This window comes from Clostridium sp. CM038, assembly GCF_055081105.1.
Genome location: NZ_CM143651.1, coordinates 3,348,030 through 3,405,700 on the forward strand (window position 1 = coordinate 3,348,030; position 57,671 = coordinate 3,405,700).

General features: G+C 31.4%; 48 protein-coding genes, 1 other RNA gene, 1 pseudogene, 1 riboswitch and 1 other annotated feature (2 of these 52 cut by a window edge). Of the genes and pseudogenes, 9 read left to right on the plus strand and 41 right to left on the minus strand.

Annotated elements, in window-relative coordinates; translation table 11 throughout:
• The 4 genes from ACWJKS_RS15390 to ACWJKS_RS15405 form a co-directional block, all read right to left on the minus strand.
• Positions 1 to 240 carry the 5' portion of an aspartate kinase gene (locus ACWJKS_RS15390; protein ID WP_462959908.1) on the minus strand. The gene continues 960 nt to the left of window position 1, outside the view, so 240 of the gene's 1,200 nt are visible here — the first part of the coding sequence; its start codon is at positions 238 to 240; the stop codon falls past the left edge of the window.
• Between the two features lie 166 nt (positions 241 to 406).
• Positions 407 to 578, minus strand: a riboswitch (Lysine riboswitch).
• A 198-nt stretch (positions 579 to 776) separates the two neighbouring features.
• Positions 777 to 905 (minus strand): hypothetical protein, encoded by a 129-nt coding sequence (locus ACWJKS_RS15395; protein ID WP_258280624.1) that lies wholly within the window; start codon positions 903 to 905, stop codon positions 777 to 779.
• Complete coding sequence (locus tag ACWJKS_RS15400; RefSeq protein ID WP_462953584.1) at positions 889 to 1,341, minus strand: S-ribosylhomocysteine lyase; 453 nt, start codon at positions 1,339 to 1,341, stop codon at positions 889 to 891. Before ACWJKS_RS15400 ends, ACWJKS_RS15395 begins: the two co-directional genes overlap by 17 nt.
• Complete coding sequence (locus ACWJKS_RS15405; RefSeq protein ID WP_165412454.1) at positions 1,334 to 1,975, minus strand: class I SAM-dependent methyltransferase; 642 nt, start codon at positions 1,973 to 1,975, stop codon at positions 1,334 to 1,336. Before ACWJKS_RS15405 ends, ACWJKS_RS15400 begins: the two co-directional genes overlap by 8 nt.
• A 124-nt stretch (positions 1,976 to 2,099) precedes the next feature.
• Positions 2,100 to 2,331, minus strand: a binding site (T-box leader).
• 194 nt (positions 2,332 to 2,525) lie between these two features.
• On the opposite strand from ACWJKS_RS15405, the gene ACWJKS_RS15410 reads away from it, so the two are divergent.
• Positions 2,526 to 3,638, plus strand: a complete 1,113-nt coding sequence (locus ACWJKS_RS15410; protein ID WP_462959909.1) for a PRK06851 family protein — start codon at positions 2,526 to 2,528, stop codon at positions 3,636 to 3,638.
• A gap of 131 nt (positions 3,639 to 3,769) precedes the next feature.
• Here ACWJKS_RS15410 and ACWJKS_RS15415 read toward each other — a convergent pair whose 3' ends face one another.
• A complete protein-coding gene (locus ACWJKS_RS15415; protein ID WP_462959910.1) occupies positions 3,770 to 5,083 on the minus strand; it encodes a hemolysin family protein in 1,314 nt (437 codons plus the stop codon).
• Between the two features lie 240 nt (positions 5,084 to 5,323).
• Here ACWJKS_RS15415 and ACWJKS_RS15420 point away from each other — a divergent pair, with 240 nt between their 5' ends.
• Positions 5,324 to 6,436: a DUF362 domain-containing protein gene (locus ACWJKS_RS15420; protein WP_462955161.1), complete on the plus strand. Its 1,113-nt coding sequence runs from the start codon at positions 5,324 to 5,326 to the stop codon at positions 6,434 to 6,436.
• Between the two features lie 157 nt (positions 6,437 to 6,593).
• Here the strand turns inward: ACWJKS_RS15420 and ACWJKS_RS15425 are convergent, their stop codons facing one another.
• Both ACWJKS_RS15425 and ACWJKS_RS15430 read right to left on the minus strand, forming a co-directional pair.
• Complete coding sequence (locus ACWJKS_RS15425) at positions 6,594 to 8,867, minus strand: ABC transporter permease (RefSeq protein ID WP_462959911.1); 2,274 nt, start codon at positions 8,865 to 8,867, stop codon at positions 6,594 to 6,596.
• Positions 8,867 to 9,571, minus strand: coding sequence for an ABC transporter ATP-binding protein (locus ACWJKS_RS15430; RefSeq protein ID WP_216303940.1), 705 nt, complete (start codon positions 9,569 to 9,571; stop codon positions 8,867 to 8,869). The genes ACWJKS_RS15425 and ACWJKS_RS15430 overlap by 1 nt, the downstream gene beginning before the upstream one ends.
• Positions 9,572 to 9,726: 155 nt before the next feature.
• On the opposite strand from ACWJKS_RS15430, the gene ACWJKS_RS15435 reads away from it, so the two are divergent.
• On the plus strand, positions 9,727 to 10,332 hold the full coding sequence (locus ACWJKS_RS15435) for a TetR/AcrR family transcriptional regulator (RefSeq protein ID WP_216303939.1): 606 nt from the start codon (positions 9,727 to 9,729) through the stop codon (positions 10,330 to 10,332).
• Between the two features lie 188 nt (positions 10,333 to 10,520).
• On the opposite strand, the gene ACWJKS_RS15440 is transcribed toward ACWJKS_RS15435, so the two are convergent.
• The 6 genes and pseudogenes from ACWJKS_RS15440 to ACWJKS_RS15465 form a co-directional block, all read right to left on the minus strand.
• Positions 10,521 to 10,775, minus strand: coding sequence for a hypothetical protein (locus ACWJKS_RS15440; RefSeq protein ID WP_216303938.1), 255 nt, complete (start codon positions 10,773 to 10,775; stop codon positions 10,521 to 10,523).
• A 159-nt stretch (positions 10,776 to 10,934) separates the two neighbouring features.
• A complete protein-coding gene (locus ACWJKS_RS15445) occupies positions 10,935 to 11,357 on the minus strand; it encodes a VOC family protein (RefSeq protein ID WP_462959912.1) in 423 nt (140 codons plus the stop codon).
• Positions 11,358 to 11,759: 402 nt separating this feature from the next.
• Positions 11,760 to 12,032 carry a hypothetical protein gene (locus tag ACWJKS_RS15450; RefSeq protein WP_216303936.1) on the minus strand — a complete coding sequence of 91 codons (273 nt, stop codon included), beginning with the start codon at positions 12,030 to 12,032 and terminating at the stop codon, positions 11,760 to 11,762.
• A gap of 494 nt (positions 12,033 to 12,526) precedes the next feature.
• Positions 12,527 to 13,201 (minus strand): MATE family efflux transporter, encoded by a 675-nt coding sequence (locus ACWJKS_RS15455; RefSeq protein ID WP_462959913.1) that lies wholly within the window; start codon positions 13,199 to 13,201, stop codon positions 12,527 to 12,529.
• Between the two features lie 107 nt (positions 13,202 to 13,308).
• Entirely contained in the window at positions 13,309 to 13,866 is a 558-nt protein-coding gene (locus ACWJKS_RS15460; RefSeq protein WP_462959914.1) for an MATE family efflux transporter, read from the minus strand.
• A gap of 256 nt (positions 13,867 to 14,122) precedes the next feature.
• A pseudogene (locus ACWJKS_RS15465) lies at positions 14,123 to 14,245 on the minus strand (MarR family transcriptional regulator); the annotation flags it as partial.
• A gap of 239 nt (positions 14,246 to 14,484) precedes the next feature.
• Here ACWJKS_RS15465 and ACWJKS_RS15470 point away from each other — a divergent pair.
• On the plus strand, positions 14,485 to 15,276 hold the full coding sequence (locus tag ACWJKS_RS15470; protein ID WP_462959915.1) for an alpha/beta hydrolase: 792 nt from the start codon (positions 14,485 to 14,487) through the stop codon (positions 15,274 to 15,276).
• Positions 15,277 to 15,564: 288 nt separating this feature from the next.
• Here ACWJKS_RS15470 and ACWJKS_RS15475 read toward each other — a convergent pair whose 3' ends face one another.
• The 9 genes from ACWJKS_RS15475 to ACWJKS_RS15515 form a co-directional block, all read right to left on the minus strand.
• The gene (locus ACWJKS_RS15475) at positions 15,565 to 16,092 is read right to left on the minus strand and encodes a hypothetical protein (RefSeq protein ID WP_216303933.1); all 528 of its coding nucleotides are present in this window, start codon (positions 16,090 to 16,092) and stop codon (positions 15,565 to 15,567) included.
• 2 nt (positions 16,093 to 16,094) lie between these two features.
• A complete protein-coding gene (locus tag ACWJKS_RS15480) occupies positions 16,095 to 16,301 on the minus strand; it encodes a helix-turn-helix transcriptional regulator (protein WP_216303932.1) in 207 nt (68 codons plus the stop codon).
• A gap of 441 nt (positions 16,302 to 16,742) precedes the next feature.
• Positions 16,743 to 17,480: a tRNA pseudouridine(38-40) synthase TruA gene (gene truA, locus ACWJKS_RS15485; RefSeq protein WP_220320091.1), complete on the minus strand. Its 738-nt coding sequence runs from the start codon at positions 17,478 to 17,480 to the stop codon at positions 16,743 to 16,745.
• A gap of 102 nt (positions 17,481 to 17,582) precedes the next feature.
• The gene (locus ACWJKS_RS15490; protein ID WP_462959916.1) at positions 17,583 to 19,265 is read right to left on the minus strand and encodes a glycoside hydrolase family 13 protein; all 1,683 of its coding nucleotides are present in this window, start codon (positions 19,263 to 19,265) and stop codon (positions 17,583 to 17,585) included.
• A gap of 35 nt (positions 19,266 to 19,300) precedes the next feature.
• Positions 19,301 to 19,972, minus strand: coding sequence for a helix-turn-helix domain-containing protein (locus ACWJKS_RS15495; RefSeq protein WP_165412449.1), 672 nt, complete (start codon positions 19,970 to 19,972; stop codon positions 19,301 to 19,303).
• A gap of 78 nt (positions 19,973 to 20,050) precedes the next feature.
• Entirely contained in the window at positions 20,051 to 21,049 is a 999-nt protein-coding gene (locus ACWJKS_RS15500) for a LacI family DNA-binding transcriptional regulator (RefSeq protein ID WP_165412448.1), read from the minus strand.
• 146 nt (positions 21,050 to 21,195) lie between these two features.
• Positions 21,196 to 22,056 (minus strand): sugar ABC transporter permease, encoded by an 861-nt coding sequence (locus ACWJKS_RS15505; protein WP_165412447.1) that lies wholly within the window; start codon positions 22,054 to 22,056, stop codon positions 21,196 to 21,198.
• The gene (locus ACWJKS_RS15510; RefSeq protein ID WP_462959917.1) at positions 22,056 to 23,342 is read right to left on the minus strand and encodes a carbohydrate ABC transporter permease; all 1,287 of its coding nucleotides are present in this window, start codon (positions 23,340 to 23,342) and stop codon (positions 22,056 to 22,058) included. Before ACWJKS_RS15510 ends, ACWJKS_RS15505 begins: the two co-directional genes overlap by 1 nt.
• Positions 23,343 to 23,426: 84 nt before the next feature.
• Complete coding sequence (locus ACWJKS_RS15515; protein ID WP_462959918.1) at positions 23,427 to 24,695, minus strand: sugar ABC transporter substrate-binding protein; 1,269 nt, start codon at positions 24,693 to 24,695, stop codon at positions 23,427 to 23,429.
• Positions 24,696 to 25,174: 479 nt separating this feature from the next.
• Here ACWJKS_RS15515 and ACWJKS_RS15520 point away from each other — a divergent pair, with 479 nt between their 5' ends.
• Positions 25,175 to 26,899: an alpha-glycosidase gene (locus tag ACWJKS_RS15520; protein WP_462959919.1), complete on the plus strand. Its 1,725-nt coding sequence runs from the start codon at positions 25,175 to 25,177 to the stop codon at positions 26,897 to 26,899.
• A 90-nt stretch (positions 26,900 to 26,989) separates the two neighbouring features.
• Here ACWJKS_RS15520 and ACWJKS_RS15525 read toward each other — a convergent pair whose 3' ends face one another.
• From ACWJKS_RS15525 to ACWJKS_RS15555, 7 genes are all read right to left on the minus strand, one after another.
• Positions 26,990 to 28,354: a vWA domain-containing protein gene (locus ACWJKS_RS15525; protein WP_462953579.1), complete on the minus strand. Its 1,365-nt coding sequence runs from the start codon at positions 28,352 to 28,354 to the stop codon at positions 26,990 to 26,992.
• Between the two features lie 8 nt (positions 28,355 to 28,362).
• Positions 28,363 to 29,481, minus strand: a complete 1,119-nt coding sequence (locus ACWJKS_RS15530; protein WP_462959920.1) for an ATP-binding protein — start codon at positions 29,479 to 29,481, stop codon at positions 28,363 to 28,365.
• Between the two features lie 12 nt (positions 29,482 to 29,493).
• Positions 29,494 to 30,297: a hypothetical protein gene (locus ACWJKS_RS15535; protein ID WP_462959921.1), complete on the minus strand. Its 804-nt coding sequence runs from the start codon at positions 30,295 to 30,297 to the stop codon at positions 29,494 to 29,496.
• Between the two features lie 118 nt (positions 30,298 to 30,415).
• A non-coding RNA gene (gene ssrS, locus ACWJKS_RS15540) (6S RNA) lies at positions 30,416 to 30,605 on the minus strand.
• Between the two features lie 103 nt (positions 30,606 to 30,708).
• The gene (locus ACWJKS_RS15545) at positions 30,709 to 32,064 is read right to left on the minus strand and encodes an L-cysteine desulfidase family protein (protein WP_462959922.1); all 1,356 of its coding nucleotides are present in this window, start codon (positions 32,062 to 32,064) and stop codon (positions 30,709 to 30,711) included.
• Positions 32,065 to 32,295: 231 nt separating this feature from the next.
• Positions 32,296 to 34,083 carry a sigma-54-dependent Fis family transcriptional regulator gene (locus ACWJKS_RS15550; protein WP_462959923.1) on the minus strand — a complete coding sequence of 596 codons (1,788 nt, stop codon included), beginning with the start codon at positions 34,081 to 34,083 and terminating at the stop codon, positions 32,296 to 32,298.
• Between the two features lie 83 nt (positions 34,084 to 34,166).
• The gene (locus tag ACWJKS_RS15555) at positions 34,167 to 36,017 is read right to left on the minus strand and encodes a sensor histidine kinase (RefSeq protein WP_462959924.1); all 1,851 of its coding nucleotides are present in this window, start codon (positions 36,015 to 36,017) and stop codon (positions 34,167 to 34,169) included.
• A 340-nt stretch (positions 36,018 to 36,357) separates the two neighbouring features.
• Here ACWJKS_RS15555 and ACWJKS_RS15560 point away from each other — a divergent pair, with 340 nt between their 5' ends.
• Together ACWJKS_RS15560 and ACWJKS_RS15565 are read left to right on the plus strand one after the other, a co-directional pair.
• Entirely contained in the window at positions 36,358 to 37,062 is a 705-nt protein-coding gene (locus ACWJKS_RS15560; RefSeq protein ID WP_165412437.1) for a DUF421 domain-containing protein, read from the plus strand.
• A gap of 98 nt (positions 37,063 to 37,160) precedes the next feature.
• Positions 37,161 to 37,448, plus strand: coding sequence for a DUF4363 family protein (locus ACWJKS_RS15565; protein WP_462959925.1), 288 nt, complete (start codon positions 37,161 to 37,163; stop codon positions 37,446 to 37,448).
• A gap of 55 nt (positions 37,449 to 37,503) precedes the next feature.
• On the opposite strand, the gene ACWJKS_RS15570 is transcribed toward ACWJKS_RS15565, so the two are convergent.
• Positions 37,504 to 39,666, minus strand: a complete 2,163-nt coding sequence (locus tag ACWJKS_RS15570) for a HelD family protein (RefSeq protein WP_462961085.1) — start codon at positions 39,664 to 39,666, stop codon at positions 37,504 to 37,506.
• Positions 39,667 to 39,742: 76 nt separating this feature from the next.
• The gene (locus ACWJKS_RS15575; protein WP_165412435.1) at positions 39,743 to 40,831 is read right to left on the minus strand and encodes a dipeptide epimerase; all 1,089 of its coding nucleotides are present in this window, start codon (positions 40,829 to 40,831) and stop codon (positions 39,743 to 39,745) included.
• A gap of 219 nt (positions 40,832 to 41,050) precedes the next feature.
• Here ACWJKS_RS15575 and ACWJKS_RS15580 point away from each other — a divergent pair, with 219 nt between their 5' ends.
• Complete coding sequence (locus ACWJKS_RS15580; protein WP_462959926.1) at positions 41,051 to 42,460, plus strand: peptidoglycan-binding protein; 1,410 nt, start codon at positions 41,051 to 41,053, stop codon at positions 42,458 to 42,460.
• Positions 42,461 to 42,907: 447 nt separating this feature from the next.
• Here ACWJKS_RS15580 and ACWJKS_RS15585 read toward each other — a convergent pair whose 3' ends face one another.
• The 3 genes from ACWJKS_RS15585 to pepV form a co-directional block, all read right to left on the minus strand.
• The gene (locus ACWJKS_RS15585) at positions 42,908 to 43,486 is read right to left on the minus strand and encodes a hypothetical protein (RefSeq protein WP_462959927.1); all 579 of its coding nucleotides are present in this window, start codon (positions 43,484 to 43,486) and stop codon (positions 42,908 to 42,910) included.
• A gap of 400 nt (positions 43,487 to 43,886) precedes the next feature.
• Positions 43,887 to 44,798: a hypothetical protein gene (locus ACWJKS_RS15590; RefSeq protein ID WP_462959928.1), complete on the minus strand. Its 912-nt coding sequence runs from the start codon at positions 44,796 to 44,798 to the stop codon at positions 43,887 to 43,889.
• Positions 44,799 to 45,473: 675 nt separating this feature from the next.
• On the minus strand, positions 45,474 to 46,865 hold the full coding sequence (gene pepV, locus ACWJKS_RS15595) for a dipeptidase PepV (RefSeq protein WP_462959929.1): 1,392 nt from the start codon (positions 46,863 to 46,865) through the stop codon (positions 45,474 to 45,476).
• 182 nt (positions 46,866 to 47,047) lie between these two features.
• On the opposite strand from pepV, the gene ACWJKS_RS15600 reads away from it, so the two are divergent.
• A complete protein-coding gene (locus tag ACWJKS_RS15600) occupies positions 47,048 to 48,541 on the plus strand; it encodes a hypothetical protein (protein WP_462959674.1) in 1,494 nt (497 codons plus the stop codon).
• Positions 48,542 to 48,781: 240 nt separating this feature from the next.
• On the opposite strand, the gene ACWJKS_RS15605 is transcribed toward ACWJKS_RS15600, so the two are convergent.
• The 7 genes from ACWJKS_RS15605 to pyk form a co-directional block, all read right to left on the minus strand.
• Positions 48,782 to 49,135 (minus strand): PqqD family protein, encoded by a 354-nt coding sequence (locus tag ACWJKS_RS15605; protein WP_462958993.1) that lies wholly within the window; start codon positions 49,133 to 49,135, stop codon positions 48,782 to 48,784.
• 103 nt (positions 49,136 to 49,238) lie between these two features.
• Complete coding sequence (locus tag ACWJKS_RS15610) at positions 49,239 to 51,191, minus strand: OPT family oligopeptide transporter (RefSeq protein WP_462958992.1); 1,953 nt, start codon at positions 51,189 to 51,191, stop codon at positions 49,239 to 49,241.
• 469 nt (positions 51,192 to 51,660) lie between these two features.
• Positions 51,661 to 52,176, minus strand: a complete 516-nt coding sequence (gene lepB / locus ACWJKS_RS15615; RefSeq protein ID WP_216302655.1) for a signal peptidase I — start codon at positions 52,174 to 52,176, stop codon at positions 51,661 to 51,663.
• Between the two features lie 199 nt (positions 52,177 to 52,375).
• Positions 52,376 to 53,626, minus strand: coding sequence for a hypothetical protein (locus ACWJKS_RS15620; protein WP_216302654.1), 1,251 nt, complete (start codon positions 53,624 to 53,626; stop codon positions 52,376 to 52,378).
• A 242-nt stretch (positions 53,627 to 53,868) separates the two neighbouring features.
• Positions 53,869 to 55,260, minus strand: coding sequence for a 23S rRNA (uracil(1939)-C(5))-methyltransferase RlmD (gene rlmD / locus ACWJKS_RS15625; protein ID WP_462959930.1), 1,392 nt, complete (start codon positions 55,258 to 55,260; stop codon positions 53,869 to 53,871).
• Between the two features lie 155 nt (positions 55,261 to 55,415).
• Complete coding sequence (locus ACWJKS_RS15630) at positions 55,416 to 55,775, minus strand: DUF1540 domain-containing protein (RefSeq protein ID WP_462959931.1); 360 nt, start codon at positions 55,773 to 55,775, stop codon at positions 55,416 to 55,418.
• Between the two features lie 285 nt (positions 55,776 to 56,060).
• On the minus strand, positions 56,061 to 57,671 hold the 3' portion of the coding sequence (gene pyk / locus ACWJKS_RS15635) for a pyruvate kinase (protein ID WP_216302647.1). 150 nt of this gene lie beyond the right edge of the window; only the last 1,611 of its 1,761 coding nucleotides appear in the window; the start codon falls outside the window, past its right edge; its stop codon occupies positions 56,061 to 56,063.

Genomic DNA, 57,671 nt, shown 5'->3' on the forward strand with positions numbered 1-57,671 from the left:
TAGTGCGCTTGAAATTATTTCACCTGTTGATAATAGAACATCTAATTCTCTCTTATCTGGTTTTTCTCCTATACCTTTTGATAGAGATAATAAATCATCTGTAGTGTCGCCCATAGCAGATACTACTATAACTAAATCTGTATCTTCATTTTTCCTCTTTACTATACTTTGTGCAATTCCTTTAATTTTCTCTGTAGTTCCTACAGATGAACCGCCATATTTTTGAACAACTACTGCCATACTTAAATCACTCCTATTATTTATCACCTTCGGTGCTATTATCACCTTCGGTGCTATTTATCACCTTCGGTGAAATTTAGAACTTTATATATTGCTTCCAAAAAAAATAAATACAGCAAAGGAACACCTTTGCTGCATAAAATACATGTTTTTATACAAACTTCGTGTACCTTGTAGCTCACCACTGAAAAATCAGTGACAATTTTACATATATTATATGTAATCTCAGAAAATAATTTCACCAAATACATTTTCTTCGGCCATAGCTCCTTTTCTTATTCATCTTAGCCTGTCAGCTCCGAACAAGTACTCTTAGATACAGCACCTCTACCCTAGGTAGTTTACTTATTAAATTAGTTATTATATTATCACAGTATGTTTATAAGTACAAGCATTAATTACAGATGTTCTTACTAAAATATCTATCTCCCCTCTCAGGCAGTATTGCAACAATGTTCCCACCTTCAATGGATTCTCCAAGTTTTATTGCAGATACTATGGCAGTCCCTAAAGAACTGCCTACAAATAGCCCCTCTTTACATTGTATCCTTAATTGATGGCTGCAGTTTTGCGAAGATATTTACACCTTCTTTTACACCCAAATTATTTAGCTTAATAAGTGGTGTATTTCCTATAATATTTAATATACTATTTATATATCTCACTGCTAAGACCTCTACTTAGAACTAATTTTGCATATTCTTTTGCACCATCTAAGGAATGATCTCTATAATTTCCACATTGAACTTCATTGGCTGCCGGGATTTCCTCTGTTTCTATCACCTTTTTCAATCCATAATTTAGGGCTTCTATAACCCTATCTACACTGACATCATTCCATACGATCATGTAAAAACCTGTTCTACATCCCATAGGTGAAATGTCTATAATTCCGTCCATTACTTCTCTCATATATCCAGCAAGCAAATGCTCTAAAGTATGGATAGCTGATATATTCATAAACTCCTTGTTTGGTTGCATAAATCTTAAGTCAAACTTTGTTACTTTATCACCCTTTTCGCCTATCTTTACCTCACATTTTCGTACAAAAGGTGCCACAACCTTTGTGTGATCTAATGAAAAACTTTCAACCTTAATCATTTACCCTTACCTCCTTATTTGCTACTGCAATGAAAATGCCAGTTTCAGTATATTCGCCTTTGCTAGAATAACCTTTGCATCTTAAATCTGTATTCTCAATGTTTACTATATTAAACCCTGCGCCAGTTAACCACTCTTCCATCTGATTATTTGAAAAACCAAGCCATTCGTCAAACATTTCAGTCCTTGCCCACTGCCCATTATGCTCTTCTACATCCGATATTATTAAAGTCCCACCTTTTTTAATTATTCTGTGCATCTCTTCAATAGCCTTTTTAGCATCGCTCACATGGTGAAGAGCCATATTAATGAAGACCACATCTACAGATTCATCAAACAAAACCAAGTTGTCTATGGAGGATTTTATTGGATATACATTATCGAATTTTTTAGTTTCCATTAATTTTTTGGATTCTTTAAGCATATTTACTGATTGATCTATAGAAAACACAATGCTTGCATCTAAGGCCAGCGCTAAGGATAAAAATCCAGCGCCGCATCCAAGATCAGCCACTACCTTATCTTTTATACTTACTTTGGATAATACCTTGTACTTTAACCTTTCATCAAAATACTCACTTCTTATTACGTTCCAACTTTTAGCTATTTCGTTAAAATAATCTAATGAACTCATAATATTACCTCCATTTATTTTTATTAAGTCTAAATTTTACATTTTATACTTAAAAAATAGTGTTAAGGCCAAGTTTTTTTTAAAATCCAAATATTTTTGGTGTCAAAAAAAAACCGTCTCATTTTATAGAGGCGGTGTTATTACACTCCGCGGTCCACTCTAATTAGATATAGAATCTCACTTAAATCCAAGCACAAAATGCTTTATCGCTTTAACGGGCGAACCCGTAGTACCCTACTATAATTTCAGGTCCATGCTCCAAAGGGCACTTCATATATATTTAGGTAAAAGCTTCTCAGCATCGCTTCCTCTCTGTACCCATGCAATATACTACTTTCCTTTTTCATTGCATTTCCTAGTATTCATATTGGAATGGTTATATTTTTATTATATGCCATATTTTATTTTTGTCAACCTCAATTTAAAAATAATAATTTACTATTATTCAGAATATATACAAAATATTTTCAACAAAAATATAAAATAATTATAATCAATTTCAACATCTATGAATAGTATGTATTGATATGATGAAATGGAGTGTGATATTATGCAAGGTACTATTAAAAATTTTTTCCCCGGTGGCAATACTTCAAGAGGATTCTATTCCTACTATAGGTATATACTAGGTCAAGATGAAGCAAGAAGAATAATATGCATAAAAGGAGGCCCTGGAACAGGTAAATCATCCTTAATGAAGAAAGTTTCTAAATACTTCAATGAAAAAGGCTACGATATAGAACAACATCACTGTTCTTCCGATAATAATTCACTAGACGGAGTAGTTATTAAAAAACTTAACGTTGCAATACTTGATGCAACAGCACCTCATATAGTGGATCCTATAAATCCAGGAGCCGTAGATGAAGTTCTAAACATGGGAGATTGTTGGAATGAAGAAGGCTTTAAGAAATATAGGCATAAAATAATTGGCATAAATAAAAAAGTTGGCAAAACTTTTAAAAGGGCCTATCGATTCTTTGGAGCAGCTAAATTAGTTTATGATGATTGGCAAAACTATAATGATGAAGCCTTGAATATTAATAAATTAAACATACTGAAAGAAAATCTAAAAGAATCTTTATTCACCACGCCACCATCTACTATAGGCTATGATAGACATTTATTTGCTACAGCCTTTACACCTAACGGTATTGTCACTTATATTGAAAACTTAAGCGCAGGTTATAAAAATATTTATGTATTAAAAGGCGGACCTGGTACTGGAAAATCAGATGTACTAGAATTTCTATCCACCGAAGCCTTAAGGCGTGGATACAATGTAGAAATTTTTCATACGCCACTTATCCCTGAAAAAATTGAGCATATATTGATTCCTGACTTAAATGTTGCCATTTTGACCTCTAATGAAATAAATAATTCAGATCTTCCAGGTATTGTAATTGATATGGAGGATTGTTTAAATCTAAGTACACTTGAAAATAACAAAGATGAAATAGAATATGATGCAAGTGAGTTTTACACGCTATTAGATAAGGGTTTAGCTACAATAAAAGAAGCTAAATGTCTACATGACGAGCTTGAAACTTACTTTATACCAAATATGGATTTTTCTAAAGTGGATGCAGTATTCACAAAGATCATTAAAAAGATAAACGAGTATGAAGAAGATTATTTAAATGATCCGTATACAGATTTTTAGTTAAATCGTATATTATAAATTCATAATCCTCATAAATACAAGTAAAAAGAATATCTATGAAAATAATCACCTTTATATAACTTCCCTATATGAAAAAAGATGCTCTACTTTTTTTGAAAGTAGAGCATCTTTTATATATATATTTTAATTTTTTCTATTCTTCTTTGTTTAACTTGCTCTATTTTAAATATTACATTCCCATATTCAATAGTTTGGGTTTCATTTTTCTTTGGAATACATCCTATAAGGCTAATTAAAAAACCTCCTATAGTATTGTAATTCTTCGACATTAAATTTAAATCAAGATGATCATTCAATTCGTCTAAAGAAAGTAATCCATTCACTATATAAGTATTATTATCAACTTTTCTTATATCAGGTTCGTCATCATCATATTCATCTTCAATATTTCCCATAACTTCTTCTATAAGGTCTTTAATAGTAACTACCCCTGAAAATCCTCCATATTCGTCTATAAGTACTGCCATATGATTTTTAGATATTTTTAATTCTCTAAATAATTCATCTATATTTTTACTTTGATAAACAAGGTAAGGAGAATGTAATATATTCTTAATGTTTACATTTTCAAAGCCCTTAATGCGAGCCTCCATTATAAAATCTTTCATGTGAAGTATTCCTATGATATTATCAACATCACCGTCATATACTGGCACTCTTGAATACTTTTTCTCTAATAACTCATCTAAGAACTGTGTAACATGATCATTTATATCAATCAAAAACACTTCAGTTCTTGGAGTCATAACTTCTCTAGCTGATTTATCATCGAATTCGATAATGTTATTTATCATCTTTTTGGCAGTTTCGTTTATAGCGCCGCGTTGTCGTCCAACTTCTATAAGTGATTTCATTTCCTCTTTTGATAACTTCTCCTCTAATTTTTCACTATTAAGACCAGTAATCTTAACTAAAACATCAGTGGATGCTGAAAGTAGCATTGCAAAAGGAACCAGCAGCTTAGATACATAGAAAACAGGCACTACGCAAAACATTGCAACAGCTTCTGATTTTTGTAGTGCTACTCGCTTTGGAAACAATTCACCAAACACAAGTGTTATATAACATAGACCAATTGTTATGCTAGCTAAAGCAATTTGCTTACTATAAGGTACATTCAAATTGTTTAAATATCCTGAAAAATGATTAGATATTCCAGTAGCCGCAGTTGCAATAGAAAAAAAACCAGCGAGCATAATTCCAATTTGAACAGCCGATAAAAACTTTGTTGGCTCCTCAATAAGTTTTACTAATAGCTGTGCTTTTTTGTTATCCTCTTGCGCAAGATGCTTAATTTTATTTTTGCTAAGTGACGCTATTGCCATTTCCGCCGATGCAAAGAATGCATTTATCAGTGTTAAAATACCAATTGTTATAAATTGCGCCATTATATTATTGGGCGCAGGGTCAGGGTCTGAATCCATTAAAATTCCTCCTCTTAAATAAAAACTTTTCATACTACAATAATATCACAAATATTGTATTCTTTATTGATAATATGAAAATTAATATTTAATTATATCTAATTTATTGCAATTATTTTAAATAAAGTATGTTTCGATCTATACATAAAAAAAACAAACGCATACTGCAATATGATATAATATTATAATCAAATGAACCAACCCAATAACATTATGATAGAAATCATAGGAGGTAAATAAATGGATAAATCAAAAGTATACTTTACAAACTTAAGAACAAAACCAGGATGCAATCTATTAGATAAACTTCAAAAACTTGTGGTAGAAACAGGTATAAAAAATATTGATTTCAAAGATAAATTTGTAGCTATAAAAATTCATTTTGGAGAGCCAGGAAATCTTTCTTACATTAGGCCAAATTATGCTGCAAGTATTGTTAAGCTTGTGAAAGGACTAGGCGGTAAACCTTTCCTTACTGATTGCAATACACTATACACAGGAAGAAGATCTAATGCTGTAGACCATATTGAAGCCGCTATGGAAAATGGTTTTAATCCGATTTCAGTTGGATGTAACTTAATTATAGCTGATGGATTAAAGGGTGGGGATTATAGAGAAATCCCAATTAACCAAAAACATTGCAAAACTGCTAAAATAGGTTCAGCCATTGCTGATTCAGATATAGTTATTTCTATGACTCATTTTAAAGGCCATGAAATGACTGGGTTTGGTGGGGCATTGAAAAATTTAGGTATGGGCTCAGGCTCTGTTGGCGGCAAGCTTGAAATGCATTCTGCATCAAAGCCATTTATGAAACATCGTAAATGTGTAAGCTGTGGTCAGTGCGTTAAAAATTGCCTACATGAAGCAATTACCTTTAATGAAGATAAAAAGGCAACTATAGATTATGATAAATGCGTAGGCTGTGGTCAATGTGTTGCCGTATGTCGCTATGGCTGCGCAACAGTAAAGTGGAATGAATCCGCTGATAGCGCTAATGAAAAAATTGCAGAATACACCTATGCAGTTATTAAAGATAAGCCACATTTTCATATTAGTTTCATTATGAATGTTTCCCCTAATTGTGACTGTTCACCGGAAAATGACGTTGCAATTGTTCCAGATATAGGAATAGCTGCATCCTTTGATCCAGTAGCCTTAGATCAAGCCTGTGTTGATATGGTTAATAGTGCAATTGCATTAAATGCAACTGAACTTTCAGATAACCACTATCATGATGGAGACGATAAATTTTCTACTATACATCCTGATACAAATTGGAAAGTTGGACTCGACCATGCAAAAGCTATCGGAATTGGAACTGACGAATATGAACTAGTAACAGTTAAATAAAAAATAAAAAGGTATATATTACTATTTAATCAATGCATTATACGTAATATATACTTTTTTTGTGCATAAAAATATTTGTTAGCAAACCTCGTAAGTTGAGACTCGCTTGTTTTGTGTTGTATTAATTTTTATATCTCCAAAATCGTTACAAAGAGGCTTATTCTACACTTTTAAGAGAACTAACCATATCAATATCTTTAACTTTCTTTGAAAACATAAGGTTAACAAGAATAGATATCAAAATTGTTCCGAAAATACTGTAAAACAATGATTGAACAGATATTATGGTCATCATATCAAAGGTATCACCCATGAATGAAATCATATAGCTAATAAGCCATTTTCCGCAAGGTATCCCAATTATAATTCCAAGGGTTGTAATCCAAATGGTTTGTGTAAGAAGTAGCCACCTAATTCTCTTTGTTTTAAAGCCTAATACCTTTAGCGTGGCAAGTTCTCTTTGTCGCTCTGTAAAGGATAATATGCCGAGATTGTAAAGCACTACTATGCCCAAAATAGCAGCTCCTAAAATAAGTATATATACCATAATGTTCATGGCTTCTGTCATGGTTTCATAACTTTTAGTTAAATCTACCCTTGACCAGATGCGCGTTACACCAGTAACATTAGAATTTATTTTTTTAGAAGTTATGATAGAGGTAGCTTTAAAGTTGTATCCCAGCCTTTCAAAATTATTTTTTGTCAATGTGATGCCTTGGGATATGGGTGTACGGTAAATGGCCCCGATTGTTGATGTAACGTAACGTTCATCACCATAAATGTGAAAGGAAATTTCATCGCCTACTTTAACTCCTAAAAGATTAGCCATTTTATAGCTTATTGATAATTTGTCTTGTGGTAATTGAATAGCCTCACGCTTGGCATTTTGAGGGTTAATAAGTGTTACATTTTCAGTTACAAGTAGCTGCGCAGTTTTCTTTTTATCCTTTGCTTTAATTTCGATAGTACCTTCCATTATTGATTCTCCAGCATAGCTATTTTTAATTGATGAAATTTCTTTTTTGGATACTTTTTCAGAAAGTGTCAACTTTGTTTCATAGTGGTTAATATCCGAATACTGCCAACTAATAACATCCTTTACGCTATCTTTCATACCAAAAGCACATACAAGCAGTGATGTACATCCCATTACACCGATTATAGCCATAATGGAACGAACTTTACTTCGAAACATATCCCGTAAATTCCACTGTGTATTGAACCCAATCTTTGCCCATAACTTTGTTTTTTCAAAAAAGCCTTGTTTCATAATCCTTGGAGCCTTAGGCAAAAGCAATTGAGATGGTATATCTTTTAGAACTTTACGGCAAGTAAGGTAAGTTGCCAAAGTACATGCAATTACAGAAACTAGAGCCATTATAAATGAAGAGACTGAAACTTCCGGTTTCCAAACAGGTAAGGTGTATGCTGTTTTTAATGAATCGTAGAAAAGATGTGGCAGAATAAGTGGGCCTGCTACTAATCCAATAACAGCACCAGCAATGGAAATCCATAAGCCATAAGAAACATAGTGGAATAATATGTGTTTCTTCTTGAAACCTATCGCTTTTAATGTGCCGATTTGCGTACGTTGATTATTGACTAAACGCGTCATAGTTGTAATTATTGTAAGTAAGGCAATTGCAAGAAATACAATTGGGAAGACCTGCCCTATCGCTTTATGCTGCTCGATTTCTTCCTGAAACATTGCATAACTTCCAAAATTATTTCTTGTTAAAAATACACTGTACTTACCGTCTAAAGCGGTATCAATTTTTTTTTCTAACTTTGAGTAATCTGTCCCATCGGTAGTAACCAAAAGGTCTGTGTAGAATATTGGTATTGATTTTGGTAAAGACTTGTCGGAGAGATAAGCAAATCCAAAGTTTTCATGGTTTGGAACAATGTCATTATCGCCTGTTGCATACACATATTCAGGATTTAAAACTGTTCCTAGTATTTCTTTTTTCATAGTAATACCATTGAATGTTGTGGATATAGTATCTCCAAGGGTGAGTCCCTTTGCTTTAGCAAATGCGTCGTCCAGCCATACACCATCTTTATCAACAGAAAATTCCTGCCCATCAATAAGCTGGCACTTTGAAATCTTGTTTTCATTTGTAAAATGTAGTGTTATCTTTGGTTTGTTTTCAAATCTCGCAACACTGTCTATTGTGAGCCTTCTTTGTACGGAGGTAACACCATTAACTGATAAAACCTTATCAGCATCCGATTTCGTAAACCCACTGCCATAAATCCAGACATTAGCAAAATTAGTATCCCGGTAATACTCATTTGATGCAGTTTGCAATCCATACCATTCACTGTTTATACCTACGTATATAAAAACGCCTAAAATAGACATTATAAAAATTGAAATGAATTGAGTTTTGTTTAGCTTCATATCTCGAATCATTTTGAGAAAAAGCATTACCAGTTCACCTCCTTTACATCAACGGGTGCAGCATTAATACTTATATCCCTCACTTTGCCGTTTTTAATTCGGATAACCTTATCTGCAGCCTGAGCCAGTGCTGAATTGTGTGTAACAATAATAACTGACTTATTTTTCTCTCTGCTCATTTTCTGTAGTAAGGAAAGAATAACAATACCTGTTTCACTATCTAGTGCACCTGTTGGCTCATCGCAAAGAAGCATGGTTGGATTTTTGCATATGGCCCTTGCTATAGACACTCGCTGTTGTTCCCCACCTGATAGCTGTGATGGAAATTTATTTAAGTGATCACCTAGTCCAACTGAGGTCAGTATTTCGGCAGCATCCAATGCCCCTTTCACCACATCCTTTGTAAGTGCCACATTTTCAAGGGCAGTTAATGTTGGAATGAGGTTGTAGAACTGAAATACAAAGCCCACATTTTCTGCTCGATATTCCGTCAATGCATCATCTTTGTAATTCGCTATATTTTTACCATTAATAATGATTTCTCCATTTGTAGCAAAGTCCATACCACCAAGCAAATTAAGAACTGTAGATTTGCCCGCGCCACTCGGACCTAATATAACAACAAATTCACTATCATTAATAGTAAAACTGATATTATCTGCAGCAAGTAGCGTCTTTTCGCCTAAATTATAAGCTTTTGTAACATTTTTAAATTCAATTGTATTTTTCATAGTCCCCCCCTATAATCTGAAACATGTTTCAGATTATATTATACCAACCCGTCCCTTTGTTGTCAATATTAACCTGAAATATATTTCAGTTTTGTTGACTGCTTCACTTAAACTAGTTATAATTAAATTAAAATCTTAGTCTAAGGGAGGACACCATGAGTAATAACTCAATTAGAGAACCTAAACAAAAACGTTCTATTGAAAAGAAAAAAAAGATAATTGAAGTTGGATTTAAACTAATGTGCGAAAAGGGCTACCACAATACAAACTCAGTGGAGATTGGTAAAGCTGCTGGAGTATCAACTGGTATTATATATAACTACTTTACAGACAAAAAGGATATTTTTATTAGCGCTATTCAAGATTATGCTAACAGTCTAACAGCACCAATGTTTGAAAAAATAAGTACACTTAAAGAACCTATTGATTTGACAGACCTATTAAAGCAATTTATTGATATTTTTATACAGTCACACTATATTTCAAAGTCTGCTCACGAAGAAATGATGGCTATGGCTCATTCTGATAAAGATGTAGCTAAGTTGTTTTACCAGTTTGAAATTGATACTACAAACACCCTTATTGAGTTAATGAAACAAAAAGGTATTACACCAACAAACCCTAGAGAGAAAGTTCATATTTCTATTGGGCTAATTGAAAACCTTTGCCATGAAAGGGTGTACCATAAACACGAGTCTATGGATTATATGATTATGACAGACGAAGTTATAAATCTTGTTATTAGTATGTTAACAAATTAAATATTTGTTAAAGTAGTGTAACATCTTTATTTTGCTTTTAGATCCAATATCCACTTAAAGCAAGTAACCCCATATCATTAGATATGGAGTTACCTGCGACGAAATATAAAGAAGATTGTAAAGCAATGATTCACTTTATTTTAATGCATTTTTTAAGCTTTTTTAGAAAAAATAATCATTTGAAAAAATCATTTCTTAAACCCATATATACTTGAGGTAAGACCAATTACAACAATAGTGAAGCCTATTAGATTAGAGTAAAAGATCTCATTAGACGAAAATCCACCCCCACCGATTGCTATGATTGCTACTCCAACAATAGTAACTTCTATACCTATTAACATTATTTGTATTGGAGTCTTATTCTTTGTATGTTTATCTAAAATAACTATAGTTAAAAGTATTGGAATAAGTAAAATAACGATCAAAATCAAAGCTGCCATAAAAACACCCCTCAGTCTATATTTGTTTATACAAATGCTTTAATAATAGTATTTTCTTTTTAAACTCATCTTCTAAAATAATATTTTTTTGAAATGAGTAATAGACTCAATGTGAATGTAACTCGATTGGCATTGTATTACATTTACTATAGAGTATGCTTATTTTACTCTTTGAGCAATTGGATGGTTCTCTTTAAATTGAACTAAATCCCATAAGTTTCCGTATAAATCTTTGAATACTGCAACTGTACCATATGATTGTTCTTTAGGTTCTCTAACAAATTCTATACCTTTTGCTATCATTTCGTTATAATCTCTCCAAAAATCATCTGTTCCAAGGAATAGGAAAACTCGTCCTCCTGCCTGATTTCCAATAAACGATAGTTGTTCAGGTTTAGAAGCTCTTGCAAGTAATATTGTAGTCCCTGACGAACTTGGTGGAGACACTACCACCCAACGTTTATCTTGGTCTTCTTGGTATGTGTCTTCTATTAATGTGAAATGAAGTTTCTTTGTGTAAAATTCAATGGCTTCATCATAGTCTTTGACTACTAATGCAATGTGTACAACAGATTGTATCATTTTATTTACCTCACTTTCTTTACAAAATATAAGTAATATTATTGTGTCGTCTATTTTTACAAGTTCCTCATAAATATTTATTCAATTATACTACTATTGCCTTATCCAAGAGTAAGCATAATTCCCAATATGTTTAGGAACATTATTCATATCTATAGAGCAATCTTCAATTATTAATAGTTTCTTTTTTATTGAAATATTCCACATTAATGTTATCCTCCCCCCTCCTATGTAATCCTTACCTAATAATATCATAACATTATAAATAGCTAAACTTTAATTCCCCTAGGGAATACAATATAATATGGATGGAAAAAGAACAAATAACGTGAAACCAAAATTTCACGTTATTTTATAAGTATTTATAATGTTTACAAAAGGCTAAAGTAATAATAGACATACTTATTTACACAAGAAAGTAATCCCTAATACTGTTGTACAAACTCCAATTAACAATAATAATATAAAACCGATTATATTTTGTTTTTTAAGTTGCAAAATACTATAAAGTAAAGTATCGATACCAACACAAACCATTACTAAATTCAATAGAGACTTATCGTCTATACCATTGTAGGAATTAAATATATGAATAAAAAACAATATAAATATGGCCACAGAAACTATTTTACGTGAACTTTTATAAAATAAAGAATTTTCATTATATAGATTCATAAACATTCTCCTTTATTAAAAAATAAGATAGTATCTTATATTTATATTTATATTTATATTTATATTTTAATGCTTTTTGTAATTATTTTCAAGAAAATCAGTTTGATGCTACCCCCATCATTCAATATAATAAGATGTTATGTTATCTATTTGGATCTGAGTTAATACATTGTTGTCTTTATTTCTTTATTTGAGATGTTCTTAATAATATTATCTAAATTAACTTCTAAAGGCGAAAATATATCCTGTAAGTACAATGTATCACCTTCAATTCTGGAATTACAATCGCATCCTGCTCTATATAATATATATTGTCTTCTTTATTCTTAATTGTAAGTAAGGTGACTTACTTGCATGCTATACTTTGCTGCTTTTATTGTCAAGATATTTATTAAGGTACATTAATTTTAAATATACCGATCAATCAAACTAACTTATAAATACGCATATGCACATATAATAATTGTTATATTTTTAGTTGAATATATCTATTTTTACTCCTTCATAGAAATATCTCGTTGAAGTTGAATCCATAAATATAATCCTATTATGCAAGTTAATATTTCTGTTATAGTCATCGACCATATAACCCCATGTAAACCAAACGTATATTTTCCTAAAATCATAATAGGAATTAATAATGTTCCCTGCACTACAGACATTATGGTTGCATCTTTACCTCTTCCAGCTCCTTGGAATATTGCTATAAAAAGACCAGTAATGCCAGCAAACAAAGCTGAAATAAGCATAGCTAGCAAAATGTATATCCCAGTGTTTATTACGTAAGTATTATGGCTAAATAAATGTAATATTGGTTTTCTGAAGATAAATATTATCAATGAAAAGGCCATAGTTAGGATTGCAATATAGGCTGCAGTAATATTTATAATACTCTTCATTCGTTTTATATTGTTAGCTGCATACGCATAAGCAATTAAGGGAATAACTCCAATATATAACCCTTTAGCAGCAAATTGAGCAAGTTGGGCAATTCGCAGAGATATTCCAAATGCAGCAACAGCATAGTCGCCATAGTATGCTGAAAAATTATTTAACAATAAAACGGAAACAATCAAAAATGCATCTAATAGGAAAGAGGATATTCCTATCTTAAAAATATCTTTCAACATGCTAAGCGTTGGTTTGAATGTACTTATGGAAACTGTCAAAGTAGAACTTTTGTTTTTAAGGTAATAAACATAGTACAATACTGCACATGTATTCGCAACAACTGTTCCAATTGCTGCTCCTACAATATTTAAATGACATGTAAAAATTAATATGGGGTCAAAACAATATTTATGATAACACTTATAAACATACCATTCATCGAGACTTTTGATGATCCCTCCGCTCGTACTACTTGTCCTAATGCAAAGTTAGAAATTACAAATGGACTTCCTAAGATAAGAACCATAATAAAATCTTTGGTGAACAAAACCGTATCACCTTTTGCCCCTAATACTTTTAGAATAGGATGAATTAAAGGTATCGCGAATAACATAAAAATAAATCCAGCTAATATACTTAAGAAAAAAGTAACTGATGAAACTTTTTTTGCATCTTCTAATTTTGTTTCCCCAAGTAACCTAGATATATAGGTTCCACCACCTACACCAAAAATATTTCCAATTCCCGATAATATGATTGTAAAAGGTAACGCTAAGGTGACAGCTGTCATCATCGATGTGTTATTTAGCATTCCAATAAAAAAAGCGTTAATAACATTATAAATCATAATAACGGACATCCCCAACATCATAGGCACTGCCATGTGTGCAATCGCTTTTGGTATAGTTGCTTGTTCAAAATAATAATTTTCTGTATTTTCCATATAATGATCCTCCTTAAATTCTCGGTAGTGTAAATTTTTTATTTCTTATCAACGGTTTGTTCTGTATATTGTGTATTGATTTTAAATTTACACATTTAAAATTCACCTCTCGCAAAAGAATATTTATGTTTCCTCGGCAACATAAATATTCTATCACTTTATTGTTTCCTTGTCAATAATAAAGGGGGCTGTATCATACGCTGATGTTTCAGCGCTTTGATACAGCCCGCCTTAGGCTACTTTTTATACAACTCCATTATTCAGAACCATTTCGATTTGTTATATCTACACCTTGCTTCTTTATTTCTGCATCCAAATGCCTACTATACTTTTCCACGAAGCTAAGCATGATATCAAATTGTTCCTCGGTTACCTGTTCAGTTCTGAATGTGACTCGATTGGCATTGTATTACATTCAGAATATCAATACACTTAATAAAGTAAACCCATATCTAGTGATATGGAATGCCGTGATTAGTGACACCGGCTCTTTTAGTAATTGGGTTAATAACAAAATAATGCTAACAGCAATTAAGGTTATTCATGACAAATATGGTTAATAATGATATCATAAACATAACAATTTAAGTTTAAAATTCCAAATGAGGTGGTAAAAAAATGAATAAATCAAAAGTAGAAAAAGTAAATTTTTATAGTGATGTCCTTGGTAAAGAAATGCCAATATTAGTGTATTTACCTGAATGCTATAATAGTTTAACTCCTCTACCGGTATTATATTTTCTACATGGAAGAAGTGGGAATGAAAATTTAATGTTTGAAATGGATATAAACGCTAAAGCTGATCGAATGATAAAAAATGGGGACATTAAGCCTATGATAATTGCATGTCCAAGAATTGAAAACAGCCGTGGTTTTAATTCATCCTTAATCTGTAAAGAGGTGCCTGATCCTGGAGATAATAATAGAATCATAAATTTAGGAATGTATGAGGATTACTTTATGAAAGAAATATTGCCTTTAACAGATAAAACTTTCAATACTATAAAAGATAGAAAAGGAAGATATATTGGAGGGATATCTGCTGGGGGTTATGCAGCTCTTCACAATACATTTCGACATCAGCACATATTTTCAAAAGTAGGAGGGCATATGCCTGCCTTAGAACTGAAACTTGAAGAGGAAGACAAGCCATATTATAAAGACATGGATGTATGGGAAAAATATGATCCAATATATATTGCAAGAAACAATAATATTTCTTCTGATATTGATGTATATCTTGATGCTGGAGATAAGGATGAAGGTAGATTTTATGAAGGCTGTTCAATTTTACATAAAACATTGAACGAAAAAGGCATAAATCCTCAAAATCATGTATTCCCTGGTAATCACAGTGCTGAATATATACAATCAAATATTGAAAAATATCTAAAATTTTATGGATGTTAATATGTTGTGTACAGGCCTTGTGTAATTTATACAAGTATAAAAAATAATAAACCACTTTCTGTAGATGTATGATAAATCAATAGTAGGATAGTTTTTAACAAAGCTAAGAACTATTTTATATAATAGGGGTTGAAAAAACAAATGACGTGAAAATAAAATTTCACGGACATTTGTCTTTTACCTCTATACGTCCTATAGCTAATAGTTACTTTAATGTACGTAATAAACCATCATGTAATTGATATTTTTAGCCTATAATTGAGAATATACACTACTTTTTTGCAGGATTTACCCCTTTTTATATTCCAAATTCTTACCATTAATCTGGCAAAAACTATATTCACTTATGTAAGCTAAAATATATGCCACTATAGCTAAAACTTTTAATCCTTTTGAATCAAAATACTTGTAACTTATAACTATTGCAAATAGTACAATTAAATCTGTAACCATAGTTATACAAAATGTATTCCATATTAAGTTACTTTTTTCTTTTTTTTCCATTTTATTTATAAAATTCAAAGAACTAAACTCAGTATTAATATTTAATTTGTATAACAGAACAAAACAAAAACAACTAATTATAGCAATAATAAATATATACATAATTGGTAATAAAGTAACGCCATTTAATAGGTTCAAAATTATTATTAATCCGAGTACAAATACCGCAAGTATTAGAGTGGTTTTTAGCGCAGTAAATATTAATAAAATTTCCCGCTCGTCTCTTTTTCTAGGAAACAATATATTTCTTGCCATATTCCATATAATCAATAAAGCAATGCCCACTTCACCTATAATTTTTATATCATTCAAACTTAATCATCCTCCCTAATAAATTCAAAAACATCATCAATTTTCTTGTTCAAATAGTTAACAATTTTAAAAGCTAATTTTAAAGATGGATTAAATGCTCCTCGCTCTATTTCAAGGATTGTTCCTCTCGAAACACCAATTGCTTCAGCTAATTCCTCTTGGGTTATTTCTTTTTCAGCTCTTAAAACTTTAATCTTAGTTTTAAACATTTTTGTCTTAGTTAAATTTTAATGCACCTCCCTGTTAACCAATCTACTATAATATAATTATAGTAGTATATATAATATAAAATATCAATATTATATTAGTTTGAAAATAGTAATGGGCATACAACATAATAAGTCTTGTATTGAGCCAAAATAAAGACCCCTCTGAAATAATATAATGTATCCTATAGAGTAGACATTAAAAAAAAGTGAACTGCCCCCTGTCAAGTAGACAGGGGGCAGTTCATTAATACTTCTAACGCTGAACCTATATCTTCATAGGAGTTGGTTCTGTTAAATAACATAATATTTCTTCGAAGTAACCTTGCACTGAGTGCTTTGCAACAAGAAACGAAAAAACATTGAATTTCCATTTAGAAATTCTTGTTTTCTAATATAAAATTCTCGTGAGACTTCCTGGAAGGAAAACTCGCATACTTTTATTTAATATTCAACATTTCTTAGAGATAATCCTTTTGCTTTTGCCATCGGTATATACTCTGATGCTGTTTCTTCATTTAGTAATTTTTCTATATCCATTGCCTTAATTTTTCCTTTACCCACTTCTAAAAGGCTTCCTATAATAATTCTTACCATATTCCATAAGAATTCATCTGCATTAATTTCTATTTCAATAATGCCTTCTTTTTCTGTTATATTTATATAATTGATAGTCTTAGTAGTTGATTTAGTATTTGTAGATACTGTCGCTAAATACTTAAAATCATGAGATCCAACTAAAGACTCTGCCGTAATTCTCATTTCTTCTAAATTAAGATTCATCTCAGAGTGATAAACATATTTTCTATTAAATACATTTCTTAGTTCATTATTATTTATTTTATACACATAAGTAATTGATTTTATATTATACCCTGCATGAAATTTTTCACTTGCATCCACCATGGATTTCACTACTATGTCCTCTGGTAAAAATTCATATAAACATTCTCTCATCTCATCTATGCTTAACTCACAATTAGTATGAAAGTTTGCCATATAATTTTCAGCATGTACACCTACATCAGCTCGCACGCAGCCTGTAACCTCTATAGGTTCTCCTGCCATTTTAGATAATGCACCTTCTAGTTTACCTTGAACCGTTAAATCGTTATCTGATTGTTTTTGCCATCCTTTATATCTACTTCCATCATATTCTAATATCATTTTTAAATTTCTCATATATATCCGCCTTTAACTTTTTTGATTATTCATGTTTTAATTTTACCCAATGAACATTTTAATTATAGCTTTTCTATTAAAATAAAGCTAATATATTTATCATTATTTAATTTCATATACCCTAGTTTCATAAGGTCTTAATTTTATATTCATACTAGCGGCATAACCTTCCACCGCATAATTTGATAGCAATAGTTTAGCATTTTCATAATGGATATGCTGTGGAAATTCAAATATTGGCTCATTTCCAAAGAAATTAACTATGATTAAGAGAATCTCCCCCTCCAATTGTCTTAGATATGCATATATTTCCTCATCTTCTCTATTAATTTCCTCAAAGCTTCCATATACCAATACAGCCTTGCTTTTTCTTAAAGCTATCAATTTTTTATAATAATTTAGTATTGAATTTGGGTCTTCTATTTGTTCCTCCACATTAATTCTTCTATAATTTGAATTAACTTTTATCCAGGGGGTGCCAGTAGTAAACCCTGCATTTTCACTATTATTCCACTGCATTGGTGTTCTTGAGTTATCCCGTGACATATAGCGTAGTCCCTTTAGATAGTTTTCTTCACCTACTAACCCACCCTTAACTAAATCTTTGTGTTTATTAAACACAGCTACGTCTCTATAATCTTGTAATTTAAAGTCCCAAGCATTGGTCATTCCTATTTCATCTCCATAATAAATAAAAGGAGTTCCCTTTTGAGTTAATTGAAGACAAGCTAACATTTTTGCAGATTCTTTTAAATAGTTCTTCTCTTCCCCTAGTCTTGATATAGTCCTTGTAGTGTCATGGTTCGAGTAAAATAAGGGGCACCAACCTTCTTCTTCCGGCCTTCCCTGCCATCCACTCATATTTTCCTTTATATCTTTTATTAAATTTATAGGTTGCCTTTCCCAATCAGTTTCCCCTCTACCCACACTATGCATATCAAAATGAAAAGTAAAGTCTAATTCACCTTTATCTTCTCCCGTATAAACATGGGCATTTTTATAATTTACTCCACCCGTTTCACCAATTACTACATGATACCCAGTGTTAAATACCTCTTTTCTTAATTCTTTTAAATAATCATGAACTTCAGGTAGATTTTGTACATATTCTACAAAATTACCATATACATGACCTTCTTCTATTATTCCATCTGGAAAGGAATGATCTTTTCCGAGATGATTAATAGCATCCATTCTAAATCCATCTACCCCTTTTTCCATCCAGTACTTTATCATGTTCTTTATTTCTTCTCTTAATTTTTCATTTTTCCAATTTAGATCTGGTTGTTTCTTAGAGAAAATATGAAGATAATATTCTTCTGCTATCTCGTCATATTCCCAAGCGCTGCCTCCAAAAAACGACCCCCAATTATTTGGAGGGTTACCCTTTGTACCTTTATTCCAAATGTAATAATCTCTATAATCATTATCTTTGCTCTTTCTACTCATTTGGAACCAAGGATGCTCATCAGAAGTGTGATTTATTACCAAATCCATCACTAACTTCATTTTTCTAGAATGAAGTCCTTTAACTAACTCATGAAAATCTGCAAGCGTCCCGAATTCATCCATTATGTCTCTAAAGTCGCTGATATCATATCCATTATCGTCATTAGGTGATTTATTTATAGGATTTAAATACAATATATCTACTCCTAAGTCTTTCAAATAATCTAGTTTTTCTATTATCCCTTTTAAGTCACCTATTCCATCACCATCTGAATCCTTAAAACTTCTAACATATGCCTGATATGCCACTGCTTCCTTCCACCATTTTTTATCCATGGTTATCCCCCTCTTCAATTTTTTAGTTTTAAGACTTATGCGTAATTGCTATTTCTATACACGGTTGGAGAAACCCCCACTATAACTTTGAAAGTTCTACTGAAATGGCTTTGGTCATAAAACCCCAATAAAATTCCAATATATAAAATGCTTTCATCTGTACTGAGCAGTAGATTTTTTGCCCTGTCTATTTTTATTTTTTGCACATATTTCATTACTGAAATACCCATCTTCTTTTTAAAGCAATCGCTTGCATAACCCACTGAAATGTTTAAATCTCTAGCTAACTTATCAAGCGAAGAGTGATTTTCAATATTAATATGTATGTATTGAAGCATTTTATTAATCATAAAATTATCAGTGACTTCAATATCATTTATTAAAATATTAAAATATTCTGTGACCATGCTAATCTCTAAAGCTTGTAACTCAATTAAATCAGTAATACCTTGGACTTTATCGTAGAATTTATTATATAGAGGATGCAGCGCACTTTTTGATACACCATTTTTTATAATTTCCTTTGTGTATATAGCATTCCAAATAATTAAATCATTTTTTTTATTGCGAGCGGACTGTCCATTTTCTTTTTCCTGTAGATGTTTTTCTTTTAGGGTGCTTAATACTTTTGGTATATTTTTTGATTCGATGAAAAATGATATATCATTATTAAAAATATAAATATCTGATTCAAAGGTCTCCAGCATATTTTCACCTCTTTATTTTAATAATCACCTGCGGTGCTGCAATATTAAAGACTTTAAAAGGAGGTTTACCACCTTAAATTATTTAGTTGACTCTCTCTCAACTAATTTTGTATCAATAATATAATTGGTTATATATTCTTTCTCATCTTCCAATTTATTTATTAATAGCTTAACTGCAAAATAACCTAATTCTTCAGAATTAATATCAACTGAAGATAGTGTAGGCTCTCTGTATGCAGTTAATGGCGTGTTATTAAACCCAACAATTGAAATATGGGTTTTGGACATTTCGCTTATTGCTTTTGATGCACCAAAGGCAATTAAATCGTCAGTGGTGACAACAGCTGTAGGGCTGGATTTTTCTAAAATTCTTTTCATAGCATCATAACCACTAATTTCTGTAAACTCTGCTACTTGTACCATATTTTCATCTATTTTCATCCCAATGTTTTCCATAGACTTTCTGTAACCTTCTAACCTATTTATAGTTACATTAAGTGTAGCTGGTCCTCCTATAAATGCAATTTTTCTCTCACCCTTTTGTATAAGATAATTAACAACACTATACATGGCGTGAAAATTATCATTATCAACCCATAAAAGTCCTTCTGTATCTTCTGGTTTGCCTATTACTACGAAAGGATAATCTACTTTTTTTAAATAAGTGATGCATTTGTCATCTTTTTTTACAAATGGCAAAATAATTCCGTCAACCCTTCCACTATTTATTAAACTTGCTATATACTTTACCTCTTGATCCTCATTACTACTGTAAGCATACATAATATAATATCCCTTTTTTTGAGCATAATGGCTTATTCCCCTCATAACTTGAATGAAAAATGGATTAGAAAATAAATCTTCATCAGTGCTAGGTAAAATAAGTCCTATAGTTTTAGTTGTTTTACTAACTAGGCTCCTAGCTATTGCATTAGGATGATAATTGATTTCCTTCATTACTTTATAAACTTTTTTCTTTGTTGCATCACTAATTGTAGAATTATCCGTAATAACTCTTGAAACTGTTGAAGGTGATACATTTGCAAGCTTTGCTACTTCTCTTATAGTTATCGACATGAAAACTTCACTTCCTACTTTCTAAAAATATTTATACGAGTTATATTATAAAACTTGATTTCTGCAAGGCCAGCTTGTTAAAGTTTTAGACATCATCTAAAATAACTAATTAGTATGTTATTCTAGATGATGTCTAATTATAAAAACTAACCTTTAGTAGCACCAGATGATAGTCCTTCTACAATATGCTTTTGTAAATATACAAACAGCAATGTAATTGGAATAGCAACTAAAATTGCACCTGCAGCGAACATGGTAAATTGCGTATTTTGTTGTTTTTGAACCCATTCAAATAATCCCATAGCAAGTGTTTTCTTCTCACTGCTTTTTAATATTATTTGAGGAAATATAAAATCAAACCAAGGTCCCATAAAGTTTGTAAGTGCAACTAATGTAATTATCGGCCTTGCTAAAGGTAATATTACCTTTACGAAAATAGTCATATTTGAAGCCCCATCTATTTTTGCAGCTTCATCTAAGCTTCTTGGAATACCATCGAAAAATCCTTTACATAACCATGTATTATATGGTATTTGTCCACCTGCATACACAAGAATTAAACCCCAATGACTATTTAATAATCCTAACTTACTTATTAGAATAAATATAGCAGTCATAGCTAAGAAACCGGGGAACATTTGTAAAATCATCATTACCATAAGCCCTTGTTTTCTACCCTTAAATTTAAATCTAGAAAATGCATAGGCAGAAAGTGTTGTTAGTATAACTGACAAGAACATATTAATTGTAGCAATTTTAAATGTATTCATATACCATTTCGGAAAATCAGTTTGTGTAAACAACTCTTTATAGTGGATTAATGTTGGATTTTTAGGAATTATAGATGAACTAAATAAACTTGTACCACTATTAAATGAGGATAAAACAATCCAAAGTACCGGTGTCAATATTACTATACATAGTAGCACCAATATAGCATATATTATTATTTTTTCAATTATATTAGATAAATTCACCTTTTTATTTTTTACTATTTTTTTATTCATTACATCATGTCCTCCTCTTTGAAGGCTTTGGTTTTACTAAAGCTATATGCTGAAATACTTGCAACAAAAATAAATAATATAATGGTAATTACAGATGCCATATGGTATTGGTTCTGATCCTTTGTCATCTTATAAATCCATGAAATTAAGATATCAGTATCTCCTGCATATTGCAAACTCCCATTAACTGGATTACCGTCTGTTAACAAATAAATCATTCCAAAGTTATTAAAATTATAAGCAAAACTCATTGTTAATAGTGGCATTGTTTGAAAAAGCACTAGTGGCAATGTTATTTTATAAAATTGTTGCCACTTGGTTGCGCCATCAATTTCTGAAGCTTCATATAAAGATTTGTCTATATTAGTAAGTATTCCTGACATAAGTGCCATAAAATAAGGTGCTCCTAACCAAACCGTTATTATTAAAATCATTATTTTCGCAATAGTGGGATCTGTAAAAAAAGGTATTTTTCCCATTCCAAAGGAAGCTAGCATATTGTTTACTGGACCTGGTCCACTAAATGCTAATCTCATTATAAGTAAGGATATAAATGCTGGTATAGCATAAGGCAAAAGAAAAATTGTCCTAAAAAACTTTTTGAATCTTATTCCCTTAGCATTAGTTATTAGTGCTAAGAATAATCCAACAAAAAAGTTACAAGTAGTGCTTACTACAGCAAATATAAGTGTCCAAATTCCTACTTTTAGAAAAGTATTATTCCACATTTTTAAATTTACTAATTGTTTAAAGTTATCAAGTCCAACCCAGTCAACTAAGTTCCTTGGTGGCAAATGATTAGGACTTGAATAGTTAGTAAAAGCAACTACTACGGTGAACATAATAGGAAGCATAATAAAAAATACAGTAAACAAGAATCCAGGTGTTAGCATGATATGAGGAAAATATTTTTCCCACACATAACTTAAGAATTCTTTTGTATTTAGTGGTTTATTACCTTTTTCTATACTTTCGCCTCCTCGTTTTGCATCATAGATATTAAGTATGTATACTGAAATTACAAGAAATAAAATTATAACAGCTATAAGACCTTCAATCATTAAGAAAATAGAATGATCTCCTGTTGCTTTCCCATTCACAAATTTCACACCAGAATCTCCTAGTGAAATTAGGCCCTTTATCGATGTTGAAAAATATCTTATATTAAATAATGCTACTATTTCTATAATTGCAAACATAATTCCTTTGAATATTTCTTTGTTATATATTTGTCCTAGACCCATAAAGAACACAGAGAAAATAGTTGCTTGTTTTGATTTTTTCATTTCATACCTCCTAAATCAGATAGAATTTTATTTAAAATTAGTCATTTGCTATATAGCAAATGACTAACTTCTATTTACAACTAATTATTTTTGAGCTTCTATTGCGTCTCTTATAGTTTTAGCTGCAGTTTTAAGTGCTTTTTCAGGAGAAACTCCATCGTTCCACATTGATGAAAATGCTGCTCCGTATGGAGTCCAAACAAGTCCCATTTGAGGAATTGATGGCATTGGTACAGAATACTTTATTTGCTCTAAAAATGGTGCAACCATCGGATCATCTTTAATTTTAGCATTTCCCATTAGTTTTGTTACTGGTGGTATTTGTTTAGTTAATTCATATCTTTTTAATAACATTTCATCCGATGTTGCTAAACTAGCGAACATTTGAGCTGCTATTGGATATTTTGAATAAGAACTAACAAATAATGTTTTTATTCCTGATAAACTTGATTGTTGTTTTCCATTAGTTAATTTAGGTAATGGTGCTACACCAAAATTAACGCCAGCCTTTTCCCTACCTGATACTGCCCATGGTCCATCTATCATAGCCCCTATTTTTCCTTCATCAAATAAACCTTCCACAATTATATTAGTTGAATCTGCTGCATTAATTGGTAAAACTTTTTTCAAATCCATTAAAGATTTTGCTCCGTCAATTGCTCCAGCTGAATCAATACCTACGTCTGTTTTATCAGTTCCATTTTTAAAAATATAACCGCCGCCTCCTGCTATAAAACTATGAGAGAAGTAAGCATTCCCAATATCCCACATAAATGCATATTTGTTTGTTTTTGCATCGTTAAATGTTTTGGATTTTGCGATTATCTCTTCATAAGTTTTTGGTGCTGTTTTGAATACATCTTTATTGTAAAATAATCCGTAAGTTTCTACTGCCGTTGGATATCCGTAAACTTTACCCTCATATGATACTGCATCTAAGGCTGATTTTAAATAGTCCTTCTTAACTCTTTCTGCAAATAGGTTATTTTCTAAAATTAAACCTGATGATACAAGTTCTCCAGTGTGATCATGTGGTGCATCAAATACATCCGCACCTACTCCAGCTGGTCCATCTGTAGCCATTTTGGCTTTAGCATCAACAGATCCAACTTCTTCATATGTAACTTTTACTCCGTATTTCTTTTCAAACTCAGTACCAATAAGTTTCATATAATCTGTTTCAACGCCTTTAGCCGTCCAAACTACTAGTTTAGCTCCTGATTCAGGTTTCACTTCAGTTGCAACTCCTTCTTTAGCTGCTGTTGCTTCTACTGCTACTTTTTTAGTACCACATGCTGCTAACGATACAGTGCATGATAAAGCTAATAATAGACTTAATACTTTCCTTTTCATATTTAATCCCCCCAAAATAGTATTTTTATAACATCTCTGCAAGCGTTTGCATATTTTTATTGTAAACCGAATATTCATAACTGTCAAATAATCTTTTTACTGAATTTTGTTTAATTAACTATAGTCAAATACTATGTAATCTTAGTATGGAATCCATTTCAAAATCACTTTGAACCCTTATAATCTCTAGTTTAGATTCTCTCAATAACAATACTGCTTTACTTTATTACAACAATATTCTAAGGAAATTTTGTGCAAACGTATACGAAAATGTACAATTTTATATTACAATTCAATAAATACAAATAAATTAACATAGTGTATATACATATTTTATTAAGTATATACAATCATCACTAAATGCTTATGATATAATTTCACCATAAATATACTAGGGCATACAAGAAATATCTATGACAACTTCCACTATTTACTATCTTTATATGCCTAGGATAAACATAAAAGTGAGGTAGATTAAAATGAATAAGCATGCAATATATCATATTACTGAAACACCCTATGCCTATGGCATAGATTTAAACACTCTAGTGCTGCGTTTAAGAACAGCAAAAAATGATGTTAAAAAATGCAATTTATATTATAAAGATAGATATAACTGGGATGATCCATATGATGTTAAAGAAATGAAAATTACAGCTCAAGCTGACTTGTTTGATTATTTTGAAACAGAAGTATCCGTTGAGAGAAACAGATATAGATATTACTTTGAGCTAATTGATTTGAATAATAATATAATATATTTTGATGAAAGAGGCTTTAGAGATAAGACACCAGATTTAAAAGAATTCACAGCTTTTCAATTTGCTTATTTAGCAGAGGGTGATTTATATGAAGAAGCTCCTTGGTTACAAGAATCAGTTGTATATCAAATTTTTCCGGATCGTTTTTATAATGGAGATAAAAGCAACAACCCAGAAAATACTTCAAAATGGGGCAGCGTAGTAAAAACTGAATCTATGTTTGGTGGAAATATTCAAGGAGTTATTGATAAGCTAGACTATCTAGAGAAATTAGGCGTTAATTTAGTTTACTTAACTCCAATATTTAAATCCACTTCAAACCACAAATATAATACAGCAGATTATTATGGCATAGACCCTCAGTTTGGGACCCTAGACACAGCAAAGGAGTTAATAAAAAAATGTCATGAAAAAGGAATGAAAATTATTTTTGATGCTGTATTCAATCATTCAGGAAGTGACTTCTTTGCCTTTGAGGATTTACTAGACAAACAAGAAGCTTCAAAGTATAAGGACTGGTATTTTATCGACAGTTACCCAGTTAGTACTGATACTGTGAACTACTATACTTTTGCTGATGACGTAAGCACAATGCCGAAATTAAATACTCATAATAGTGAAGTAAGAGAGTATTTATTAAAGGTGGGAGAATATTGGGTAAAAGAAATAGGAATTGATGGTTGGAGACTGGATGTTTGCGATGAAGTTGACCATGATTTTTGGAGAGCTTTTAGTAAAGTAGTTAAAGCAGCTAATAAAGATGCGGTTATTGTTGGTGAAATAATGCATGAAGCAAACTCCTTCTTAAAAGGAGATCAACTGGACAGTATAATGAACTATCCTTTTAAATCTGCTTTAGTTGATTTTTTCGCTAATAGAAGCATAGCTGCAGAAGAATTTGACAATATATTATCTTCTAATAGAACTCTTTATATGAGTAGCATCATAAGGCAACTCTGGAATCTAATGGGTAGTCATGATACTAAGAGATTTTTAACTGAATGTGAGGATAATGTAGACAGAATGAAGCTTGCAATCGCCTTCCAATTTTGCTACCAAGGAGTTCCATATATTTATTATGGAGATGAAATAGGTCTTAATGGTGGTGAGGATCCTCAGTGCAGAAAATGTATGATTTGGGATGTAGAAAAACAAAATATAGAATTATTTAACCACTATAAGACTATGATATCTCTTCGGAAAAATAATAGTGCTTTAATTTATGGTGGCTACAAAAAACTCTATTGCAAGGACAATGTATTAGTTTTTGAAAGAAGTTATGAAGGTGACTCTCTATTAATTGCTATTAACAATAGTGATGAAGAGTATAATGTTAAGCTATCTTTAGATAACACCGCTATAGATATTTTCACATCACAGGAAACAAAATTAAACAATGGATTAATATTAGACCCTATGGAATTCAAAATATTAAAATTATAGGAAATAAGAAAGCGGGGCAGTCATTGATAAAAGGCGTGCCCCTTTTTTAATATATACTTTTCGTTATAGCATAATATAAGAAAAAAGATCCTAATATATTGGTTCATGATGATTCATAGAAAAACCATCAACCATTACATCTAACCTCTCCGAAGTATCCTCTTTTATCTCTACCGGTTTTAGTTTTTTCACAATTCCAAGAGGCTCCTTTAATGAAAGTTTATCGGTGCGTCCTGATATAACCCACAAAATTTTATACCCTTTTGGCATTACATCCAGTTTTTCTTCACCCTTTCCATCTGTAAAATATATTAGTATATTGGTATCCGTATTATTTACATACTTAACTACCGGTGTAAATTTTGTACCACCGCGCGAACTACAACGCTTTCTTATACTATTAATAGACTTAGCCTTATATACCTGCCTTATTTGCGAATCACATTCAATCAAGGTTATTTCATGCTTATAAGTTTTTACAATATTAAAAACTTCCTTTATTGCTCCATGAAACTCCTCATCACTTATGCTACCGCTTATATCTATAGCCAAGGTAATTTTAGCTGTATGCCCTCTTAGTTCTCCCCTTAAATCTAATCTATTAGGTTGACGTCTGCTCCTTCTTGACACAGTCTTTTTTTTATCACTTTCTAAGGTTCCCATTATTTTTTTCAGATATAAATTCCAAGGAATTTCACCTTTACTCGCTTTTAATCCTTTGAGAATTCCCTCTAAATAAAGAGGAACCTTGCCCTTTTCTGCAAGTTTCGCAAATTTTCGCGTAAAATCTTTAAGGGTCTCCTCATCTGTCTCTATAGATTCTTCCCATAAATCATGAGTTTTAGATGCATTAAATTCTTTTTCTATGTGCTTATCCTTAGAGTCATCTTTTTCTCTCTCATCTTCTTGTTCTAATAGATTTAAGGCTTCTTGAATTGTATGCGCATAATACTCCATAGTCATATAATGTTGCATCTTTAAACTATACTTAAAATTTATACTGTCTATTGTCGTGGCATAGGGCGGCAAATAATCTATATACTGGTTCACTACTATATCCATTGCCATATTAATAGAAAGGGTACTATATTTTGTTTTAAGACTCCTTGCACGATTCAAATGGGAGGATAATATGTGATAAATCTCGTGTTTAATAGAGCCCATCATCTGCCTCGGTGTAAGATTTAAAAAGATATAGGGATTAAAATAAATAACGTACCTAGATAATTTAAAGTTTACAGCCGTGGGCGAGGTTATGTCATATTTTATCTCCCTAGACATTTGAAGCAGAAAATACCCATAAAAGTTTTCGTTATCTTCTATGAGCATAAAATTAACCTTTTGCACAAGCTTCAAAAAGTTTTCCACAAAATCCTTTGGCATTTCTTCAATGCTTTTCACATTAGAAATTTCATCATAAAGCTCATTTTTAAGACTTTCAAAGTTTTTCACCATAATTTCACCTAGCCTTTTATTTCATTGTAGGCCTTAAAATACATTTCAACGAAATCCTCATTTTCCAAACATAATTTATAAACACTATTATGACTTTCTTTAATATCCTGCATAATTCCTACCCCTAGGTCCACAGGGTAAATCTCTAGGAATTCTACAAGTCTTTGTATATCACTATTTAAATTTTCTTTCTTATCTAAGATACATAAGATATTATTTGCAATCAAATACAATCTAGTATGACTTTCCTCTTTCACCTTTGCAATTACATCTTGTTGTAATTGCATGCCATTAAATACCTCCTCATAAGAAATTAGAGGTTTATTATCTTCCTGTGAAAATGCCATAAACTCATGAGCTATTCTATTGCCTAAATTCCCTTTTAATATATTTAAAAATATTCTTTTATGGATTGTCTCTTTATTTTCCTTGTAAATCCTATAGCTTTTAGAAACCCGTTCATAACTTCTGGGGGTTGCTCTTACTTGCTCATCCTTTTGGTTATTAAGTAAATATTCTGGGAAAGTAGATATAAATTCTATAACCTTTTGCTCTATTTTATTCTCAATAGCCCATGAGATCCAAGCTAATGAATCACATTCCATTTGCAGCAAAACAAATCTATTTTCTTGAGCTGCATCCATATCAACTACTTGATAATCAAAATCTTCCCCGTATTTACTAGAAGGATTCATTGCAGCTAATATTTTAACTTTTTCATTTAGCTTGTACCCATTTATCTCCCTATTTAGTATAAGATTCATAAGCTCCTGCTGCACCGTATGTTCACAACGATTTATTTCATCAATAAATAAAAAGACCTCTTTACCGCTAGATATCAAACTATCTATTTCTTGTAGCTTTGTGTGAACCGCGTAAACAGTATTTTTCTTACTAACAGTCTTGCCTCTATTATCTTTAAAGCTATAATCCTCAACTGTTGGAAGGCCACCTATTTCTCCTTCTTTCAAAAGGTTCCCGTCTATAATAACTAGGCTCCAGCCTTTATTTTTTGAAAGTGTCTTCGCTAAGGCAGTTTTCCCTATACCACTCTCACCTATAACTAAAGGTACTTCATCCGTTTGTATAACAAGATCTACACTTTGCATTGTATCTTTAAAATTCATCATTCACCCTTCTTACATCATATTCAGTTTTTCATCAACTGCTATTTTTTTGCAGACTTTACTACCATATTTATAAATAAAAATTATTTTATCCATAGATATATTTCCATATTTTTCATTTATACTATCGCAGTTTATAAAATCTCTTACGTATTTTTCTGATATAGTTTCTTTAGATAATACATCTTTGAAAGCCAGCTCCGTAGCATTAATTGGTAGGTCATTAATGAAATATTTCATTACCAAGGCATTGTGCTTTAAAAATGATATTTTTTTATTTTCATCTATGTTTGAAATGAACTTTATTGCAGCTTCATTTTCGCAAACAGCCAAAATTTCTGCATTTAAAGTTGCATTTTTTATATATCTTAACGCATTATAATTTATTTTTATAGCCAGAATTTGTATTTCTTCATTTGGGTTGTCTATATATTTTATAGAGTCATAATCTTTTTCTATAGCTAGTTTTTGCAATAGATTGCTTGGTTCTTTTGCATATTTTATTGCATAGCCTTTTTGATCAATGCCTATTTTTATCAATTCTTCGCAGGGATTTTCAATAAATTCCAAAGTGTTCCATAGTTTTGACACAACATATTCTTTCATATCATAACTTGGATCTTCTACAAACTCAATTGACCGTGGATTACTTCTTATTGCTAGCTCCTTCATTTCTTTTGTAGGGTTTCTTATATAACGTAGCATTACCCCATCTTTCTTTATAGCCATTATCTTCATTTGATCACTAGGATTTTCAATATTTTTTATAACAATTGGATTACTTTCTATCATCGCAATGACTTTACTTTCTATCATAAAATTGCACCTCGATACTTATTAATTTAAACTAATTATAACATGAAAAAAGAATTTATAATTTCTTGGAAATAAAAAAAAGAGATATTTCTATCTCTTTCATAAATAATCTAAAATTTTATATTCCAAAATACCGTTGCCCCAATTTTTACACCTATCTTTTCGATAGGTGGGTGTCCTCAGAGATGTTTAGTAGTCCTTGCCACTTAAAATATTGGTCTTATAGGTCAAATCCACACCTAGATCTTGAACTCCCGTATTAATACTGTAGGTTGAAAATAAGAGCTTCACGAATACCTCAGAAATACAAACTTATAAAATCAATGAATACGTTTAAGTATTTCTTATTAAATTTATTATATCAGATTATAAATAAAATTCAATAGTAATTTATGATTTCTTTAAATTTTTTTATGCAATAATACCATGTTTATTTAAATTCAATTCTGAATTTTTATCTACTACTACAGCATCATATTCTCTTTGCATTTTTTTCATAGTCTTTAATATAACAGCATCTGCTGTACTCATACCGTCGGAAGATAAAATCCCTAAATTTTTAATTGTATCTTCTGCAGTTTCTGCAACAATTCCATTTCTTGCAGGTATAATAGAATTATTTATAGCCAAAATTGCTGATTGCACAGCCACTGATGCAGAAGTTGAAAGCTTTAATGCACAGCCTTCCTTTGCCCCATCACATATCATCCCACTGGTGTTTGCAATGGTATTCTTTATAACCCCATCTATTTGATCATAACTAGCACCCATTAACCATGCTATAGCAATACCGGCCCCAGTTCCAGCTGCAACACCACAAGCACACAATGCCGATAACCTTCCTATATAATGTTTTATATAGCTGTTCGTAATATGACTTATTGCCACTGCCTTAGCCAATCTATCATCACTTACATTAAATTTATTTTTATATGCCACCAATGGTAAAATTGCTGTAAGCCCATTGTTTCCGCTTCCACTACTACTCATAACAGATAAATTCATCCCCGACATTCTCGCATCACTAGCTGCTGCTGTGAGCATCATTGAAGAGGTCATTAGGTCTTCTGACAGAATCCCTTTCTCTATGCTTTTTTTAAGACTAAATCCCACCCCCATGCCCATTTTCTTTTTAAGTCCTACCTTGGCTATATTTTCATTCATAACTATTCCCTCTAACATAAAAGCGATATCCTCATTAGGAATTTTCTCAATTTCTTTTATAATGTCTCTTATTCTCAAATTATATAAAATATTCTTTCCCTTATTGCTACTCTCATCCTCATTTGTTAGATCTATTAGAACTTCGCCTAATCTTTCAATATAAACAAATCTATTATGTTTGCCGCTTATAATTACACTACAATTACCTTTATCTGTTACAAGATTTACTTCTACATAGACTTTATCTCCAGTATCTTTAATATCTAGTCTTAATTTTCCACTATATAAAAACTCTTTTGCAAGTTGCACTTGCATTTTGTTAATTCCTTCAAGTACCCTTAAATCCTTTTTACTTTCTCCACCAACAAAACCCAGTGAAGCTGCAATCGAAAGCCCAACCTCCTGCGTATTTGGTATACCAACTGACAAGCCATTTTTATATATGTTAGGACTAACAAAAACTTCTGCACTTACTATATTATTAAAAGTCATTAGTTCTTTAGCCTTTGCACATGCAAGAGCAACAGCTACTGGCTCAGTACATCCCATGGCAGGAACAACTTCTTCCTTAAGTGTTTGAACTATAAGATTTCTTAATTTCATGAAAACACTCCCTCAACGAATTATTCTAAGACATACCTATAAAATAAAATACATTAAAAACTTATGTAGCTTTTATTAATATTTTTTTAAATATACCTTATACATATAATAGCAATACTCATGCCAACAAAATTATACTGAAAATAAACCTTTCGGTGATGTTTTTTCTCAAAATGATAAAAAACAGTATCAAAACGAGAATTAATTCTCATTTTGATACTGCTTAATGATTTATAGCTTTGAAAAAGATGATTTGATCCCATATTCTTTTATTTTTCTATATAAAGTTGCTCTACTTAATTCTAAAGCCTCAGCCGCCTTTGTAATTGACTGTTTACTGTGTCCAAAATACTCTAGAGCTTTTTCAATTTCTTTTTTTTCTAATTCCTTAATAGGTATAATCTCTACATCCTTATTCAACTTTAAAGTGTTTTCTGGGTCTTTCAACCTCTTCGGCAAATCCGTACATTTTATAACACTACCACTGCACATATTTACAGCATATTCTATGGTATTTTCAAGTTCACGTACATTGCCAGGCCACTTATAATTCATAAAAATTTCTAAAGAATCATCATCTATTTTAGTTATATGCTTTTCTAGCTTAGAATTACATTTGTCTAAAAGATAATCCACAAGGATTATTATATCATCTTTTCTATCTCTTAGAGGAGGTATATTAAGTGGAATTACATTTAATCTATAAAATAAATCTTGCCTGAACTCTCCTTCTAATACTTTTTTTTCTAAATCTTTATTGGTAGCCGCAATTATTCTTACATCTATAGGAATTGATTCTTTTCCACCAATTTTTTCGATAACGTATTCCTGTACTACCCTTAAAAGTTTAGTTTGAAGATGAATAGCCATGTCTCCAATTTCGTCCAAAAATATTGTTCCCTTATTTGCTAATTCAAATTTCCCTGCCTTGCCGCCCCTTCGCGCTCCTGTAAAAGCCCCATCTTCATACCCAAAAAACTCACTTTCTAGCAGTTGTTCTGGAATAGCCGCGCAATTTATTGTAATAAACGGCCCTTTCGCTCTATTACTATAAAAATGAACAGCCCGTGCAAATAGCTCTTTTCCAGTTCCACTTTCTCCCTGAATAAGTACTGTAGAAGTAGATTTCGCTGCTTTTTCTGCTTCTAATTTAACTTGTTCTAAGCAGTAACTACTACCTATAATGCTGTCAAAAGACGTAATCATAGTCCCTGTGGTAATATTATTTACTGTTTTTAATAAATCGGAAATATTACTAAAGGAGCATACTATACCAAAGTTTTTATCACCAATACTAATAGGCTTCGCATCAAGTACTCCTCTGAAATGATGACTACTACCATTATAACTAAAGTCTTTATTCTTTAAATTCTTATGTTTTTCGATAAGTTTATTGAAATCTAAGTCACCAATAAGATTTTTTATATTTGTATTTAAAATTTGGTTTCCATGAAGTCTAAATAGCTCTAATGCTTTAGTGTTATAATGAAGAATATTTCCTGCGTGGTCCGCTGCTATAATTCCTTTATCTACAGCGTCAAGAACTATCTCAAGTTCCCCTGCCAAAAGCTCTATTTTCTCTGTATTTTCCTGTTCTAATAGCTTTGAGGATATTAAATCCGCCATTCTATTTAAAAAATTCATTAGGTTTACTTGATTATTTATAATAGCATCCCTTTGTTCTTCCTCAAAAGCAATAAGCCCAATAACTCCAATAGTATCATTACCAACATGAATTGGGCAACAAACCTCTGCAAACTCCTTGCAACTATAAGCATTCTCACACCTTAAGCATGCAAAATGTTTTCTAGGATTTTCAATAACGAAGCTTTCTCCCTGCGTCAGCGCAAATCCAAAAACAGATTTTTCATTTACTTTTTCTCCGATACAATTTCTATACCTTCCTGTCCCTGCTATTCTATTATAATTATTATCTACAACCGTCACATCTACTCCTATAACGCTCGATATCGCCTCAGAAATCTTCTGAACATTTGAAACTATTTTTATCAAATCCATACTTATCATCCTTTTAATTTTTTTACATAAATCTGAATTTATTATACCATAGTTAAATCATCTCCTGGGTCGCTGAAATGTCGTTAATCATCTGAATATATATCAGAAAATTCTATATTAACTCTTTCTCTACTAGTTTTATACTGAAATTCATCATCTACATAATGCTTTGTTAATGTTTTTGTTGGAAGTTTAATTATAGCCTCACTTCCTATGTTAATCTCACTTTTTATTTCAATGCTTCCTTCATGCATTTTTACAAAAGATCTTACAAGGGACAATCCTATACCTGCCCCTTCACAAGGACGTTTTAATGTTTTATCTATTTGTGCAAATCTCTCAAATACAAATTTTAACTTGTCCTCTGGTATACCTATACCTGTATCCTTTACAGAGATAAGAATACTATCTTCCTTATCAGTCAATGCCACTAAAATTTTACCACCACAATCAGTATATTTAATGGAGTTAGATAGTACATTAAGCATAATCTTCTCTATTTTATCTGGATCAAAAGTCATTATCTTTTCTTCTACATCTGTATCAAAAATAAGTTGAATTTGCTTACTTTCCACGTATGAAGCAGCAGATAAAGCAATATTTTCAATCACGCTTACGATGTTAACCTCTACCATGTTTGGTTTAAGTAACCCTGAATCTACTTTCGTAATATCTAAAAAATTATTAATTAACCTCATAAGCCTGAAACAGTTTTGTTTCATTACAACTAGATATTCATCTTTTTTCTCCCAAAATTCTTCTGTATTATTATATATACTTAATACCTGAATAGCAGAATATATAACATTTAAGGGAGTCTTTAATTCATGAGAGATATTTGTAAATACCTCTGTAATCAATTTATTCAATTTAATAGTTTCATTTAATAATTGAAGATTCTTTTCTATGTCCAATTGCAGTTTTTCAACCTGCTTTTCAGGAGTAATATCACGTATTATACTTAATATCGCAGGTTGTCCTGCATATGTAAAATAAGTAGAGGTATTTTGCACATTAGCAACTTTACCGTCCTGCTTAAATATTTTTCCTTCAAAATTTACAAGTGTGCTTTGCTTATTGTATATTTCATCAAACTTCTCTTTAATATTTTCACTCTCATCTATATCCATAAAGTCTAAGATAAGTTTCCCAATTAATTCATCTTGGGTATTTAACCCCACTAATTTTATAGCACTTTCATTCACAAAAACGACTTTATCATTTCTATGAACAAATATAGCTTCTCTTGAATTTTCAATAAGTAAGCTATGGCAATCTTCATTTTTCAATAATATTTTTTCTATATATATACGTTGATTATCCGTGTCCTTTAATTCATCATTAAGTACTTGAAGTTGTAAATTTTTTCTATATAAATTTTCTTTTTCAATTTCTACGCAATGACCTAATGGCCATGCAGTTAAAATAAATACTCCTGCCATAATTAAATCATTTTGAAAATATAAATTAACACTAGTGTATGGTGCATAAATCAAATCTATAACTAGTATTATCCCTGATGAAATAACGGCCGTAGTAACACCATTTTTCATACCTAATTCTAATGTGGAAGTAATAATTATAATTAGGAACAATAATTTATATTGACTAGTACAATCATTTGATAAAATAATAGTAATTGAAAAAATCATAATAAAAACTAAGTTCTCAATCATTTGTATTAACTTTACATATTTATATTTGAATCTTCTTATAGAAAAAAATGACCATAACCAATAAATACATATACTACTTACTGATAGTAGTGCCGTTGGAATTATATTAATATACCCACTTGAGTTTTGAACATTCTCATTATTTGATATAAAGAGTTCATTGTATATTACAATTCCACAAAATAATAAGGAAATTAATTTAACAATAGATATAATATCATTTATTTCTTTTTTTCTGCTTCCGTCAATAGTACTCATTTTCTTCACATCCAATTAAAGCATTTATATTTAACAGCAATATAAGGATCATCACTGATCCTTATAACCTTTTTAAATTCTTACTTTTCCCTAAGGCATTTTGGTTCTTCAGCTTTTACATTTTAATACATATATCGCCTAAATTCACTTTATTTCTAATATAATTATAACTTTCTCCAATCATTTTAGCATCAATTTTCATGTTTTAAATTATGTCAATTTTCTACATATAATGCAAAATAACCACAAACTTGCTCTAATCTAACATAAATTTCAATAAAATAAATATAAATATAAATATAAAATATGGATATACTATCTTTGAAAGGAGATGGTATTAATGAATGAAGGTCTAATAGTACTAGCGAGAGGAATCATCGGATTTTTCACCTTATTAATATTTACTCGTATTCTTGGAAAGCAGCAGATTAGTCAACTAACTTTTTTTGATTATGTTGTAGGTATAACTATAGGCTCCACTGCCTCCACTCTAACTACAGATTTAACTAGTAGAGCATGGCCTCATTGGGTAGGCTTGCTTACCTGGGCTGTATTATGCTTTATACTACAATTAATAACTGTTACCTCAAAGACTGCTGAAAAATACCTAGATGGTGAACCTACCATTATTATTATAAACGGAAAAGTACTTGAGAAATCCATGAAAAAATTTCGTTACACCATAGGTGACCTTTTATCGCAGTTAAGAGATAAGGGTGTTTTTGACTTAAGCGACGTAGCTTATGCAATACTCGAAAAAGATGGACAATTGTCTATCTTAAAAAAAACTCAATGTGATACTGTTACAGCAAATGATTTAAAAGTTAAAACTACCCCTGCTAGTATTGATTTTGAAATAATTTACGATGGATCTATTTTGCAAGATAATTTAGATAAAATTAATAGAAATGAAAAATGGTTAATGACTAAACTAAAAAAGAAAGGTATTAATGATGCTTCCGAAGTATTTTTAGCTATCTATAACGCAACAACCGGTTTACATATAGATCTTTATAAAGATGATATAGAAGAAAATAATAAATAGCAGATAAAGGGGCTTAAACTATGAAAAAATTTATATCATATGCTATACCAATAGTTACTTTAATAATTTTCGTATTAATAATGCTAGGAGGTAATTATTTGAAAAAGCCTCGCACTCCTTCAGAAGACGTAGTTTCTTTTGTAGAGCTATCTATAGATCATGCAAAATCTGAAAAGTGGGATATGCTTGAGCAAGATATCGTTAGTATTGATACTGCCTGGAAAAAAATCATACCTCGCATCCAATTTAGTGTTGAACGAGATGAACTATATAATATAAGTTTAAACATCGCCAGTCTTCGCGGTTCAATAGCTAGTGAAGATAAAGCTAGTACCTTGATTGAATTAAATCAAATTATTGAAAATTGGGATGAACTAACAAAATAATACCTAGGGACCTAGGTATTATTTTGTTAGTTTATTATTTTTTTCTTTTTAAAATTTAGAATGAACTTTTTAAAACCACATGAAGTTCGTGTAGTGCTCTAGTTGCCATTACATACCTAAGTTTATACTCTTGCTTATATTTCCCCTGCAAACCTTCTGTTTTAAGTCCACTATCCTCATCTAGTATCATGATAACTGCATCAAACTCAAGTCCCTTAGCAAAATATGATGGAATCACAACAGTTCCGCTATGATACACTGCGTTTTCTTTATTTATAATCTTAACATTAGCATCCTTGTTAATTAAATCAAAGATTTTTTCTGTTTCACTTATATCTTTACAGATAATCGCAATATTTTCATAAGTCTTACTTTTGAACTCAGAAATTTTTTGGATCATAAAACTTTTAAGTTCATCCTTATCAGAAATTAATTTTTCTTTTACCACTTCACCATTACGTACTATGGGAACAATAGGATCTGCATGCAAATATTTATTAGCGTACTCCATAATTTCCACTGTAGATCTATAGCTGGTACTTAGTCTAAACTCCTGAGCATTACACTCTGGAAGTATATTCTTTATATCATGCATAGGTAGCAACCCGTCATATGGAATCAGCCTCTGATTGCTATCTCCAACTATCGTTAAGGAAGAACACTTTGTTAATTCTTTTATTACCATGAACTGAAGTTCATTATAATCCTGAGCTTCATCTATTACTACATGTTTTATTTCCTCAGAAATCTTTATCCCTTCTAGCTTAATTTTAAAATATAAGATACCACCTAAATCATTTTCTGTTAATCTTTTATGTCCATTTATCTTATTGTATAAATCAACACAGTTTCCATTTTCAATCCAAGTAAGATTTCTTTTTACTGCTAATACCGCTTTAATTACTTCTCTAATTTTGAGTCTTCTATTAAAATCTAAATCATTTATTTTAAAATCCTTTTCTTCTTCAGGTAACTCAACCACGCTTTTTTCATATTCTTTTTGTATAAATCTAACTTTTTCATCTCTAGCGTCTCTAATCTTAGAATAAATAATTCTTTTAATTTTCTTACTTCTTCTAAATAGAGGCATAGTTTTATAGTGATTGTAAAACATTTCCATTATTTCTTGTTTAGATAATACTATCTCATTCATAAATAATAAATCTTCTATTTTAAAGTATTCGTTATCTAATTTTTCTACTGATGCGTCAAGAAAGTTTTTATACTCTGTAGAATTTTTATACATGATATCTCTAGCAAATTCTTTTTCTCCACTAAGCACTTTTTCCATGTACTCTTTTAGACTCATTACTTCCATAGGTCCTAAAATGTCAAAGGCAAAGTCTCTAAATGTCGTTTGCTTAACTCCCGATTCTCCAAGGCTTGGTAGCACTAAAGAAATATATTCCATAAATACATTATTTGGCCCTAATATTAGAACCTTGTCTTGGAGTATTTTTCTATAATTATAAAGCAAATATGCTACCCTATGAAGAGCAATAGTAGTTTTTCCACTACCAGCAACGCCATCCACTACAATAGTTTTGGTTCTTGGTTGCCTTATTAAATCATCCTGTTCCTTTTGTATTGTCATTATTATATCTTTCAGCTTTTCTGACGCATTGCTACTAAGCACCATTTGAAGTATCTCATCTTTTACATCTAGTGCTGAGTCGAACATACCTTTAAGCTTTTCTTTTTTAATAATAAATTGCCTCTTAGCTAAAATGTTTACTCGTATCTTTTCCTTAGGAGCATCATAAAAAGCTTCCCCTAAAGCCCCGGTATAAAATAAAGATGCAACAGGGGCTCTCCAGTCTACTACTAAAGGTTCATATGTATTTTCTGGAGTAACTCCAAATCTTCCCACATACATTTTATTAATACCATAGTCTTCTTCAGAAAAATCAATTCTTCCAAAATAAGGAGAGCTCTTAAGCTCAGTTAACTCCCTAACTCTTCTATCAATAGTTTTAAATGCTTCTTCCTTTACATATACCTCATGATCAAAATATTCTATTACCATATCTTCATCATCTCTATAATCTTCAATTACTTTTTTCCTATATTCTAAAATATATTTTGTGATTTCCTTTCTCTTTTGAATATATTTTAGAATTTCTTCACTAATGATTTTAATAATGCCATTTAATTTTTCTTCTTCTATATTAAATTCTAATTGTTTCTTTAATTCAACTTCTATTAAACTAGCATCCATATCATATTTATTATTAATCAAAACTACCACCCCATTTTAACGATTATATTTTTTTGTGCAATGTACATTCACATATTTAAAGAATTTCATGCCATCCAATTATATCTATAATACCAAGACCTGGAGAATCATTAATAGTTATCGTATTCCCTGTGATACATGCACCACCAATTATTGAATCATGTTCAAATAGCAACATAGTATCTAGATCAGCTTTAATCATATTGGATTTTGATGTTGCAAAACTCGTTGCTGCTGTAATGCCTATTCTACTTTCTAGCATACATCCCATCATACACCTTATACCCATATTTTCTGCCATATTATACATCTTTATTGCATTATTTATACCACCGCATTTCATAAGCTTTATGCTAATAAGGTCTGCTGCTCTTTTTTCAATTATCTTAAAGGCATCTGATGGACCAAAAACTGCTTCATCTGCAAGAATTTTTGTTTCCACATTGTCTGTTACATATTTTAGTCCATCTATATCCCAAGCATTAACTGGTTGCTCAACAAACTCAATGTCTAAGCCCATATCTTCAAATTTTCTAATAGTACTTACAGCTTCCTTTGGTCTCCAACCTTGGTTAGCATCTACTCTTATTTTTATTCCACGCCTTACCGCTTTTCTTACTGCTTTTACTCTCTCTATATCACGAGTCATATCATTTCCAATTTTCACTTTTAAACAAGTATAACCATCCATTACAGCTTCTAATGATTTTGTTACCATTTGTTCCACTGTATCATTTGCTATCGTAATATCTGTAGTTAATGAATTTTTATATCCACCCAAAAGTTTGTAAAGTGGCACTCCATATTTTTTGCAAAGTAAATCATATATAGCAACATCAATAGCTGCCTTAGCACTATTATTTCCATGCATAGAACTATGAATTACTTTCATAATTTCTTCAATATTATCAATATCTAAACCTATAATTTCAGGTTTAATATACTTTATTGCTCCAATAATTGAACTCTGGGTTTCCCCAGTTATTAAAGGTGTTGGGGCTGCACTACCATATCCTATCTCTCCTGTATCTGTAACCATTTTTATAACTATTTCATCAGAAAAATTAAGAAGTCTCTTTCCTACTTTATATGATTGTCTCAAAGGAGTATTAATTTTACCTACCCTAATATCTTGTATTTTCATAATTATCCCCCACTAATAGTTTAATATTTTTATAGTATTTAACCTACTTAACCTATTTATACAATAACAAGTAAATTGTTAACAGTACAATATTTCATTATACCTCTATATCTACTTTAATTCTATTACTTTTTTATAAATTCTTTACTAATTATTTTTATATAATTTAACCCTTAAAGTTATTCTATTTTTATTTACTTCTATTTTATGTTATTGAGAATGGGTAGCACAGGAGATTCAGTAATAGAATTACAAAAGGCGCTTATAGCAAAAGGTTACAATTGTGGTTCATACGGAGCAGATGGAACTTTTGGACAAGGTACTTATAATGCAGTTGTTAAATTACAAAACGATCATGGATTATCTGCAGACGGTATTGCAGGTCCTGATGTTTGGAACGCTTTAGGTAATGGAGGTTCTGGTTCAATTTTTGTACCAGGAGCACCTGGAGTTAATAAATTTATTGCGGTTGCAAAGCAAGAGTTGTCAAAAGGATTTAGTGAACATATTATATCTAGTAATGGAGAAGGTGACAATATGACTCCATATGGTGCATGGTATGGAATGAATGGCGAACCTTGGTGTGCTATGTTTGTATCTTGGTGTGCAAATCAAGCAGGAATACTTGGAAGTGTCGTACCTATGTATGCTTATTGCCCTTATGGAAAAGATTGGTATACCGATAAAGGAAGGTACCGTTTTCCAATAATGGGATATACACCAAAGGAGGGCGATGTAGTATTTTACCAGTCAAATGGTGTAAGTTGTCATACTGGTATTGTTATAGGTTGTAATGCAAGTACACATATGATAACTACATTAGAAGGAAATGAAGCACAAGCTGTTCGCAAAGTAGAACGTTCTTATTTAAACAATTCATATGTAGACGGATTTGGTGATAATGGAGGTCCAACTGCTACTATAGAACCTACTCCTAAACTAAAAGATGTTAACTATGTATTTTATTGTGCAAATGAGCCAAGTGCAGATAATGTTGCAGGTCATACATTTGCAACACAAGCAATAATAGAGGGAAAAAAATATGAAGGTCTATACCCAGGAACAACATCTATATTAAAACCAATAAACTCTGCTAAAGATTTTGAGTTACAATGGAATAGTATGGGTTCTGGGGTTAATATCCATGCAGTTGAACTTATATTTCATGGTATAGTAATAGGTATGCCTCCGTCTAATGGTTCAGGTATGTTGCTCATGAAAGATTCTTCTGTGCTTACGGTTAGTGATACTCTTACAGGTATTATTAATATAGGCGCTGGTGACTCAGCAATAACATGGAAAATTGATGCAGAAGATGTTGCTATACCTAATTTGAAAATAAAATCAATGGATTTACTTTATTTTAGTGCTTGTAATTCTGCAAACCCTGATATTAAAAATGTAGCAAAAGCTTTTGAAAAAATTACCCACGCATCTAGCATCGTAGGTTGGGATGGCGGTGTCCTATTTAATTATAATACAAATAAAGATGAAAAAGGAGCAGATGGGAATGAATTGTTAAGTAAAAAAGGTATACCTACACAACAACCAACATGGTTTAAATACGCGCCTAAAAAATGGTTTATTATTCCTACAAGAGAAAGAGTAGGTAAGTTTACAGTTAAATAAATAAAAAAGTTCAATAGAGGAGTCAGAGCAAAAAATGCTAATGCTGAATGTAACACAATGTAATTCTGTTACATTGTGTTACATTAGAAAAAAGATCCTAAAGCATTGATACTACTGGTGTGGTTGGGCTTATACAACATGAATTCATTTCAAGCTTCGCTTGTAATGTACTTATTTATTATAAATCAACTGTTAGAGATACATAAAGGAAGATAGTAACTTGTAACGAAAGTTAAGTCAATTCGCGAAAAAAAAGCTAGAGGCAATGAAAAAATGTCGCCTATCACTGTGCAACACATTATCTTGGAGGAAGGTTCAATATAACTGGGCAGAAAGAACCACTGAAAATCGGTCTTTTACTTAACATATTTGGTGAATTACTGACTTAATGCGTATCCTGAATCGCTATTGAACTTTTGGACGATATGTGTACAGAACCCCAATGTTTTATGCTTTTTTTATGAATTTCTTATTATATAAACCTTTTATTTCAAGACCTAACCATATAAATAAAGTAGGTATAAATAAAATAATGTAAAAAACAGTATGATATATTAGTGGTGTTGTCGTTTGAAGTGCATCATGTACAGAGGAACTAATAAATATATATGGTATCCAAACATATATATTTTCAAAATAAAGTGGGAATACTACTTGATTTATTATAATAAGTGCTAAATAACATATAAAAACAGATAAAAAATTTTTAACTTTAGATTTTTCTTTAGTTAATGATATACCAGATATAATATACAAAATCATAAATAAAATTTTAATTGCACATTCAAGAGAATAAGCAGTAGATTCATACAAAGCGCCATATTCAGGCGAGTTATAAAGAATAATTGAATTAGTACAATCATATATCGAACTGTTAGCTAACATTGCAATCGCAACTGCTACTATACTGAAAATAGTTTGTATTAAAAATAATTTTATATTATTTTTTACAATGATGGGAGTATGTTTTGAATTTATTATATATATAATTAGAACAAATAAACCTATAAATATTGTTTCAGTCATAGAAAAACCTCCTTATAATAGGGGTAGGAAGAACAAAATCTCCCTACGGTCGAGTATTAAAGTGATGTTCCACTAAATAGTGTGGCATCACTTTAACGACATTTTATACACATAATGTGAAATTTCTCAGGCGTATAACATTCAAACGCTACAAAGTCAGGCACTTCTTCATATCGATATTTTTTACATTTAAAAAGTATCATTTTATCACGTTCTTGTGGTTGAAATGGTATGCTCTTAGCTTTTCAAGACACTTTTCTCTAATCTTTTCTAAAATCCGTCAGACGTACCTATATCTTCGATTTCTCTTTTCTCTACACTGCTCCATGAATAGATTTTGCTGTAGAACTATCAGCTTTAAAAACAATATGTATTTCAGAATGTATTGATATAATAAAAATTAGTTTATACTTTTAATAGTACTTACAACCGATGAAAGCTCTTTAGAAAGTTTTTTATAATTAACGTACTCAGTGTGGTCGGGAGGAAACCCTATATCCTGAGGACCACCTATAATATAAGTAACTCCCTTTGCAGTAATATATCTTTTACCTATACCATCCGACATACCTTCATCAAAATCGGGGGATTTTTTTACAATTTCAAAGAGCATACCTCCGGATATAGGATTGCTAACTGGTTTAAATTTTACAACTAACCCATTATTATTTTCTTCAACCGTATACTTATTTTTCCAAGACGCTGGGAAAGTAACAGAAATTCCCAAATTATTACTGACATATTCTTGTGGTGATGCTGAGATATTTTTTTTTGGTGAAGGCACTGTTTCTTCAGACGGTGCTGTTTGTTTTGAAGAAACTGGTTTTTCAGAAGGCACTGTTTTTGCTGAAGGAACCGTTTGTTTTGAAGAAACAGTTTTTTCAGAAGGTACCGTTTGTTTTGAGGAAACAGTTTTTTCAGAAGGTGCCTTTTGTTTTGAACAAACTGTTTTTTCTTGAGAAACATTTTCTTCAGAAGGCGTTGTTTTTTCTGGAGAAACTGTTTCTTCAGAAGAAGGCTGTGACTTCGAATCTTGTACTGCTTCAGATTTCTGTGGTTGCTGTGGTTGCTGTGGTAATGCATCCAGTGAAGTAACTGATGGTTTTGTATTTGCAGTTTTTTCACTAGATGATGACTTTGAACTAGGTGCAGTATTACTAGCAATCTTTGTGCCCATGGTGTTTTTATTTGTGGCAGTATTGTTTTTATTTGGTTGTTTTCTACCTGTTATACAAAAAGTTCCGACTAAAATAATGAATACAATAACTATTATAGACCCCCTAGTTGATTTTTTTTTAAATAATTCAATCATATTTATTCTCCTTTTAATTGTAGATTTATTATTAAACAAAGTGGTTACACCTAGAAGATTTCTTTGTGTAATATTTAGCATGGCAATATTCCTTATAATATACATTCTTAAATCTGCTTGTATATTATAAGGAATAAGCAATTTTAATAAGGGTAGCAATCTTCATTACCAACCATTATGAATCTGATATTTTAGGTAAATTTTTTATTGTTACCACCAACTGTAAGAATTAAAAATCATAACTGTTTACACTTGTATTCTACAAGCTTAGTGTAACAGAAAAATTTGCAAAGTCAATATTATTATACAGTTTATGCATTATTATACTTTCTTTACTTATTTTATAGCCGCTCCGCAGGAGATGTTTTAACTCACCGGTAACACGGCGGTTCTATAAGTAATAACAAGTACCAATATAATATTTGGTTATACTGATTAGCCCTAGATTTTCTAGGGCTTTATATGCAATATGCATAATGGGACTCTTGGATATTCTCCAACAATTTCTTTCTAAACACTTAACATGAAAAAGTTACACCATTATATATATTGTGGATAAGTAAGGGGTTAACAACTAGTCAAATTGACAGTTATTAACCCCTTACAGACATGAATCTTATTTTTTACTTCTATTTAGACATGCATCTTGTTTCTAAGATGCATGTCTAAAGTTATTTACTTTGCAAGTTCATATAATGCATGAGCATATATCTTCGCATTCGTAATTAAATTGTCTATTGTGATATATTCATTTTTTTTATGAATAGTATCTGGTTCTCCTGGGAACATTGGTCCAAAGGCTACAGTATTAGGCATTTCTTTAGCATAAGTGCCTCCACCTATGGATAGTAATTTAGCTTCTTTTCCAGTCTGCTCAGCATAAACCTTTTGAAGTGCCTTAATAATTGGACTATTTGGTGAAAAATATAATGGTTCTTGATGTTCAAACTTTTCTACCCTTATTCCAGTTCCATCGATTTTACTATTAAATGGAGTCATCATATCTTCTAATTTCTTTGTTACAGGATATCTTAAATTTAAAGTCATCGTAGCTGAATTTTCATTCATATCTACAACTCCCACATTAAATGATAACTTACCTGAATTCTCATCTTCAAGACAAACACCAAAAGATTCTCCGTGTGTTTCCATACCTATATTTTTATTTAAAAATTCTACAAATTCTGACGCATCATTTGACCCAAGATCTAATGTTCCAAGGAAAGCAAATAATTGCATTATAGCATTTTTACCAAGTTCCGGTAAACTTCCATGAGCTGCTTCGCCTATAGATTTAATTATTACCATATCTTTATTAACTACTGCAGAAAGCTTGTAATTATTATCTTTTATAAAAATCTCCAACGCTTTAACAATGCTTTGTGCGTTAGTAGCCACGATTCCTGCCTCACAATAATCAGGTACTATGTTAGATACTTGACCACCCTTAATATATTTTATAAAGTTTTCACCCTTATTCTTGATCTTAAAATCTTTTACAATGTTAAAAATAGTTATACCTTTTTCTCCATTGATTATTGGATACTCTGCATCTGGAGTAAATCCAGCAACTGGTGCTTTTTCTTTTTCTAAGTAATATTCAAGTTCCTTGCTTCCGGTTTCTTCATTAGTTCCAAATAGAACTCTAATTCTTTTAGATATAGGCAATTTCGCATCTTTAATAGCTTTTAATCCATAAAGTGTTGCCATTATTGGTCCTTTATCATCTGTAGTTCCACGTCCGTACATTTTTCCATCATGAATTTCTGCAGCATAGGGTGGATGAATCCATCCTTCACCTTCAGGAACTACATCTAGGTGACCTAATGCTACAACATAATCTTCACCTTGTCCATATTCTGCATATCCAACATAACCATCTAAGTTAACTGTATGAAAGCCTAAATTCTTTGCAGTGTTTAAAGCACATTCTAGTGATTTAGCTACTCCATCGCCAAAAGGCATTCCTGGCTTAGCTTCACCTTCTACACTCTTAATTCTTATTATTTCTTGAGTAGACTTAACAATATCCTCTTTCATAACGTCAATTAATTTATTTAATTCCATATTCGTTCCCCCCCACTTATAGTCTGAGCTTTCACGGAAACTCCTTAGCTCCTGTGATTACTCATTTTTAGTATCATTAATTTTTGTTGATTCCCCCACTTTTTTTGCATAAAACACTTGACAAGCCTGTAAAATTTTGCGGTCCTCCTCTTAAAGACATGTTTTAATAGGAGGATTATTTTATGCTTAAAAATTGGAGCTCTCATGCTGATTATCAGCAATTTATTATTTTAAATCTCTCATGTTTCTACAAAGCTTTTCCTAAAAAAATTATAGAACTTGAACCTTCTATCTCTAAGTTGTATTGCTTAGACTTAGATATTCTTAGAGAGATATTAAAACCTTATTATTCTAATATTGGTAGACCTGCAACTCTTCAACCTGAGATATTTCGTTCATTTTCTTTAATGCTTTTTCAAAAGGAAACAAGCATTACCAACTGGGTTAAAAAGATTCATGCCTGTGAGTTACTTGCAACCTGTATAGGCTGCACTAAAAATAATGTCCCATCACTTGGTGCTCATTATGATTTTATCTCTAGATTATGGCTTTCAAATCTGTCTACCGACAGGGTAAACCTAAAAAAAATATATTCGTATAAGAAGAAACCCTCTAAAATTAAGGCACCCGGGAAAAATAAAAAGCTTCCTAATAAAAAAACTGGTGTTGTTAAGAGAATTTCAGATTTTTTTGAAGCTGGTCGCTCATTTTCCCTAAGAGCCGAAAGGCTGCTTCAAAAAATATTCTCATTAGTTGCTGTAGAACCCTCTTTTAATCTTAACTTAATAGAAAAAGATAACCTTACAGTTGGCGGCGATGGTACTTGTGTTCACTGTAAGTCTTCTTACTATGGTTCTAAAGTTTGTGACTGCCGTGAAAATGGAATTTACGATTGCAAATGCCCTCGTAGACTTTCTGACATAAATGCTAATTGGGGTTGGGACAGCCATGAAAATCGTTGGTTTTATGGCTACACTCTCTATGCTTTATCTGTCTATAATAAAAAATATAAGATAGATCTACCTATTTATCTACGATTTGTAGAGGCAAGCAGACACGACAGTGTCACTGGAATAGTAGCATTAGCTGAATTTAGAGAACTGTTACCGCAGTTCACTATATCAAATTATGTTCTTGACTCAGCTAATGATAACTACCCTACATATGAATTATGTTCTAAATGGAACATTAATCCCTTTATTGATCTGAACTCCAAAAACAAAGGAAATTCAAAATATCCAGTTACTCTAGATATTAATGAAAAAGGATTTCCTATCTGTATTGGTGGCCATGAAATGGTCTATAACGGTTATGAAAAAAGTCGTTCACGCCTTAAATGGCGTTGCCCTTTAGTTTTAAAAAAGGTTGCTAGTTGCTCTTGCTGTGAACAGTGCTCACCTTCACCTTATGGGCGAGTAATCTACACTAAACCATCATGGGATTTGCGGTTGTTTACTCCTGTGCCTCGCGGCTCAAAACAATGGAAAACTATTTATAAAACTAGAACCTGCTCAGAACGTATAAACAATCGTATTCTAAATGATTATAAAATTCATACTTTACGAATACATGGTAAAAAACGTTATTCATTTATGACTATGATTGCTGGAATTAATATTCATCTAGATGCAAGACTTAAAGTTTCAGGTTTTAGTATTTTAAATTTATTAGAGTAGCTGTTTGACAATTAAGTACTTTTTTCTGAAAATTCCTGCATCGTGTAGGCTTGTTTGCTATACCTATTTTTATTCCTAACTGCTCTCTGAACATAAAATTTATAGCACTATAATGACTCTATACATAATTAAGTTTTACATATTAGTTTCCGTGACTACTCAGTCTACGTCCGCAGCTTTATCTACATTCGTAGCTTTATCTACATTCGTAGCTTAGTTAAGATATCATATTATTTATTATTATTTTTCAAAGGTAATCCATCCTTTTTGAGATAAATACCTTAGAAACATAATTAACCTATTAATAGCATTCTGCTCAGTATCATCAAATTTTTGAGCCAGAGCTAAAGCTATATCATAAACTGTTTTAGTGCCATCACAAAGTTGCCAAACCATAGAACCCATTTCATCAAGCTCTATATCATTAACTTTTGGTTTTTTTATGAGCCATCTCACAAATTTTTCTACTGGTTTATTATGGTTAAAAAACAGTTTTACTTTTTTATCACTTACAGACCATTGTTCAATCTTTCTTAATGGTCTGTAAATCATAAAATTTTCCTGTGATTTTTCTTTGTTTTTTTTATTAAACATACATTTCTCCTACAAAGAAGTTAAGAGCCATAGTGGCTCTTAACTATATTTTTTCTTTATTTTTCATTAAGTTAAATTTTGTTTATCATGTATAATTTTAACATTAAACAGTAGTTTTGTCCACTTTTGTAGCAAACATGTAGATCCATAATCCTAATCCCAAGAACATTATTGTAGCGAATTCTGGGCTTGCAGCTAAACGTGGAAATAATCTTGCTCCAAAACCTATATCTAACCAAGCAATATTGGGATATAAATTCTGAAGCGTTGCAAATCCTGCGACAACTATACCCATTAAAGCATCTCCTGCAACAAGCCCTGATGCAAGAAGTATACCTTTTTCCACTTGTACCTTTTGTTTTTCTTCATCTTTCTTGAATTTCTTTTCAACTAATATTCTAATAATCCCACCACAAAGAATAGCTGAGTTTAAATGTATTGGTAAATATATTCCAAGTGCAACTGGAAGTATTGGAATTCCTGCCATTTCACAGAATATTGCAATTGTAACTCCAACAAATACTAATGCCCATGGAAGTTCACCAGTCATTACACCTTTGATAACCATTGACATTAATGCTGCTTGAGGTGCAGCAACATCTTTGCTCCCTATAACATATGTGCTATTAAGCATTAATAATACTCCACCAGCAACCGCTGCAGCTGCAACTATTCCTAAGTACATACCAATTTGAACACTCTTTGGTGTACCACCGATTACATAAGTTGTTTTTAAACTTTGTGCAGTACCACCAGAAACACAGATAGCAACACAAACTATACCGCCTATAATAACAGCTGCGATCATTCCTTTATCACCAACGTTACCTGTAATCTTTAATATTGATGTTACAATTAACAATGTAGCTATAGTCATACCTGAAGCTGGGTTATTTGAACACCCAATTAATCCAACCATTCTAGCTGATACAACCGCGAAGAAGAATGAGAATACAACCGCAAGTATTCCACCAACTATACCAACATTAATTATTGGTAATAACCATGAAAGTAAGAATACTAATACTGCTGCGCCTACAACCCAACTTATTGGTGCATCAATGTCGGATCTTTTTTGAGCATTCGCCCCACCTGCTCCAATGCCAGACATAGCTGATTTAAAAGATTTGATGATTGTTGGAGCTGATTTTCCAAGACTTATAAATCCACCTGCTGCAACCGCACCAGCACCTATATATTTTATATAACTTTTCCAAATATCCCATGCTCCCATTTGACTAATAACTGTTACTGATGGAAATAATGGCGCTTGCAAACCATGTCCAACATACATTATTAGCGGCATAAGTCCGAACCATGCTATTAAAGAACCCCCAAACATATAAAGTGATGCTCTAACCCCGACTATATACCCAACACCTACAAGAGATGCTAACGTATCAACACCAAATAATGTTCCTTGCATAGGCTTTATCGTCCATTCGGCTTCTTCGACCCAAAATTTAAATCCACCAGAGAATAGCTTAAAAATTGCTCCCCCTGCAAGTCCTGTCAATACTGCCTTAAATCCTGAGCCACCTTCACTACCAGTTACAAGAACCTCAGCAGCTGCCATACTTTCTGGATATATAAGGGTACCATGTTCTTCTACTATTAAGAAGCGTCGTAGAGGTGTAACAAATAGCACTCCTAAAAGTCCTCCAAGTAATGTTACAACAATTATAGTAGAGAGTTTTAATTCCATACCCCAAAGTATAATTGCTGGAAGTATAAATATAATTCCGCCTGCTAGTGATTCTCCCATAGCAGCAATTGAAGATACCATATTAGCCTCTAATATGTTATTTCTTTTAAATAAACCTTTAAGTATTCCTGTAGCCAAAATTGCTCCTGGAATACCTGCTGAAATTGTCATACCTACTTTAAGTCCTAAATAAGTGTTTGCAGCCGCAAATATCATTGCAAATAACATACCCATTATTATGGATATTGCCGTAAGTTCTGGCATTGCTTGGCTCGCTGGTACAAATGGTAAATAATCATCACCTTTAATACCACCGTAAGCTGTATGAGAAAGTTTTTTTGATTCCGCCATGATATATCCCCCTCTTGATTATATATGTTAATCATCTATTAATATAATTCATAATACCATATGTTGTAATAATAACTAATATAAAAATTTATCGTATTTAACCAAATCTTCTCATTTTAATAATTTTTCAGTTAAATCCCTACAAAATGCTCGTTTTAGCTTAATATATCACTATAATTTTATTCTTAATATGGCTTTTGAAACCATACAATTTTTTTTATTCATTTTCAAATATTTAGTTAATGTAGATTTATATTACATCTTAAAGCACAAAAGAATATTGGTGTTTTTTTATCAAATATATTACCAGTAAATGTAAAGCTTTACCATGGTTTTTTTATTGCAAAACCTTTTAGCTAGAGGGATACTAAATTCAATTATTAGACTATAATATAAATTCCTAACTAATTAATTTTCAAAAAATGAAAATAGCAGATATATAAACTTGCATTTATATCCTGCTATTTTATTATTTTAATTTTCCAAATCTACTAAACGGACTAATTATAATTCCTGCCTTACCCATTATATCTTTTTTAGGTATAAAAGGTTTATCCCAATATCTTGCATCTAGAGAATCTACTCTATTGTCACCCATAAAGAAGTAACTATCTGCTGGCACTTTATATTTCCCTGTTTTACCACCTGGATATACAACATAACTTTCATTTATTTTTTTATTATTTATATATACAGATCCATCTTCTTTAACTTCTACTATATCATTTGGAAGTCCAATAAGCCTCTTTATTAAATCTTCACCCAATTCATCAGAATGAAATACTACTATATCTCCATGTTTAAGGTTATTTTTGTTATGAACTATTGTTACTAAAATCTTATCATTCAGATGTATTGTTGGTAGCATAGATCCAGTCGGAACAGTTACATTAAAGAAAACAACCTTGCGTATTACAAATGCTATTATAACGGCCACTACTATAGGTACTATCCAATCTTGAAATATTTTTTTAATAAAGTCCATAATTATCTCCTCCGAAATCTAACACATTAATATCTTATCACAATATTTACAATATATCAGTAAATAAAATTTATTTTCTTGTTAAATCATCTATTGCGGAGCTGCAATATAATTTGGTATATAAAGGTGAAAAGAGAAGCCGACCTATTAAAAGTCACTTCTCCAAATTTGACGGAAATATATAAAATTACTGTATGTACTATTCCATGCGATGCGCAAAATGTTCCATGATTTTTGCCCAAATACGTTGTGTTTCGATGAATTCAGCATAATGTTTTTCCACATTTCTATTGTATTTCTCGAGTTCTGCCAAGACATTAATAAACTCAGGCTTTCCAAAATAAGCACTGATTTTGGGCAATGTTACTCTCAGCTGCTCTTTTATCTCTCTAATCTTATCCGTGTAGTGATCTGGCTGAGTTATATAGAGCAGTAATGGCTTATAACGAATCCAACCTATACATGCATTATAAAAGCGAGTTTTAACCTTGTCCGTATCAGCTTTGATAAACTTCAATCGAATTGGGAGAACGCCTTCTAAAAGGTGATTATATGTAGAAAATCCGTCATGGAATGTGTAACATGGCACCCTCAAAACTTTTCTCTCACTTAGACATGTGCTTAAAAAAGTATCCTCCCCTCTAGCTCCTGGTGGATTGTAAAAAGGGAAAATACGCTTAGGCTCAGTTAAGTTAATACACAGATTAGCACCTGATATGAATTTGGAATGATTTATTTCTTCTACCTCTCTGGCCTCATGGCTAGTCAATGTCTTTGTGTCTGCATATGTTATCCCACCGTTTTTCATAACAGATTTCAATTTATCCCACTTAATAATATCATTACTAATAGCCTCAATAAAAGACCTAAAATCACCTTCGGTCATAGTGTCATTGAATTCCATATATGGAATTGGAGATATATAACCACAGTGATGTCCGTGGGTGATGTCTGCTTCAGTGATATTATTAAGATGTTCTGCCAAAACAAATTGACCTCCCCAAATTGCAGTATCAAGCGTATTAGTTACTGCCATCGGGTATTCGTCATCATCCAAGAAAACAAGATAATCCATTTTGTTTTTTATAGCATTATATAGCACAGCGTTACGCTTGGCTGCATATCCTTTGCCAAAAATCATTTGAGTCTCCTCAAAACTAATGACGTTTTCTCTAATTAAATAATCAATTTCTTCTTTTATAGCAACGCTTCCAATAAATTTACTACTATCAATCTGCTTTACCAAATCGGGATGTACATTTGTGTAATCAGTTATTTCAGTTTTATTATAATGAAGATCATAGGCAACAAAAAGGTTTAAACTTAATCTTTTATCTGCTACCAAGCCAGATTCCTTCCAATTGCTTATGTTAGTTCTCAGCACCTTTTGAAAACTCTTTCTTCCCGTCGCAAAACCTATTCCAACTTTAATCTCTTTGACGTTCGGCATTTAATCACTCCCTTTTATGAAAACCTTATGGTAAAGTCTTTCTCTATTGTATATTATACCACAACTTTCCCATAAAATCTCAAATAGCATTTGCTATTTTACGTTAGGCCAAATAATGCCACTTTCAGTTTATATTTACCAATCTAATTTAATTAATTGCATATTTAAATTAGATATAATAATTTAGGGACTGTAGATAGATTTGTAAAAACTAATCTATCTACAGTCCCTTCGCTACCAGACTATTTTCTCTCTATCCTCGCAACGCACTCTACATGAGCCGTCTGTGGAAACATATCCACAGGTTGAATTTCTAAAGTTTTATATCCAAGTTCATCTAAAATCCCAAGATCTCGAGCTAAAGTGCCTGGATCACAAGAGACATATACTATAGTTTTAGGCTTCATACTACTAATTGCTTCTAAAAGAGTTTTGTCACAACCCTTTCTTGGCGGGTCAACTACCACAACATCAGCTTTTACTCCCTTATGAAGAAGCTCTGGGATAATTTTTTCTGCCTCGCCTACTATAAACTCTGTATTAGATATCTTGTTTTCTTTTGCATTTATTTTAGCATTTTCAATGGCCTCGGGTATTATCTCTACTCCATATACTTTTTTAGCCTTCTGAGATAAAAATAAGGATATAGTGCCTGTACCACAATAAGCATCAAGCACCACTTCTCCACCACTTAAATTTGCATACTCTAGTGCTTTACTGTACAGCACTTTTGTTTGTATTGAATTAACTTGAAAAAAGGATAGTGGAGAAACTTCAAATTTAAATTCCCCTATGTAATCTGTTATAGTATCTTTTCCCCATAGAGTTACGCATTTCGCTCCTAATATTACATTTGTTTTTTCACTATTAATATTTTGGATTACACTCACTAATCCTTTGATTTTTTTAGTCATTAAGGCTATAAATTCTTCTTTGTAAAGAAGTGTTTTACCATTAGTAACTAATACCACCATTACTTCTCCAGTCTCAATCCCTTTTCTAATCATAATATGTCGAAGATTGCCTTGGTGATTTTCCTCATTATAACACTCGATATTAAACTCTTTTATCCATTGTCTTGTTAGCTTTACCACAAGATCTGCAACTGTATCTTGAATATGGCAATTTTCCATATTTATTATGTCATGACTTCTTTGCGCATAAAACCCAATATTCACTATAGAATTTATATTGCTAACAGGTAGTTGAACCTTATTTCTATAATTATAAGGACGCTCCATGCCTATTGTAGAATGTACTATGACCTCTTCTAATTTCCCTATCCTATTTATAACCTGTACTACTCTATTAGTTTTAAAATCCAATTGGGCCTTATAGTCTATATGTTGCACGTTACAACCGCCACAGTTCTTGTATATACTGCAAACTGGATCTATTCTACTTGCTGATTCCTCAATTATCTCTAATAGTTTACCAAAAGCAAAGTTTTTAGAAACCTTAACAATTTTTATTTTTACCACTTCACCTATAATTGCACCAGCTACAAAAACGGTAAAATTATCTATTTTGCCTACACCTTCGCCCTCATATCCCATATTATCTATTGTCATTATATAATCTTCATTTTTTTTAACAGGAATAATATAATCATCAAACTTTCTCTTACTTTTCATTGTTTTTCCTCCCTAATTCTACCTTATCCTCTTTACTAAAGCACATGAAAATAAATAGCAAGCAAGCTATGCTCGTATATTTACTCCCATGTGCTTATTAATTTTGATTTTATAATACCTAAAAAATGCCTACATCACAATTTAAAAAAATTCTATTATTCTTTAAAAGTCTCACATTGTGTTTTTTCAGTAGTTAAAGCACCTGTACCATTAACCATAATATTATCTGCAGCACATAAATTTTCTCTATTGTGTATACAATTTTTAGCAATGCATCTAATATTTGGACTCATCTCTATAGAGTCACTATTAAATACTTGTTTAAATTCACCAACTACATTCATATTAAGTACATTAGTTAATGAATTCTTTAATCCTTTTTCAGCAAATGTTTCACACTTCGTTGCCTCACTACTATGAGCATTTGACCCCGAGACATCGATAGTACTAGCTGAGCAAATTCCTGACATATTATTGACGCAATTTGTTGCGCTGCAACTTAGCGTTCCGCTCATGTTTATCACTCCCACTACTTATTTCTTATTATAATCTGTAGCTTTAGCTTTTATTATACTATAAAAATGAAAAATAAGTATAATAATTATTATTTTGCGAAAGCTGTTTCTTATATAATAAAAAAAAGCACCATGTAGGTGCTAAAAAAAAAAAATCAGTTGCCATGTTGTTTTGTTTACACTTATAACTATATCCATATTTGTTTTCAATATACATGTCTATTGAAATTTTAAAAAAAGATTGCCAGTTAACTGACAATCTCTTGAGCTATAAACTCATTTTTTTTAGTTTTTTACATTAGCCCTACCACTATACACAATGCCTCTAGCTGCATCCATTGTTATAAATGAACCAGTTTTAATAACTTCTTCTGCTCCTATTGCACTATATATTATTGGAATTTCTCTTGATGTACATTCAATAACAACACTTGAACTTAATTCATCTTCTTCTACAATAATTCCTGAAACTCTATCTAATATGTCAATATATTCTCTATTTAATGTTTTCATTACTAAAATGTCTCCATCTCTCATAGTGTCTTTAGCTTCTTTTGCACTTTTTACATAATAAGCTGTACCACAAGCTGAAGCACTTATATTTCCCTTACCTTGAAGTAATATATCACCAACAATATGAACTTTCATCATATTTGTACTACCTACATAATTTGCTGGAATTCCAGCAGCAATAACTACTAAATCTCCCTTTTCTACATAACCTTCTTTTAAAGCAATATTTACAGATTTATCTATAAGTTCATCTGTAGATTCTACCTTCTCTTCACATATTGCAACTACACCCCAGTTTAATGCAAGACTTCTAGCTATCTTTTCATAAGGAGTAACAGCTATAACAGGGCATTCTGGTCTGTAAGCTGAAACTTTTTTAGCTGTACTACCACTTTGAGTTGCAGTAATAATAGCTGAAGCCTTAAGTTCCATAGCTGTATTGCAAGTAGCTAAACTAATGGCATTTGGTACATTAGGAATGTGATATTTGCCCTTATTCTTTAAATTCTCTTCGTAATTAAGAGCATTTTCAGCAGCTTTTGCTATTTTAGACATTATAGTTACTGCCTCTACAGGGTATTTACCATTAGCAGTTTCACCACTGAGCATTATAGCATCTGTACCATCGAATATTGCATTTGCAACATCTGATGACTCGGCTCTAGTTGGTCTTGGATTTCTCATCATAGAATCTAACATTTGAGTAGCTGTTATAACTGCCTTTCCAGCAGCATTACACTTTTGGATAATCATTTTTTGAACTATTGGAACTTCTTCAGTAGGGATTTCAACTCCTAAATCTCCTCTTGCAACCATAATACCATCAGAGAATTTAATAATATCATCAATATTATTAACCCCTTCTCTATTTTCGATCTTAGAGAAAATTTGTATATCTCCGCCACCATTTTCGTTAAGTACACATCTTATATCAAGTACATCTGATGCTTTTCTTATAAAAGATGCTGCAACAAAATCAACACCTTGCTCAGCTCCAAATTTTAAATCACTGATATCTTGCTCTGTAAGTGCAGGTAAGTTTATTGAAACACCAGGCACATTAACTCCTTTATGGTTACCTATCATACCAGTATTTGCAACCTTGCAATGTATTCTTTTACCTTTTACTTGTTCTACAATAAGTCCAACTAAACCATCATCTATTAGTATAGTATCATTGGGTTTAACATCTTCATATAATTTATTGTATGTTACTGAACAAATAGTTTCATCTCCAACAACTTCTTCACCACAAACAACAGTAAATTTTGCGCCTTCCTTTAATTCAACTTTACCAGCTGCAAAATTTCCTGTTCTGATTTCTGGTCCCTTAGTGTCTAGTATTATAGCAATATGTTTATTAAGCTCTGATCGTAGCTCTTT

Bases quoted from the DNA above. Each gene is read 5' to 3' on its own strand.
- ACWJKS_RS15400 (WP_462953584.1), bottom strand. From the start codon at position 1,341: ATGATTAAGGTTGAAAGTTTTTCATTAGATCACACAAAGGTTGTGGCA.
- ACWJKS_RS15405 (WP_165412454.1), bottom strand. From the start codon at position 1,975: ATGAGTTCATTAGATTATTTTAACGAAATAGCTAAAAGTTGGAACGTA.
- ACWJKS_RS15410 (WP_462959909.1), top strand. From the start codon at position 2,526: ATGCAAGGTACTATTAAAAATTTTTTCCCCGGTGGCAATACTTCAAGA.
- ACWJKS_RS15415 (WP_462959910.1), bottom strand. From the start codon at position 5,083: ATGGATTCAGACCCTGACCCTGCGCCCAATAATATAATGGCGCAATTT.
- ACWJKS_RS15420 (WP_462955161.1), top strand. From the start codon at position 5,324: ATGGATAAATCAAAAGTATACTTTACAAACTTAAGAACAAAACCAGGA.
- ACWJKS_RS15425 (WP_462959911.1), bottom strand. From the start codon at position 8,867: ATGCTTTTTCTCAAAATGATTCGAGATATGAAGCTAAACAAAACTCAA.
- ACWJKS_RS15430 (WP_216303940.1), bottom strand. From the start codon at position 9,571: ATGAAAAATACAATTGAATTTAAAAATGTTACAAAAGCTTATAATTTA.
- ACWJKS_RS15435 (WP_216303939.1), top strand. From the start codon at position 9,727: ATGAGTAATAACTCAATTAGAGAACCTAAACAAAAACGTTCTATTGAA.
- ACWJKS_RS15440 (WP_216303938.1), bottom strand. From the start codon at position 10,775: ATGGCAGCTTTGATTTTGATCGTTATTTTACTTATTCCAATACTTTTA.
- ACWJKS_RS15445 (WP_462959912.1), bottom strand. From the start codon at position 11,357: ATGATACAATCTGTTGTACACATTGCATTAGTAGTCAAAGACTATGAT.
- ACWJKS_RS15450 (WP_216303936.1), bottom strand. From the start codon at position 12,032: ATGAATCTATATAATGAAAATTCTTTATTTTATAAAAGTTCACGTAAA.
- ACWJKS_RS15460 (WP_462959914.1), bottom strand. From the start codon at position 13,866: ATGGAAAATACAGAAAATTATTATTTTGAACAAGCAACTATACCAAAA.
- ACWJKS_RS15470 (WP_462959915.1), top strand. From the start codon at position 14,485: ATGAATAAATCAAAAGTAGAAAAAGTAAATTTTTATAGTGATGTCCTT.
- ACWJKS_RS15480 (WP_216303932.1), bottom strand. From the start codon at position 16,301: ATGTTTAAAACTAAGATTAAAGTTTTAAGAGCTGAAAAAGAAATAACC.
- truA (WP_220320091.1), bottom strand. From the start codon at position 17,480: ATGAGAAATTTAAAAATGATATTAGAATATGATGGAAGTAGATATAAA.
- ACWJKS_RS15490 (WP_462959916.1), bottom strand. From the start codon at position 19,265: ATGGATAAAAAATGGTGGAAGGAAGCAGTGGCATATCAGGCATATGTT.
- ACWJKS_RS15495 (WP_165412449.1), bottom strand. From the start codon at position 19,972: ATGCTGGAGACCTTTGAATCAGATATTTATATTTTTAATAATGATATA.
- ACWJKS_RS15500 (WP_165412448.1), bottom strand. From the start codon at position 21,049: ATGTCGATAACTATAAGAGAAGTAGCAAAGCTTGCAAATGTATCACCT.
- ACWJKS_RS15505 (WP_165412447.1), bottom strand. From the start codon at position 22,056: ATGAATAAAAAAATAGTAAAAAATAAAAAGGTGAATTTATCTAATATA.
- ACWJKS_RS15510 (WP_462959917.1), bottom strand. From the start codon at position 23,342: ATGAAAAAATCAAAACAAGCAACTATTTTCTCTGTGTTCTTTATGGGT.
- ACWJKS_RS15515 (WP_462959918.1), bottom strand. From the start codon at position 24,695: ATGAAAAGGAAAGTATTAAGTCTATTATTAGCTTTATCATGCACTGTA.
- ACWJKS_RS15520 (WP_462959919.1), top strand. From the start codon at position 25,175: ATGAATAAGCATGCAATATATCATATTACTGAAACACCCTATGCCTAT.
- ACWJKS_RS15525 (WP_462953579.1), bottom strand. From the start codon at position 28,354: ATGGTGAAAAACTTTGAAAGTCTTAAAAATGAGCTTTATGATGAAATT.
- ACWJKS_RS15530 (WP_462959920.1), bottom strand. From the start codon at position 29,481: ATGAATTTTAAAGATACAATGCAAAGTGTAGATCTTGTTATACAAACG.
- ACWJKS_RS15535 (WP_462959921.1), bottom strand. From the start codon at position 30,297: ATGATAGAAAGTAAAGTCATTGCGATGATAGAAAGTAATCCAATTGTT.
- ACWJKS_RS15545 (WP_462959922.1), bottom strand. From the start codon at position 32,064: ATGAAATTAAGAAATCTTATAGTTCAAACACTTAAGGAAGAAGTTGTT.
- ACWJKS_RS15550 (WP_462959923.1), bottom strand. From the start codon at position 34,083: ATGGATTTGATAAAAATAGTTTCAAATGTTCAGAAGATTTCTGAGGCG.
- ACWJKS_RS15555 (WP_462959924.1), bottom strand. From the start codon at position 36,017: ATGAGTACTATTGACGGAAGCAGAAAAAAAGAAATAAATGATATTATA.
- ACWJKS_RS15560 (WP_165412437.1), top strand. From the start codon at position 36,358: ATGAATGAAGGTCTAATAGTACTAGCGAGAGGAATCATCGGATTTTTC.
- ACWJKS_RS15570 (WP_462961085.1), bottom strand. From the start codon at position 39,666: ATGGATGCTAGTTTAATAGAAGTTGAATTAAAGAAACAATTAGAATTT.
- ACWJKS_RS15575 (WP_165412435.1), bottom strand. From the start codon at position 40,831: ATGAAAATACAAGATATTAGGGTAGGTAAAATTAATACTCCTTTGAGA.
- ACWJKS_RS15580 (WP_462959926.1), top strand. From the start codon at position 41,051: ATGGGTAGCACAGGAGATTCAGTAATAGAATTACAAAAGGCGCTTATA.
- ACWJKS_RS15585 (WP_462959927.1), bottom strand. From the start codon at position 43,486: ATGACTGAAACAATATTTATAGGTTTATTTGTTCTAATTATATATATA.
- ACWJKS_RS15590 (WP_462959928.1), bottom strand. From the start codon at position 44,798: ATGATTGAATTATTTAAAAAAAAATCAACTAGGGGGTCTATAATAGTT.
- pepV (WP_462959929.1), bottom strand. From the start codon at position 46,865: ATGGAATTAAATAAATTAATTGACGTTATGAAAGAGGATATTGTTAAG.
- ACWJKS_RS15600 (WP_462959674.1), top strand. From the start codon at position 47,048: ATGCTTAAAAATTGGAGCTCTCATGCTGATTATCAGCAATTTATTATT.
- ACWJKS_RS15605 (WP_462958993.1), bottom strand. From the start codon at position 49,135: ATGTTTAATAAAAAAAACAAAGAAAAATCACAGGAAAATTTTATGATT.
- ACWJKS_RS15610 (WP_462958992.1), bottom strand. From the start codon at position 51,191: ATGGCGGAATCAAAAAAACTTTCTCATACAGCTTACGGTGGTATTAAA.
- lepB (WP_216302655.1), bottom strand. From the start codon at position 52,176: ATGGACTTTATTAAAAAAATATTTCAAGATTGGATAGTACCTATAGTA.
- ACWJKS_RS15620 (WP_216302654.1), bottom strand. From the start codon at position 53,626: ATGCCGAACGTCAAAGAGATTAAAGTTGGAATAGGTTTTGCGACGGGA.
- rlmD (WP_462959930.1), bottom strand. From the start codon at position 55,260: ATGAAAAGTAAGAGAAAGTTTGATGATTATATTATTCCTGTTAAAAAA.
- ACWJKS_RS15630 (WP_462959931.1), bottom strand. From the start codon at position 55,775: ATGAGCGGAACGCTAAGTTGCAGCGCAACAAATTGCGTCAATAATATG.